This window comes from Klebsiella aerogenes, from assembly GCA_029027985.1.
Classification (GTDB): Bacteria; Pseudomonadota; Gammaproteobacteria; order Enterobacterales; family Enterobacteriaceae; genus Klebsiella; species Klebsiella aerogenes_A.
This window is the reverse complement of the sequence record CP119076.1, coordinates 1,786,715-1,844,236: the sequence shown is the minus strand read 5'-3', so window position 1 is coordinate 1,844,236 and position 57,522 is coordinate 1,786,715. Positions and strand designations below refer to the sequence as shown.

Annotated in this window: 53 protein-coding genes, 6 tRNA genes and 1 pseudogene (2 of these 60 only partly in view); 25 read left to right on the top strand and 35 right to left on the bottom strand. The window is 51.1% G+C overall.

The window, feature by feature from the left end:
• On the bottom strand, window positions 1–521 hold the 5' portion of the coding sequence (gene uvrY, locus PYR66_08725) for a UvrY/SirA/GacA family response regulator transcription factor (protein WEF29770.1). 136 nt of this gene lie to the left of the window's left edge; only the first 521 of its 657 coding nucleotides appear in the window; the start codon lies at window positions 519–521; its stop codon lies off the left edge, out of view.
• A 465-nt stretch (window positions 522–986) separates the two neighbouring features.
• On the opposite strand from uvrY, the gene PYR66_08720 reads away from it, so the two are divergent.
• Window positions 987–1,211, top strand: a complete 225-nt coding sequence (locus PYR66_08720) for a DUF2594 family protein (GenBank protein WEF29769.1) — start codon at window positions 987–989, stop codon at window positions 1,209–1,211.
• A gap of 68 nt (window positions 1,212–1,279) precedes the next feature.
• Here PYR66_08720 and sdiA read toward each other — a convergent pair whose 3' ends face one another.
• Complete coding sequence (sdiA, locus tag PYR66_08715; protein WEF29768.1) at window positions 1,280–2,002, bottom strand: transcriptional regulator SdiA; 723 nt, start codon at window positions 2,000–2,002, stop codon at window positions 1,280–1,282.
• Window positions 2,003–2,147: 145 nt separating this feature from the next.
• Between sdiA and PYR66_08710 the strand changes: the two genes are divergently transcribed.
• Window positions 2,148–3,509 carry a CoA transferase gene (locus PYR66_08710; protein WEF29767.1) on the top strand — a complete coding sequence of 454 codons (1,362 nt, stop codon included), beginning with the start codon at window positions 2,148–2,150 and terminating at the stop codon, window positions 3,507–3,509.
• Here the strand turns inward: PYR66_08710 and yecC are convergent, their stop codons facing one another.
• From yecC to tcyJ, 4 genes are all read right to left on the bottom strand, one after another.
• Entirely contained in the window at window positions 3,510–4,262 is a 753-nt protein-coding gene (yecC, locus tag PYR66_08705) for an L-cystine ABC transporter ATP-binding protein YecC (protein ID WEF29766.1), read from the bottom strand.
• On the bottom strand, window positions 4,259–4,927 hold the full coding sequence (tcyL, locus tag PYR66_08700) for a cystine ABC transporter permease (protein WEF29765.1): 669 nt from the start codon (window positions 4,925–4,927) through the stop codon (window positions 4,259–4,261). The genes yecC and tcyL overlap by 4 nt, the downstream gene beginning before the upstream one ends.
• Window positions 4,928–4,942: 15 nt before the next feature.
• Window positions 4,943–5,929 carry a D-cysteine desulfhydrase gene (dcyD, locus tag PYR66_08695; GenBank protein WEF29764.1) on the bottom strand — a complete coding sequence of 329 codons (987 nt, stop codon included), beginning with the start codon at window positions 5,927–5,929 and terminating at the stop codon, window positions 4,943–4,945.
• A gap of 94 nt (window positions 5,930–6,023) precedes the next feature.
• Window positions 6,024–6,824 carry a cystine ABC transporter substrate-binding protein gene (gene tcyJ / locus PYR66_08690; protein ID WEF29763.1) on the bottom strand — a complete coding sequence of 267 codons (801 nt, stop codon included), beginning with the start codon at window positions 6,822–6,824 and terminating at the stop codon, window positions 6,024–6,026.
• A 201-nt stretch (window positions 6,825–7,025) separates the two neighbouring features.
• Between tcyJ and amyA the strand changes: the two genes are divergently transcribed.
• Window positions 7,026–8,513, top strand: coding sequence for an alpha-amylase (gene amyA / locus PYR66_08685; protein ID WEF29762.1), 1,488 nt, complete (start codon window positions 7,026–7,028; stop codon window positions 8,511–8,513).
• 38 nt (window positions 8,514–8,551) lie between these two features.
• Here the strand turns inward: amyA and yedD are convergent, their stop codons facing one another.
• Window positions 8,552–8,971: a lipoprotein YedD gene (yedD, locus tag PYR66_08680; protein WEF29761.1), complete on the bottom strand. Its 420-nt coding sequence runs from the start codon at window positions 8,969–8,971 to the stop codon at window positions 8,552–8,554.
• 460 nt (window positions 8,972–9,431) lie between these two features.
• Between yedD and rcsA the strand changes: the two genes are divergently transcribed.
• The gene (rcsA, locus tag PYR66_08675) at window positions 9,432–10,064 is read left to right on the top strand and encodes a transcriptional regulator RcsA (GenBank protein WEF29760.1); all 633 of its coding nucleotides are present in this window, start codon (window positions 9,432–9,434) and stop codon (window positions 10,062–10,064) included.
• A 44-nt stretch (window positions 10,065–10,108) separates the two neighbouring features.
• Here the strand turns inward: rcsA and dsrB are convergent, their stop codons facing one another.
• Window positions 10,109–10,297 (bottom strand): protein DsrB, encoded by a 189-nt coding sequence (gene dsrB / locus PYR66_08670; protein ID WEF29759.1) that lies wholly within the window; start codon window positions 10,295–10,297, stop codon window positions 10,109–10,111.
• Between the two features lie 134 nt (window positions 10,298–10,431).
• On the opposite strand from dsrB, the gene yodD reads away from it, so the two are divergent.
• On the top strand, window positions 10,432–10,659 hold the full coding sequence (yodD, locus tag PYR66_08665) for a YodD family peroxide/acid resistance protein (protein ID WEF30389.1): 228 nt from the start codon (window positions 10,432–10,434) through the stop codon (window positions 10,657–10,659).
• A gap of 326 nt (window positions 10,660–10,985) precedes the next feature.
• Here the strand turns inward: yodD and dgcQ are convergent, their stop codons facing one another.
• From dgcQ to PYR66_08650, 3 genes are all read right to left on the bottom strand, one after another.
• Window positions 10,986–12,653 (bottom strand): cellulose biosynthesis regulator diguanylate cyclase DgcQ, encoded by a 1,668-nt coding sequence (dgcQ, locus tag PYR66_08660; GenBank protein WEF29758.1) that lies wholly within the window; start codon window positions 12,651–12,653, stop codon window positions 10,986–10,988.
• Between the two features lie 98 nt (window positions 12,654–12,751).
• A complete protein-coding gene (locus PYR66_08655; GenBank protein ID WEF29757.1) occupies window positions 12,752–12,931 on the bottom strand; it encodes a DUF2158 domain-containing protein in 180 nt (59 codons plus the stop codon).
• Window positions 12,932–13,007: 76 nt separating this feature from the next.
• A complete protein-coding gene (locus PYR66_08650) occupies window positions 13,008–13,919 on the bottom strand; it encodes a DUF808 family protein (GenBank protein ID WEF29756.1) in 912 nt (303 codons plus the stop codon).
• 184 nt (window positions 13,920–14,103) lie between these two features.
• On the opposite strand from PYR66_08650, the gene yedA reads away from it, so the two are divergent.
• On the top strand, window positions 14,104–15,015 hold the full coding sequence (gene yedA, locus PYR66_08645; protein ID WEF29755.1) for a drug/metabolite exporter YedA: 912 nt from the start codon (window positions 14,104–14,106) through the stop codon (window positions 15,013–15,015).
• On the opposite strand, the gene PYR66_08640 is transcribed toward yedA, so the two are convergent.
• From PYR66_08640 to drpB, 4 genes are read right to left on the bottom strand one after another with little or no spacing between them, the layout of a single operon-like run.
• Window positions 14,984–15,475, bottom strand: coding sequence for a very short patch repair endonuclease (locus tag PYR66_08640; GenBank protein ID WEF29754.1), 492 nt, complete (start codon window positions 15,473–15,475; stop codon window positions 14,984–14,986). The genes yedA and PYR66_08640 overlap by 32 nt on opposite strands.
• The gene (locus PYR66_08635; GenBank protein WEF29753.1) at window positions 15,456–16,880 is read right to left on the bottom strand and encodes a DNA cytosine methyltransferase; all 1,425 of its coding nucleotides are present in this window, start codon (window positions 16,878–16,880) and stop codon (window positions 15,456–15,458) included. Before PYR66_08635 ends, PYR66_08640 begins: the two co-directional genes overlap by 20 nt.
• 57 nt (window positions 16,881–16,937) lie before the next feature.
• Window positions 16,938–17,633: a phosphohydrolase gene (locus PYR66_08630; protein WEF29752.1), complete on the bottom strand. Its 696-nt coding sequence runs from the start codon at window positions 17,631–17,633 to the stop codon at window positions 16,938–16,940.
• A gap of 42 nt (window positions 17,634–17,675) precedes the next feature.
• Window positions 17,676–17,957: a cell division protein DrpB gene (gene drpB, locus PYR66_08625; GenBank protein WEF29751.1), complete on the bottom strand. Its 282-nt coding sequence runs from the start codon at window positions 17,955–17,957 to the stop codon at window positions 17,676–17,678.
• A 590-nt stretch (window positions 17,958–18,547) separates the two neighbouring features.
• Here drpB and ompC point away from each other — a divergent pair.
• Both ompC and PYR66_08615 read left to right on the top strand, forming a co-directional pair.
• A complete protein-coding gene (gene ompC / locus PYR66_08620) occupies window positions 18,548–19,690 on the top strand; it encodes a porin OmpC (protein WEF29750.1) in 1,143 nt (380 codons plus the stop codon).
• Between the two features lie 562 nt (window positions 19,691–20,252).
• Window positions 20,253–20,606 carry a YebF family protein gene (locus PYR66_08615; GenBank protein WEF29749.1) on the top strand — a complete coding sequence of 118 codons (354 nt, stop codon included), beginning with the start codon at window positions 20,253–20,255 and terminating at the stop codon, window positions 20,604–20,606.
• 424 nt (window positions 20,607–21,030) lie between these two features.
• Here the strand turns inward: PYR66_08615 and PYR66_08610 are convergent, their stop codons facing one another.
• Window positions 21,031–22,944 (bottom strand): alkyl sulfatase dimerization domain-containing protein, encoded by a 1,914-nt coding sequence (locus PYR66_08610; protein WEF29748.1) that lies wholly within the window; start codon window positions 22,942–22,944, stop codon window positions 21,031–21,033.
• Window positions 22,945–24,121: 1,177 nt separating this feature from the next.
• A tRNA-Ser gene (locus PYR66_08605) sits at window positions 24,122–24,211 on the bottom strand.
• Between the two features lie 90 nt (window positions 24,212–24,301).
• Here PYR66_08605 and mtfA point away from each other — a divergent pair.
• Window positions 24,302–25,102, top strand: coding sequence for a DgsA anti-repressor MtfA (gene mtfA / locus PYR66_08600; protein WEF29747.1), 801 nt, complete (start codon window positions 24,302–24,304; stop codon window positions 25,100–25,102).
• A gap of 100 nt (window positions 25,103–25,202) precedes the next feature.
• Window positions 25,203–25,278, top strand: a tRNA-Asn gene (locus tag PYR66_08595).
• A 702-nt stretch (window positions 25,279–25,980) separates the two neighbouring features.
• Here the strand turns inward: PYR66_08595 and PYR66_08590 are convergent.
• Window positions 25,981–27,114 (bottom strand): cytoplasmic protein, encoded by a 1,134-nt coding sequence (locus PYR66_08590; protein WEF30388.1) that lies wholly within the window; start codon window positions 27,112–27,114, stop codon window positions 25,981–25,983.
• Between the two features lie 153 nt (window positions 27,115–27,267).
• On the opposite strand from PYR66_08590, the gene PYR66_08585 reads away from it, so the two are divergent.
• The 5 genes from PYR66_08585 (at window position 27,268) to PYR66_08565 (ending at window position 34,390) form a co-directional block, all read left to right on the top strand.
• On the top strand, window positions 27,268–28,824 hold the full coding sequence (locus PYR66_08585) for a bifunctional UDP-sugar hydrolase/5'-nucleotidase (GenBank protein WEF29746.1): 1,557 nt from the start codon (window positions 27,268–27,270) through the stop codon (window positions 28,822–28,824).
• Window positions 28,825–28,925: 101 nt separating this feature from the next.
• Complete coding sequence (locus tag PYR66_08580) at window positions 28,926–30,488, top strand: bifunctional UDP-sugar hydrolase/5'-nucleotidase (protein WEF29745.1); 1,563 nt, start codon at window positions 28,926–28,928, stop codon at window positions 30,486–30,488.
• Window positions 30,489–30,706: 218 nt separating this feature from the next.
• The gene (locus tag PYR66_08575; protein ID WEF30387.1) at window positions 30,707–31,540 is read left to right on the top strand and encodes a nucleoside-specific channel-forming protein Tsx; all 834 of its coding nucleotides are present in this window, start codon (window positions 30,707–30,709) and stop codon (window positions 31,538–31,540) included.
• 22 nt (window positions 31,541–31,562) lie between these two features.
• Window positions 31,563–33,173 (top strand): bifunctional UDP-sugar hydrolase/5'-nucleotidase, encoded by a 1,611-nt coding sequence (locus PYR66_08570; GenBank protein WEF29744.1) that lies wholly within the window; start codon window positions 31,563–31,565, stop codon window positions 33,171–33,173.
• A 68-nt stretch (window positions 33,174–33,241) separates the two neighbouring features.
• Window positions 33,242–34,390 (top strand): SPASM domain-containing protein, encoded by a 1,149-nt coding sequence (locus PYR66_08565; protein WEF29743.1) that lies wholly within the window; start codon window positions 33,242–33,244, stop codon window positions 34,388–34,390.
• Between the two features lie 39 nt (window positions 34,391–34,429).
• Here PYR66_08565 and PYR66_08560 read toward each other — a convergent pair.
• The 4 genes and pseudogenes from PYR66_08560 to nac form a co-directional block, all read right to left on the bottom strand.
• A pseudogene (locus tag PYR66_08560) lies at window positions 34,430–34,565 on the bottom strand (IS5/IS1182 family transposase).
• A gap of 167 nt (window positions 34,566–34,732) precedes the next feature.
• Window positions 34,733–35,674, bottom strand: a complete 942-nt coding sequence (ldtA, locus tag PYR66_08555; GenBank protein ID WEF29742.1) for a L,D-transpeptidase — start codon at window positions 35,672–35,674, stop codon at window positions 34,733–34,735.
• Window positions 35,675–35,750: 76 nt separating this feature from the next.
• Window positions 35,751–36,701 (bottom strand): HTH-type transcriptional regulator Cbl, encoded by a 951-nt coding sequence (cbl, locus tag PYR66_08550; protein WEF29741.1) that lies wholly within the window; start codon window positions 36,699–36,701, stop codon window positions 35,751–35,753.
• A 106-nt stretch (window positions 36,702–36,807) separates the two neighbouring features.
• Window positions 36,808–37,725 carry a nitrogen assimilation transcriptional regulator NAC gene (gene nac / locus PYR66_08545; GenBank protein ID WEF29740.1) on the bottom strand — a complete coding sequence of 306 codons (918 nt, stop codon included), beginning with the start codon at window positions 37,723–37,725 and terminating at the stop codon, window positions 36,808–36,810.
• Window positions 37,726–38,039: 314 nt separating this feature from the next.
• Between nac and PYR66_08540 the strand changes: the two genes are divergently transcribed.
• The 3 genes from PYR66_08540 to PYR66_08530 all read left to right on the top strand — a co-directional run bounded on the left by PYR66_08540 (window position 38,040) and on the right by PYR66_08530 (window position 40,026).
• Window positions 38,040–38,115 (top strand) — tRNA-Asn (locus PYR66_08540).
• 153 nt (window positions 38,116–38,268) lie between these two features.
• Window positions 38,269–38,982, top strand: coding sequence for a 4'-phosphopantetheinyl transferase superfamily protein (locus tag PYR66_08535; GenBank protein WEF29739.1), 714 nt, complete (start codon window positions 38,269–38,271; stop codon window positions 38,980–38,982).
• A gap of 111 nt (window positions 38,983–39,093) precedes the next feature.
• The gene (locus PYR66_08530; GenBank protein WEF29738.1) at window positions 39,094–40,026 is read left to right on the top strand and encodes a nucleoside recognition domain-containing protein; all 933 of its coding nucleotides are present in this window, start codon (window positions 39,094–39,096) and stop codon (window positions 40,024–40,026) included.
• On the opposite strand, the gene PYR66_08525 is transcribed toward PYR66_08530, so the two are convergent.
• On the bottom strand, window positions 39,937–41,514 hold the full coding sequence (locus PYR66_08525) for an alpha/beta hydrolase (GenBank protein ID WEF29737.1): 1,578 nt from the start codon (window positions 41,512–41,514) through the stop codon (window positions 39,937–39,939). The genes PYR66_08530 and PYR66_08525 overlap by 90 nt on opposite strands.
• A 148-nt stretch (window positions 41,515–41,662) precedes the next feature.
• Between PYR66_08525 and PYR66_08520 the strand changes: the two genes are divergently transcribed.
• Window positions 41,663–41,902 carry a histidine kinase gene (locus PYR66_08520; protein WEF29736.1) on the top strand — a complete coding sequence of 80 codons (240 nt, stop codon included), beginning with the start codon at window positions 41,663–41,665 and terminating at the stop codon, window positions 41,900–41,902.
• Between the two features lie 123 nt (window positions 41,903–42,025).
• Window positions 42,026–43,480 (top strand): AMP nucleosidase, encoded by a 1,455-nt coding sequence (locus PYR66_08515; GenBank protein ID WEF30386.1) that lies wholly within the window; start codon window positions 42,026–42,028, stop codon window positions 43,478–43,480.
• 93 nt (window positions 43,481–43,573) lie between these two features.
• On the opposite strand, the gene PYR66_08510 is transcribed toward PYR66_08515, so the two are convergent.
• Both PYR66_08510 and PYR66_08505 read right to left on the bottom strand, forming a co-directional pair.
• Window positions 43,574–43,649: transfer RNA gene (locus tag PYR66_08510), tRNA-Asn, on the bottom strand.
• A gap of 123 nt (window positions 43,650–43,772) precedes the next feature.
• Window positions 43,773–45,212, bottom strand: coding sequence for an EmmdR/YeeO family multidrug/toxin efflux MATE transporter (locus PYR66_08505; protein WEF29735.1), 1,440 nt, complete (start codon window positions 45,210–45,212; stop codon window positions 43,773–43,775).
• 193 nt (window positions 45,213–45,405) lie between these two features.
• On the opposite strand from PYR66_08505, the gene PYR66_08500 reads away from it, so the two are divergent.
• Together PYR66_08500 and PYR66_08495 are read left to right on the top strand one after the other, a co-directional pair.
• Window positions 45,406–45,481: transfer RNA gene (locus PYR66_08500), tRNA-Asn, on the top strand.
• Window positions 45,482–45,658: 177 nt separating this feature from the next.
• Window positions 45,659–45,734, top strand: a tRNA-Asn gene (locus PYR66_08495).
• Window positions 45,735–45,831: 97 nt separating this feature from the next.
• Here PYR66_08495 and PYR66_08490 read toward each other — a convergent pair.
• Window positions 45,832–46,389 (bottom strand): hypothetical protein, encoded by a 558-nt coding sequence (locus tag PYR66_08490; protein ID WEF29734.1) that lies wholly within the window; start codon window positions 46,387–46,389, stop codon window positions 45,832–45,834.
• 132 nt (window positions 46,390–46,521) lie between these two features.
• Here PYR66_08490 and PYR66_08485 point away from each other — a divergent pair, with 132 nt between their 5' ends.
• Window positions 46,522–47,412 carry a LysR substrate-binding domain-containing protein gene (locus PYR66_08485; GenBank protein WEF29733.1) on the top strand — a complete coding sequence of 297 codons (891 nt, stop codon included), beginning with the start codon at window positions 46,522–46,524 and terminating at the stop codon, window positions 47,410–47,412.
• Window positions 47,413–47,471: 59 nt separating this feature from the next.
• Here the strand turns inward: PYR66_08485 and PYR66_08480 are convergent, their stop codons facing one another.
• From PYR66_08480 to PYR66_08465, 4 genes are all read right to left on the bottom strand, one after another.
• Window positions 47,472–47,810, bottom strand: a complete 339-nt coding sequence (locus tag PYR66_08480; protein WEF29732.1) for a DUF1869 domain-containing protein — start codon at window positions 47,808–47,810, stop codon at window positions 47,472–47,474.
• 9 nt (window positions 47,811–47,819) lie between these two features.
• Window positions 47,820–48,152 carry a DUF1971 domain-containing protein gene (locus PYR66_08475; protein ID WEF29731.1) on the bottom strand — a complete coding sequence of 111 codons (333 nt, stop codon included), beginning with the start codon at window positions 48,150–48,152 and terminating at the stop codon, window positions 47,820–47,822.
• A 214-nt stretch (window positions 48,153–48,366) separates the two neighbouring features.
• Entirely contained in the window at window positions 48,367–50,283 is a 1,917-nt protein-coding gene (locus tag PYR66_08470) for an EAL domain-containing protein (protein WEF29730.1), read from the bottom strand.
• 10 nt (window positions 50,284–50,293) lie between these two features.
• Window positions 50,294–50,791, bottom strand: a complete 498-nt coding sequence (locus PYR66_08465) for a molybdopterin-dependent oxidoreductase (protein ID WEF29729.1) — start codon at window positions 50,789–50,791, stop codon at window positions 50,294–50,296.
• 286 nt (window positions 50,792–51,077) lie between these two features.
• Between PYR66_08465 and shiA the strand changes: the two genes are divergently transcribed.
• Window positions 51,078–52,400: a shikimate transporter gene (gene shiA, locus PYR66_08460; protein ID WEF29728.1), complete on the top strand. Its 1,323-nt coding sequence runs from the start codon at window positions 51,078–51,080 to the stop codon at window positions 52,398–52,400.
• 23 nt (window positions 52,401–52,423) lie between these two features.
• The gene (locus PYR66_08455) at window positions 52,424–53,164 is read left to right on the top strand and encodes a lipoate--protein ligase family protein (GenBank protein ID WEF29727.1); all 741 of its coding nucleotides are present in this window, start codon (window positions 52,424–52,426) and stop codon (window positions 53,162–53,164) included.
• Between the two features lie 3 nt (window positions 53,165–53,167).
• On the opposite strand, the gene PYR66_08450 is transcribed toward PYR66_08455, so the two are convergent.
• The 5 genes from PYR66_08450 to PYR66_08430 form a co-directional block, all read right to left on the bottom strand.
• Window positions 53,168–54,169: a LacI family DNA-binding transcriptional regulator gene (locus PYR66_08450; protein WEF29726.1), complete on the bottom strand. Its 1,002-nt coding sequence runs from the start codon at window positions 54,167–54,169 to the stop codon at window positions 53,168–53,170.
• 115 nt (window positions 54,170–54,284) lie between these two features.
• Window positions 54,285–55,226, bottom strand: coding sequence for a sugar phosphate isomerase/epimerase (locus PYR66_08445; GenBank protein WEF29725.1), 942 nt, complete (start codon window positions 55,224–55,226; stop codon window positions 54,285–54,287).
• A 13-nt stretch (window positions 55,227–55,239) separates the two neighbouring features.
• The gene (locus PYR66_08440; GenBank protein WEF29724.1) at window positions 55,240–55,671 is read right to left on the bottom strand and encodes a PTS sugar transporter subunit IIA; all 432 of its coding nucleotides are present in this window, start codon (window positions 55,669–55,671) and stop codon (window positions 55,240–55,242) included.
• A 24-nt stretch (window positions 55,672–55,695) separates the two neighbouring features.
• Window positions 55,696–56,706, bottom strand: coding sequence for a Gfo/Idh/MocA family oxidoreductase (locus tag PYR66_08435; GenBank protein WEF29723.1), 1,011 nt, complete (start codon window positions 56,704–56,706; stop codon window positions 55,696–55,698).
• 21 nt (window positions 56,707–56,727) lie between these two features.
• On the bottom strand, window positions 56,728–57,522 hold the 3' portion of the coding sequence (locus PYR66_08430; GenBank protein ID WEF29722.1) for a sugar porter family MFS transporter. The gene runs 630 nt beyond the window's last position; only the last 795 of its 1,425 coding nucleotides appear in the window; the start codon falls outside the window, past its right edge; the stop codon is at window positions 56,728–56,730.

Here is a 57,522-nt window from a genome sequence, read left to right as displayed (position 1 = left end):
AACTGCTCTGAGATCTCGTTGACCTTTTGGCCCTTGGTGATCATCAGCATAATCTGCAACTCGCGTTCAGACAAACTGGCAAACGGCGATTCCGTTTTTTCCGGTTCAATCTGACTGAGCGCCATCTGTTGGGCGATATCGGAAGCAATATAACGTTGACCCGACGCTACACAGCGGATCGCATTCACCACTTCCTGCGGGGCGGCACCTTTACTTAAATAACCGGCAGCACCAGCCTGCATGACCTTAGCAGGCAGCGGATTTTCAGTATGCACGGTTAGCATGATCACTTTGGTATCGACAATAGAGCGCGCAATTTTACGCGTCGCTTCAAGCCCCCCGATACCCGGCATGTTCATATCCATCAGGACGACGTCCACTGGATTCGCACGGCACCACTTCACGGCATCCTCGCCACAGCAGGCCTCACCGGCAACTTTAATCCCTTTTATATCTTCCAGAATGCGTCGTATCCCTGCGCGCACTAGTTCGTGGTCATCAACAAGAAGTACGTTGATCAAAGGAATAATCTCCAGAATTAGGGATAACGCTACTGATAGTTTATCGCCTATATATTACCGGGTTTTATCGTAACTTTAAAAGCCCAAAAACCATCCTCAAGAAGATTTCCCTCCCATTTATGGCAATTTGTCGCCACAGCAAGTGGAAACCTATACAGAACATATAGTTGGATTATGTTTCTTTTTTAACATTCGCCCTACAGAAGGCGTAAAAAAAGCAACAGAATACGTAGCTGATAAATACGTTTTTTAAGATGTAACAATAATTAACTTCACCATAAAACCAGCGCAAAAATTAACGACACCCGTTTAGATGAACAGATATTATTCAGTCAATTAAACCATTCACAGCTCAGAGCAGAGAACACAAATCAAGCACTCCTTTTTTTTCCGCCGCTTGTGGTATACTGCGCCGCCTTAACATTCAGTATTGCGCAAAAGCGCCGATAGCAAACGAGGATATCGATGAGCACACCAGATTTTTCCACTGCAGAAAATAATCAACAGCTGGCGCAGGAAGTTTCCTGCCTGAAAGCAATGCTGACCCTGATGCTTCAGGCTATGGGCCAGGCAGATGCGGGTCGTGTGATTATTAAAATGGAAAAGCAAATCACGCAGATGGAAGATGAGGCTCAGGCTGCCGTATTCTCCAGCACCGTTAAGCAAATTAAACAAGCTTACCGTCAGTAAAAAAGGACCGGCTGAAAGTTATCACTGACAGCCGGTTTCACGTCTGACACGCAGAACGAGCGATTCGCTCAAATTAATCCTGTCGCGACGGCATAACAGGCTATTTGCGTTTTGTTCGGTGCGTTAAATTTCCGCTGCATATTCTTCTGATGGAAATTGACCGTATTTTCCGAAATAGACAAAATCATCGCCACCTCAGCTGAGGTTTTGCCTTCCGCCGTCCATTTCAAAATCTCCAGCTCCCGTCGACTAAACTTCATCTCCGGCGGCATCACCATCCCATCTTCCAGACGCAGTAGCGCCAGCAGGCTCAGTTCGGTCAGCGTACGCAGGCGTAATTCTAACTCATCCTCCTGATACGGCCCCGGTTGCGCGCTTTTAGCAGAGACCGATAAGAAACCCTGCGCATGATTCGGTAAGGTCAGACACTGCGTCACACCTTTATTTAAACCATGATCGCGTGCGCCGTTCCACAATTCCGGTGTATCGCAAAATAGCTGGTCATTCCACGGTAAATGTCCCCGGAGGAAATTCTCGCTACGTAATACTGGATCAATAGCAAAATAATTCTCAGACTGATAATGCGCCATCCAGGCCTGCGGATAAGTTGATTGCAGCGTGAGTTTCGGACGCGTAAAAGGCACCGGGTGGCGCACGCAGAGCGCGTAGTAGTCATATTCCAGTTCTTCCGTTTGTTGCTGGAGCAGATTATAAACCGTATCTCCATCCTGAGTTGACTGGAATTGTTGCAGCATTTCCCGCCGCCAGCTGAAAAAATCAATGTCCCTCATAACCTACCAAATAACTCCTGAGTGATAATCATTATTATAAATACATAAAACTAACACATAAATCTTATTTATATGTATAAAATATCGTAGCCATCGCATTATTCGATTTCCGTTGATGATTATTTGTCAGGCTCAGGAGAAAAATATGCTCTCGCCATCGCCTTCAATGACCCTCTATTCCCGGCTGTGGCAGGCCTTTGACTCAACGCCCGCCCCGGTAATCGATTTCCATCAACAGGGAGCATTACCTTCCTGTTTTGCCGTCAGCGATTTTGCCGCCGCCTCGATGGGGGTTGCCGCCGCTTATCTGGCTCGCTTGTGTCACACATCCTCTGCGCCGCGGGTCGATCGTCGGCTGGCGTCCTACTGGTTTTCCAGTAGCGTCAGGCCGCTCAATCGCCCTTTGCAGCAACTGTGGGATCCGCTGGCGGGCGATTACCAAACGCTGGATGGTTGGATCCGTCTGCACACCAATGCAGCCCACCACAGGCAAGCCGTGGCGCGGGTTCTGGGCGTTCATGCCACGCGAGAGGCGCTGGCGCAGCAAGTCAGTCAGTGGCGCGCGCAGGCGCTGGAACAGGTGGTTGTCGATCACGGCGGCTGCGCCGCAGCGATGCGCAGCGCCAGGCAGTGGCAAACCCATCCGCAGGGTATCGCCGTTAGCCGGCAGCCGCTGCTCATTGAAGAATATTTGCCGCCAGGATCGCCGGCGAGCTGGCCGCTGTCCCCTTCCCGTCCTTTATGCGGGATCCGGGTACTGGATTTAACCCGAATTATCGCCGGGCCGGTCGCGACACGCTTTCTTGCAGGGCTCGGCGCTGACGTATTACGCATCGACCCTCTCGACTGGCAGGAACCGACGCTCGAAGAAGAAATTACCCTCGGTAAGCGTTGCGCCCGTTTGAATATAAAAACGCAAATCGATAAGCAACGTTTAATCGTTTTGCTCTCTCAAGCCGATGTCATTGTCCACGGCTACCGCGCCGATGCGCTGGATGTTTTAGGCCTGGATAGCCAGACCAGAGCAACGCTGTCGCCGGGGATAATTGATGTTTCGCTGAATGCCTGGGGATGGGATGGCCCATGGCGCAACCGCCGCGGCTTTGACAGCCTGGTACAGATGGCCTGCGGCATCGCGGAGGCCGGACAGCGCTGGCGCAAAGCGGATAAACCCGTACCACTACCGGTACAGGCATTAGATCACGCTACCGGCTATTTGATGGCGGCAGCGGTATTGAAAGGTCTTCTCCAACGCATTGAAAACGGCGCGGGCTATCGCGCCCGGTTATCTCTGGCGCGCGTCGCCGCCAGCCTGATGCCATGGCCAGGCGCGCAGGATGAAGCTCCGTTCGCTCCCTTGCAACGGGCCGATTTCAAGCCTGCATTAGAGTACTCGGCGTTTGGCCTGGCGGAACGGCTGAATTTCCCAATTCGTCTGGCGGGCACGCCGATGGTCTGGTCACGGCCGCCCAGCCGATTGGGGACGGCCGCACCAGAGTGGTGGTGATTACTGCATCAAGAACTTCTCGAGGAACTGCCGGGTACGTGGTTGTTGCGGATTAGCAAACAGCTCCCTGGCATTACCCTGTTCAACAATGCGTCCCTGATCCATAAAGATCGCACGGTCGGCGACATCGCGGGCAAAGCTCATCTCATGAGTGACGATGACCATGGTCCGTTTTTCCTGCGCCAACTGGCGGATGGTATTTAATACCTCACCCACCAGTTCAGGATCCAACGCCGAGGTCGGCTCATCAAAAAGGATCACATCCGGGCGCATCGCTAGCGCACGGGCAATCGCCACACGCTGCTGTTGACCACCGGATAAACGGCGTGGATAGCTATTCTCTTTGCCAGACAGCCCCACTTTCGCCAACAGTTCACGCGCCAACGACACCGCTTCGTTCTTATCTTCGCCTTTTACAATAACCGGCCCTTCAATAATGTTCTCCAGTACCGTACGGTGCGGGAACAGATTGAAGTTCTGGAATACGAAGCCAACGTGCTGACGCAGACGACGAATTAGCCCTTTCTGCTGACCTATGCTGCGCGAGGTATCGATAGTGACATCGCCCACCCGGATGGTGCCGGCTTCAGGTTGTTCAAGGAGATTAATACTACGTAGCAGCGTCGTTTTACCGGAGCCGCTGGGACCGATAATTGCCACTACCTCCCCTTGCTGAACCTCAAGATCGATGCCGTGCAGCACGGTCTGACCGTGGAATTTCTTCACCAGGTTTTTGACTTCAATCGCACTCATTTTGGATCACGCTCCTGGCGGTTCAGCTGGTTTTCAAAATAGTTCTGCAGCGTCGACAGCACCGTCGCCATCACCCAATAGATCAGCGAGGCGGCCAGATACATCGTGAACACTTCCAGCGTACGTGACGTAATCAACTGCGCCTGACGGAACAGTTCCGGTACCTGAATCGTTGCCGCCAGCGAGGTATCTTTTACCAAGCTGATAAAGCTATTAGATAACGGCGGTAGCGCCACGCGAGCGGCCTGCGGCAAAATCGCCCGCCGCAGAGTCTGCCACGGCGTCATGCCGATACTTGCCGCCGCTTCCCACTGCCCTTTATCGATTGAGGCAATCGCCGCACGCAGCGTTTCCGCCGCATAGGCCGCGGTGTTCAGCGACAGGCCAATCATCGCCGCCGGGATTGGATCCAGCTCGATACCAAACTGCGGCAGACCGTAGTAGATCATAAACAGCTGGGCGATCAGCGGCGTACCGCGGAAAATAGAGATATACATCCGCGCCAGCCATCTGACCGGCCAGATTGACGACATGCGCATCAGCGCAAGGATAAAGCCCAGCAGCAGGCCGAAGAACATGCCGCCGATACTCAGCTGTAGCGTAAAAACCGCACCTTTTAACAGGTATGGCGCGGAATCAATAACCAGTTGGATACTTTCTTGCATTCGATTAGTTCTGTATTAGACGTGCGGATGATAAGCAAACAGCGCCGGTGCGCCGCCCGTATGGATAAATAGAATCGGCCCCTCATCCTTAAAGCGATTCTGATTGATGCCGTCAATCAAACCGGCCATTGCTTTGCCGGTATAGACCGGATCCAGCAGGATACCTTCCAGCTGCGCCAGTAATTTCACGGCTTCCATCCCTTCCTCATTCGACGTGCCGTAACCCGGCGCGAAGTAATCATCCCACAGGGTAATCTCCGCTTTCGCCTGCAGCTCAAGGCTATTGGCAACAGCCTGCTGAAGCGCCACCACCTTCGGCAACTGGTCAGCCACGCTGCGTGACACGGTCACACCGATTAATTCCGCGTCTGGCATCAGCTGTTCCAGGCCAACCGCCAGACCGGCATGCGTGCCTGCGCTACCGGAGGCGACCACTACCGAGGAGATCTCTACCGCCCCTTCGCACTGCTGGGCGATTTCCAGCGCGCTTTCGACATAACCCAGCGCACCAAGGGCGTTAGAGCCGCCAACCGGAATGACATACGGGCGATAACCCTGCGCTTCAATGCGGGTTGCCAGTTCTTCCAACTGCGCATTGGGGTCGGTCAGGGCGTCGCACATCTCGACCTGGGTATTAAACAGGTCCAACAGCAGACGGTTACCGTTGCTCAGATAGTTTTCCGCGCGGGTGCCAATCGGATTTTCCAGCAACGCCACGCAGTGCAAGCCAAGCTTAGCGGCCACGGCCGCGGTCTGGCGTACATGGTTCGATTGGATCGCGCCGGCGGTAATCAGTGTATCTGCCCCTTCACGCAGCGCATCGGCGGCGAGGAATTCCAGCTTACGCAGTTTATTTCCTCCCATCGCCATCGGAGTAACATCGTCGCGTTTAATAAAAATATCCCGACCGAGGTGATCGGACAGGCGTGGCAGATATTCCAGCGGCGTCGGTGCGCCAATAAATTCCAGACGCGGAAAACGCGTTAAATTTTGCAGTGACATGACACCTCCTGACTCAGTTATCCTTATTATGCACGCAGTTGCGCGCGAAATAAAAAAAGGCGCCGTTATCAGCGCCTTTTTTCATCTTCAGACGTTACTTAGTGACGTCGGCACCAAACCATTTTTCTGAAAGCGCCTTCAGGCTGCCATCTTTCTGCATATCGGCAATAGCATCGTCCACTGCTTTCAGCAGATCCTCATTACCTTTACGCAGCGCCACGCCGGATTCCTGGCGTGAGAATGCTTCGCCGGTTACAGCCAACGTGTTGTTGGTTTTCTTCACCAGATCCAACGCCGCCAGACGGTCTACCAAAATGGCGTCAATACGGCCAACGCGCAGATCCTGGTATTTTGTCGGGTCATCATCGTAGGTGCGAATATCTACGCCCTGGACGTTCTGGCGTAGCCACTCTTCATAGTTGGTGCCCAGACCTACGCCGACCTTTTTCCCTTTCAGATCCGCTGCGGTTTTGATAATGCCTTCGTTACCCTTTTTCACCAATGCCTGAACACCGGAAATAGTATAGGGGGTTGAGAAGTCATATTTTTTCTTACGCTGATCGGAAATCGTGACCTGGTTAATCACCACATCAATGCGTTTGGAATCAAGAGAAGCCAGCATACCGTCCCATTTGGTCGGTTTGAGATCCGCTTTCACCCCGATGTGCTTCGCCAGTTCATTGGCAAAATCGACTTCAAAACCGGTCAGTTTGCCATCATCGCCCTGATAGCTGAACGGAGGGTATGTCCCTTCCAGGCCGACGCGCAATGTACCGCGCTCTTTGACCTGATTCAGCAAATTTTCTGCGGCGAAAGTTTTCACGCTCACACCCGCCATCAATGCCACGGCCATTGCGCCCATCAGCGCCTGGCGACCCAGAAGTGCTAATTTCATAGATACCCCGAATATGATGATATTTTCCAGTAGTGTAAGGCGTTTAGCAGCAGCCTACCAACATCTATCCGCTACATCTTATGCCAATTTATTATATATGCAGGCGTTTAGGATATAGCGAAAACCCAACGAAATTGTTCAGATTTGACGGATATCTCCCATACTGCAAAGGTCAGCCTGATGACGTCTGGAGCATGGAAGATGAAAAACCCCACGTTGTTACAGTGTTTTCACTGGTATTACCCGGAAGGCGGCGAGCTATGGCGGGAAGTAGAAGCCCTTGCGCCGAATCTCAATGAAATAGGCATTAATATGATTTGGCTGCCGCCCGCCTATAAAGGCGCCTCCGGCGGTTATTCGGTTGGCTATGACAGTTACGATCTGTTCGATCTCGGTGAATTCGATCAGAAGGGGTCGGTTGCCACGAAATATGGCGATAAAGCCCAGTTGCTGGCGGCGATTCACGCGCTGAAAGAACACCAAATCGCCGTACTACTCGATGTCGTCGTCAACCATAAAATGGGTGCCGATGAGAAAGAACGCATTCGCGTACAGCGCGTTGATGAACAAGACCGCACGCAGATTGCAGAGGAAATCATCGAATGTGAAGCCTGGACCCGTTATACCTTCCCGGCGCGCGGCGGGCAGTATTCACAATTCATCTGGGACTATAAATGTTTTAGCGGCGTCGATCATATCGAAAACCCCAACGAAGACGGCGTGTTTAAAATCGTCAATGACTATACCGGCGAGGGCTGGAACGACCAGGTTGACGATGAGATGGGGAATTTCGATTATCTGATGGGCGAAAATATCGATTTCCGCAATCACGCCGTCACTGAAGAGCTTAAATATTGGGCGCGCTGGGTGATTGAGCAGACCGGGTGCGACGGCTTCCGTCTTGATGCAGTCAAACATATTCCGGCATGGTTCTATAAAGAATGGATTGACCATGTGCAGACATCCACCGACAAACCGCTGTTTATCGTCGCCGAATACTGGTCGCATGAAGTGGAAAAACTGCAACAATATATCGACCTCGTTGACGGTAATACCATGCTGTTTGACGCCCCGCTGCAGATGAAATTTCACGAAGCCTCACGCCAGGGACGCGACTACGACATGAGCCAGATTTTTGCCGGCACGCTGGTCGAAGCCGACCCTTTCCACGCCGTGACGCTGGTGACGAATCATGATACCCAGCCGCTGCAAGCGCTGGAAGCACCCGTTGAGCCGTGGTTTAAACCATTGGCCTATGCGTTAATTCTGCTGCGCGAAAATGGTGTTCCCTCGGTATTTTACGCCGATCTGTTCGGCGCCAGCTACGAAGACGCCGGGGATGATGGCCAGGATTATGCCATCGAGATGCCGGTAATTGAGCAGCTTCACGAACTGATTGATGCTCGCCAACGCTTCGCCCATGGGGTGCAAACGTTGTGGTTCGATCATCCTAACTGTATTGCTTTTAGCCGCAGCGGCACAGACGAACATCCGGGGTGCGTGGTGGTGTTATCCAACGGCGATGATGGCGAAAAAACACTGCCGCTTGGCGAGAACTATGCCAATAAGCGCTGGAAAGATTTTCTTAACAATCGGCAAGAGGTCATTGAGACTGATAGCGAAGGTAACGCCGTGTTCACCTGTAACGGCGGCAGCGTCAGCATCTGGGTGATCGCGGAAACGCTTTAACAATAGCGGGCAGGCTTAAGCCAGCCCGCAAATATCGATTACTGCGCGGTTTTGCTCGCTAATTGGTTCTTTTTCCACGCCTGTTCGCACTCCGGCGTTAGACGATCAACGCGGGTTAAGGTCATACGATCGTACTCCAGCGTGTTCCCATTGCGTTCAATAGGATAAATATCGAGGCTGTTGGTCACGTTGTAGACCTGATCGCCGCGGTTCATTAATTTGCCAGGTTCAGCAATCACCCGCTGCCACTGGCGACAATCGAGAGTATCGCCGTCTTTGGTGACGATAAACGTTGCAATCGCCTCCGGGCTGACCATCGCGCTCTGCGGACCTTTCGATTGCCAGAACCCCTCCAACCCCGCTGGCGCCGGAGCTTTGACCACATCCTGGTAATTATCAACCTGTACGCATCCGGCCAGGGCCAGCAGCGCGCCGGCCATCACAATCTTTTTCATCATCCATCCCACAAACCGATAAAAAAGTATTGTGGCATTAAAGCGTTAAGGCCGCCACCCCTGCGGCCCCCCCATTCGTTTATGCCACGAACCGGTGAATCCACCAGAGAGCGCCTGTTATTTCAGATTCAATAAAACATGAATTAAAAATACATTTTTCTGCGCGAATGAAAGATAGGCAACCCAGAATTATTGTCACCTCTTGCGTAAGGATAATCCTAAAATAAATTGAAATAATTGCGACAACATCCCCCAACACCGGGCATGATTACTACTGGCATTTGTATATTGCTTTTCAATATCTTTACTTTGAGAATAATCCTGGCAAATTATGAGTATTATTACGGAATAGTTTAGTCTGGCTAATGATTTCCGCATCACGTCAGATGTTATAAAAAAATGGACTTCATCACGTGGCTTCGTGCCGGATGAATTATCGTTACGTGTTGATTGAGGATGGGTCATGTCAACGATTATCATGGATTTGTGCAGTTATACCCGGTTAGGTTTAACCGGATATCTGGCAAGCCGGGGACTGAAAAAGCGCGATATCATTGAAGTGCGCACCGCACAAAGTCTGAAAGAGCGCTGTGAAGCATCACGCCCGACGGTGGTGTTTCTCAACGAAGACTGCTTCATCCATGATGAAGAGAGTAACCAACTTATCCGCGATATTATTACTCGTTATCCTGATACGTTATTTGTCATTTTTATGTCACTGGCCAACATTCATTTTGACCATTATTTGTTGGTGCGCAAAAATCTGCTGATCAGCTCTAAATCGCTGACACCGAAAGACCTTGATAACATCCTGGGTAATTATCTGCAATCCGATAACCCGAGTCATTTAAACCAGTTACGGAGCCGTATTCCTACATTATCGCTCAGCCAGGCCGAGTCGAATATGCTGCAAATGTGGATGGCCGGGCACGCAACGGCACACATTTCGACCCAAATGAACATCAAGGCCAAAACCGTCTCATCGCATAAGGGTAATATTAAGAAAAAGATCCAGACGCATAATAAGCAGGTGATTTATCACATCGTTCGTCTGGCGGAAAACATTACTTCCGGTATTTACGTCAACATGCGCTGACGGCAAACTGGCGGCGATGTCCGCCAGTTTCAGGATCGCGGGAATTACTCAGCTTTCTCGACAAAAATGCCGTCCGGGTGCCCGACTTCATTGAAAAACCAGATCCCTAGCGGGTAATCTTCCAGCGCGACCAGATACATGGTTCCTTCACTAAACGACTCAATTGCCAGTACAACCCCCGATCGACGTGGACCACCGTCGGTCTTCACTGTGACATGATCGTTCACCTGCATAACTTGTCTCCTCTCGTTTTGAGCCAGTGTAGAACAAAACCTGACTGCACGCAGCGTCCTGCTGCCGCAACTGGTCTTTTTATAGACCGTCTATACTTAAAGAGGCTCTATCAGAGCCGAGCGAGGTAGTTATGATGAAATCCGCCAAAGACAACGGTTTGACGAGTACAGGCGGGGTTGGCGTTAATGTCGACGCCCTGCTGGCGGCTATCAATGAGATCAGCGAAAGCGAAGTGCATCGTACCGAAGACGACCCCCACCATGTCAGTATTAATGGCCGCGATTACCACACCTGGCGCGAGCTGGCGGAAGCCTTTGAGCTTGATATTCATGACTTTAGCGTCACCGAAGCCAACCGCTAACCCCTGGTGAAAAAAATCCCGACTCGCAGGAGTCGGGATGAAACTTGCTAATGCAAGAAGCACTTGAAAATTCGTTACACCGGGAAATCCGATGCACGGAAGACATTATCCTCAATTATTTTGCATGACAAGAAGTATTAATGATGAGAATTATTGAGAAATGTAGCTAATACGCGCAACGGATTAGCCAACCCTGACACGGCAAGGGCTTGCCCTCATCGTTCTTTCACGAACGTTATATAAATCGACTCTATTTTTTAAGAAATTTCTCATATCGAGGCGTCTTTATTGCCTGACAAAGTAGCTCGTCATCACATTAAAGCCCTTCATCCTTCGGAATAAACCCGGTTACGCCCATTCTGTTTCGCCAGATACAAACGGTGATCGGCGATCAATTGTAGGTTCTCAAAATTAATTTCATCTGATGTATCGCTACTGCTGACGCCTAGCGAGGCGCTGATTCGTAGGCTAACGCTGTTATAGAGCAATATCTCACGGCTATTAATACGCAGACGGATACGTTCGGCAACCGTCCTCGCCTGCGAGAGCGAGGTGTTCGGCAACACAATACAGAACTCTTCGCCACCGACGCGCCCGGCAATATCACTTTCACGGACCAGACTCATGATGGTGCTCCCCACCAGCATAAGCACCCGATCGCCTGCCTGGTGACCATATTTATCATTAATCCCTTTAAAGTAGTCCAGATCCATCTGGATTACCGCAATAGGCTGCTTCTGTCGTTCACAGATTCGGGCCGCTTCAATCGCCCGTTCAAACAGAGCGCCGCGATTGAGCAGCCGCGTCAATGCATCATGCCAGGCCTGCCACTCTAACGAGGTCTGAAGCACGCTCATGTTGCTGACCATACGACGAATAACCAGCCACGAGATCATCAACATCAGGGTAAACATCAGCCACATCAGGGTCAGAGCAATAGAAATCGTGCCGAAATCGCCGCGAACGCCTTCCTGTAGGGTATGAATGCGCAGCAATACGCCATCAAAATTGCGCATCTTCTCCCAGCTGATATAGCGGGTGAGCTGACGGATACCGCCATGGTTATCATGCGCCAACGCATAGCGCAGATTTTCCTGTTCCCGCGGCGAAAGCAGGGTTAGCACATCATCCGGCGCCGAGGAGGCCAGCAGGTTAAGCTGCTTGTCATACAGCTGATACTCACCCGACTGCCCCTCTTTCACCGCGCTGGCCAGAAATGCCTGCAGGTCGCGTACTGAGAAATCCATCGCCAGCACGCCCAACCAGTAGCGTTCGTAATCAAGAGGAATCGAAGCGGTCACCACCTGCGGTTGCGTATGTCCGTCATCGTGTTGAAACGTTTGCCAGATAATGCCCCGCCCTGGATTATTACGTTGAGTTTGCTGAGTAAACCACGGCGCGCTGGTATCCCGAGAAAATTGCTCCAACACCTGGCTGGGACTCCGTGGCGAATCGGTGGAGGTATAAAAACCGCTGCGTGAAACGTACATCATACGTTCACTGAAAACCCTGCTATTGTTGGTTAGACGTAACAAATAACCCACCTCAAGCGTTGCCATCAGCTCATTGCTGGTCTGCGGATTATCACGTGACAGCAGTGCGTCGCTATCGACAAAAGCGTCAGATACGCCATAAACCGTCAGGGTACGCCGGTTATTCAGTTCAACTGACCAAATAGGATCGTGGCGTTTACTGAGATACTCCTGCTCAGCTCGACGCAGAATGGCGAAATCCAGCGGCATTGCCAGCGCCGACTGCATGCTATTGCGGAAAAAAAGCAGCCGGTTGAGATTGAATTGCAGTAGCCCGTCCATTTCATGGGCCACATTCTCAAGGTTATTGCGTTGGTTGGCGACGTAGGCCTCTTCCAGTACCCGGATTTCTCGCCAGATGAGCAGCGTTGAAAAGAACAACACCACGATAAAACAGACATTGACCACCCACCCCGGAGTGGAGAAGCGGCGGAATTTTTTTAGCCACAGCGGCTTATCCATTGTTCACTCGCAGTACGGTCAAAGAAACCCACAACATCAACACTCCTTGTCCGCACGTAACCCGTATAAAAAAGCCTGCGCCTGCGGGCGCGATATGCCTAAGTATGCTCCAGACGTTGTCCTTCGCCGCGCACCAGTTCGTCTTCACGGAACGCTTCACGCTGCACAACGCGACCGTCGTACCAACGGCATTCAACCATACCGCCGGCAATACCGGTAACCACCATTTGCGGCCCGCCGCTTTTCCTTCTGACTTCATCGCTGACCAACAAGACCATTTTTGCCTCCGGTATCAGGGAGAAACTGTTTCACCTTAGACGACGCCGGTACATCTTGCGTAACCGGCGTGGAGATTTATTTCGCCTTGTCGCGTATCGCGGTGACGGCTTTGACACCGCCAAAAACGAGGGCGCCAATGATAAAGCCTAGCACCAGATTGGCGACCAGCGGCAACATAGATGCCAGCATCCCACTGAGTTCGTGGCCGAGGTTTTCGATAAAATGATGCAACGGCGCTACGCCGTGAACCACGATACCGCCCCCTACCAGAAACATCGCCAGGGTACCAACGAACGTCAGCACTTTCATCAATCGCGGCGCAATAGCCAGCAATCCTTTCCCCAGCCACTGCGCCAGCGCGCTTTTTTTCTCCGCTAACCAGTAGCCCATATCATCAAGCTTAACGATGACGCCCACCAGGCCATAAACCCCAACGGTCACGAGGATGGCAATACCGGATAAAATCAGGATCTGATTGAGCAGAGGCGCCTCAGCCACAATGCCCAGCGTAATCGCGACGATTTCGGCAGATAAGATAAAGTCGGTACGAATCGCCCCTTTCACTTTATCGCGCTCGAAGGCCATGGGATCCTGCGCCGCCAGCGCCTCCAGCCGTTGCTGGCGCAACTGCGGATCTTCTTTATTTTTACGCGCATGCAGGTTATGCAGCACTTTTTCAAAACCTTCGAAGCAGAGAAACGCCCCACCCAACATCAACAATGGCGTAATAGCCCAGGGAATAAATGCGCTGATTAATAATGCCAGCGGCACCAGGATCACTTTATTCAGAAACGAGCCTTTTGCCACGCCCCATACCACCGGGAGTTCGCGGTTGGCGCGCACGCCGCTGACCTGCTGCGCATTAAGAGAAAGGTCGTCGCCCAACACGCCTGCCGTTTTCTTGGCCGCCAGTTTTCCCATGACAGAGATATCGTCCAACAGGGTGGCAATATCGTCCAATAAGGTTAAAAGACTACTTCCCGCCAAAATGTACTTCCTTTAATTTCTGATTATAAAACATAGAGTATGAGGCAAAAGCGCTGTCACGCCCAGAGATGTCATTAGTCAACAAAAATTTAACAATAAAACCACAATGAAAGCGCTCGCCAGGCCGTTCGTTTTCACGTTTACTGTATGCCTCCTTTCTATCTCTTTTTTGTCGTGAGGAAGTATGTCCACCCGTCAGCTTTTACCGCTTATCGGGGCGCTTTTCGCGCTATATATCATCTGGGGTTCGACCTATTTTGCCATCGCTATTGGCGTCGCCAGTTGGCCGCCGCTCATGATGGCCGGGATCCGCTTCCTCTCCGCTGGCGGCGTATTGCTCCTGTATCTTTTGGCCACTGGCCATAAACTGCCCGCCCGGCGGCCTCTGCTGAATGCGGCGCTGATTGGCATCCTCCTGCTTGCCGTCGGTAATGGTTTCGTTACTCTTGCCGAGCATCAGCATGTGCCATCGGGCATCGCTGCGGTGATGGTCGCCACCGTGCCGCTATTTACGCTTTGCTTTAGCCGCTTTTTTGGCATCGCCACGCGTAAGCTGGAGTGGTTAGGTATCGCTATCGGTCTGGCCGGAATTGTGATGCTCAATAGCGGCGGCAACCTCAGCGGCAACCCATGGGGAGCAGTACTGATCCTGATAGGATCGCTGAGCTGGGCATTCGGTTCCGTGTACGGTTCACGTATTGAATTGCCGACCGGAATGATGGCCGGGGCGATTGAAATGCTGGCGGCGGGGATCGTGCTTTCCGTAGCGTCATGGCTCTCGGGTGAAAAACTCACGCAAATGCCGTCCTGGTCCGGAATTTTTGCGGTTGCCTATCTGGCCGTCTTTGGTTCACTTATCGCCATTAACGCCTATATGTATTTGATTCGCAACGTGACGCCTGCCGTGGCCACCAGCTATGCCTACGTGAACCCGGTCGTCGCCGTGTTGCTGGGTACTGGATTCGGCGGCGAAAGCTTATCGCTGATCGAATGGCTGGCGCTGGCGGTGATTATTTTTGCGGTGGTATTAGTGACGCTGGGGAAATATCTCTTCCCTGCCCGCCCTACCGTGACGAGTTGTCAGCCGGATCAATAAAACCAATACCCTGAGTGTCGATCTGCGCGCAAGCTCCCCCACCGCAGATCCACTCTTCCAGCCGTTCGTTAAGCGCCTCATCGCTGAGCTTCTGTCGCCCACGCAGCGCGCACTCCCACACCACCAACACCCGCCACCCCTGCTCCAACAGCAGAGCGAGATCGCGGCGGTCTCGCTGAACGTTAGCGCCGATTTTTTGCAGCCAGAAATCCGTACGTGTCGCCGGCATTTTAAACAAATAGCAGCGGTGGTGATGCCAGAAGCAGCCGTGAGTAAAGATAACGCAGCGGTAGTCACGCAGCAGAAAATCGGGTCTTCCGGGCAACGAAGCTTCCTGGACGGTAAAGGTAAAACCGGCCTGTGTCAGCAGTGCCGCCAGCCGTTTCTCGATTGCCGTATCGCGGGTGGCAATCGCGCGCATGTTTTTACTGCGCGTGGCCTTATCGTGAACGTCTGCCATCGCTATCCCCGACATCACGTCGCGCCACCGCCTCGGCAATCCGCGGCGCCAGCAGCTTCGCCACCGCGGCGAACACCGGTACCACCACCGAATTACCAAACTGACGATAGGCCTGAGTATCGGACACCGGGATACGGAAACGATGTTCACCCGGTGCTTCAAAGCCCATCAAGCGCGCGCATTCGCGCGGTGTCAAGCGCCGCGGGCGGCGTAGCTGATTTTGCGGATCGTCAAAATGCTTTTCGCCAAGCGGTTTATTCCACCCGCGATCGATGAGGATCTCAGCGCCGTCTTTGTAGTAGCGCGCCGACAATGTCCGCGCAACGCTGTGCGGATTAGTCGGGTCAACTAAACCATAACCAAAACCGTTACCGCGCTCCTGATGTTTACGCGCATAGCGATACAGGTATTTCCACAGCACCGGCGTCAGGATGAATTTAGCGTCAACGGTAGGATCCAGCAGTTCGCCAAAAGTCGGTCGCTGCGGCGGATAAAACCGGGCAATGTCGCGCAGCGTGAAGCCATCGTGTAGCTGCAAATCGCGACGGAACCCCACCAGCACGATACGCTCACGGTGCTGTGGCAGAAAATGGCGTCCGTCGATAACCTTAGGATCGTCCGCACCAACATGATCGGCATCGGCCACTTCATAACCCAACTCGTCCAACGTCTGCATGATAATGCGGAAAGTTCTTCCTTTATCATGGCTTTTCAGGTTCTTGACGTTTTCCAGCACGAAGATCGGCGGGCGACGAGCCGCAATAATTCTGACGACATCAAAGAACAGCGTCCCCTGAGTCTCACAGGCAAAACCATGGGCGCGGCCCATCGCATTTTTCTTTGACACGCCCGCAAGGGAAAAAGGCTGGCAGGGGAAGCCCGCCAGCAGCACATCATGCTGCGGGATCGCCTCGCGGATATGCTGTGCCGCCTCTTCCTCGCTGACATCGGCGCGATGGCTAAGGGTGACATCACGGATATCGGCGTTAAAACGATGCTGCTGCGGGTCGCAATACCAGTTGGCCTTGTAGGTCCGTACGGCGTGTTTATTCCACTCGCTGGTGAAAACACACTGCCCGCCAATGGCTTCGAAACCGTTACGAATACCGCCGATCCCGGCAAAGAGATCGATAAAGCGAAACGCCTCGTTCGGATGATAAGTCGGCGGTGTCGGCAACAGACTTGCCAGATGCGTGCACTCGGCTGTGGTCAGGCGGCTCGCCGCACGATCAACCGTCGCCACACGTTTGAGTATCGCCGGGCTCCAGTGCTGATCGCCCACGGTCACCAGCTGCGCCACCAGCGTTTTGACATCATAAATCGTCATCAGCTGACGCAGTAACGCCTGCGCGTGTTCCCCTGACGGCTCAGCCAGGGAACTTTCCTTTGATAAATTTTGCGGCATAACCTCAACCAGCCCGGACAATTTTTGCAGAGAGTACCACAAATAGCCTCAACGAATTTAAACCTCGGGATCAAAGCGACGTAAAACGGCTTCATCCAGCGATATCGGGTCGCCGCGCAGTTCAGCGCTCAACTTAGCCATAAATTGCACCAGGAAGCGGGCATTATGCACCGCCATCGCTCTCCCCCGCACTGTTTGCATGGTTTCAGGCAGACGCAGCAATTTGCACTGGAAATGGTCAAGAGCATATTTCTTGTCATTAAGCTCACGCTGGTCAGCAAAGGGATCTTCGGCATCAAAGAGGATGTTGTTTAGCGCGCCGGAAACGGCAAAGACGCGCGCCAGGCCAATAGCACCCAACGCTTCCAGGCGATCGGCGTCCTGTACAATTTTCGCCTCCTCGCTTTCAGGTACGATGGCTGCGCTGAAGCTATGTGCTTCAATGGCATGCCTGACGGCAGGATAACGATCGGCAGGAAAATCAGGGAAAGAAGCGTGCAGGATAGCCTGTGTTTTAACCGCCGCCATCCGTGAGGAGTGACTGCGTTCAGGATGATTTTTCGGCAGACTGACAATATCGTGAAAATAGCAGGCCGTCAGGATGACCAACTGGTCAGCGCCGCTATCGCCGACCAGTTGCTGCGCGGTGCCCCAGACGCGGCGGAAGTGCGAAATATCATGAGCGGCATCTTCCTGTGCGTGATGTGTATTTAACCAGTTTTCAAATCGTTGCTGCCATTCAACCAGTAACATGAGCTTTCCTTAAAGCTAAGGTAAGCCACGAGCATAGCAACTTTAATCGCGCTGTTCATACACTTGGGTTTGGGGACGAGTGTACCAGGCTATCGCACCAAGGACTAAACCAACTATCCCCAGTACCAGGAACCCCAGTAGCGCGCCGATCCACTTACCCGCCGTTGAACCCAGTTCTCCATCAATGCCCGCGCCGGGAACGCTCTGAATGCGTCCCACTATCCACCAGTACCGCGCCATCGCCCATAAAAAATAACCGCAAAAAGCGTAAAAAGCCCACAGCGCCAGCTTTCCGCCGGGGCCTCGTTTCGTTCGAGTGTCCATGACATCCTTCTCCATACTTCAACCACAGCACATCGCATCCAGACAACAAAAGTGATGCACATCACATTATACAACTCTCGTGCCGATCAGAAAGCATGAGTGTGGCGTAAAACGCGCCTTCATCATCTTCAATCGCAGAATGGCAAATACACCCGATATATATACTACGGATGTATTTATATTTTTGAATAAGAAGAATTGATGAAATGTCGCGGTATTTATTATCATTTTACGATACGTGGGTAACATAAAACAGAATTATTACGTCAAAAACGATAACACCGTCATTTTATCCTTGTGAAACATCCTGTTCAAAATGGCATCACCTGCCTGCATTACATCACCAAAGAAAATGAAACGAAGATTTATATAGCTCAATGATATCAAACAAGAATAGACCATGAGAATATTCATCACCCAACAAATACAAAATACATATATTGAATACATAAGAAATAATTTGAAATATTTTAATATACTTTTATTACATTTTTTATTTAATTAAAAATGAACTTAAACGGCTAGTATCAATTCGTCATTCCATAGGGAATTAGACAATTCATATTAATTATGATTAAAGGGAATATATAATGAAAAGAAAAGTATTGGCTATTATGCTGCCAGCTTTATTAGCAGCAGGCGCGGCGCACTCTGCAGAAATTTATAATAAAAACGGCAACAAACTGGACATCTACGGTAAAGTCGACGGCTTACGTTATTTTTCTGACGACGCTAACGCCGACGGCGATCAAACCTACGTACGTTTCGGCCTGAAAGGCGAAACGCAGATTACCGATCAACTGACCGGCTACGGTCAGTGGGAATACAACATTCAGGCTAACACTACCGAAGGCGAAGGTTCCAACTCCTGGACTCGTCTGGGCTTCGCTGGTCTGAAATTTGCTGACTACGGTTCACTGGATTATGGTCGCAACTATGGCGTTATCTACGACGTGGAAGCCTGGACCGACGTGCTGCCGGAATTCGGCGGCGACACCTACACCCAGACTGACGTCTTTATGCTCGGCCGTACCAACGGCGTGGCGACCTATCGCAACAGCGATTTCTTCGGCCTGGTGGATGGTCTGAACATTGCTCTGCAATATCAGGGCAATAACGAAAACGCGGGCGCTGGCGAAGGCACCAACAACGGCGGCGGTCGTAAACTGGCGAATGAAAACGGCGACGGCTTCGGTATCTCCTCCTCTTACGATCTCGGCATGGGTGTCAGCTTCGGCGCGGCATATGCTTCTTCTGACCGTACCGACAATCAGGTTGCCGCATCCGCAAGCCGTGCTTACGCTGACGGCGATAAAGCCGATGCCTGGACCGTTGGTGCGAAATACGATGCTAACAACATTTACCTGGCGACAATGTATGCGGAAACCCGCAACATGACCTCCTTCGGTAAAGGTGACAGCGCCCTGGGCGGCGGTATCGCCAATAAGACGCAGAACTTCGAAGCCGTTGCACAGTACCAGTTCGATAATGTCGGTTTACCGCTGCGTCCGTCCGTGGCTTACCTGCAGTCTAAAGGCAAAGACTTGTACAACCACGCCGACAAGGACCTGGTTAAATATGTTGAACTAGGCGCGACCTATTACTTCAACAAAAATATGTCCACCTACGTTGATTACAAAATCAACCTGCTGGATGAAGACGACAGCTTCTACCGCGCTAATGGCATCGCCACTGATGATATTGTCGCGCTGGGTCTGGTCTACCAATTCTAAGACTCTCTTGTTGCCAAAGCCCGTCTCGCACGGGCTTTTTTACGCCCTGCGGCCATGAGAAATCGTTGAAGACATCGCATACTGCTCGCAAACACAGCAGACTCATAGCAATCAGCTATTTTTTGAGCAAATTTTAGGCAATAACATAAACCAGGATGATGATGATTGAGATTCGCCTGACGAAAGGCTATACCAAGTGTGACGGGGGTCGTTGAAAGGAATTGACGTAAGTGATTGAATAGTGGCGGAGAGAGAGGGATTTGAACCCCCGGTAGAGTTGCCCCTATTCTGGTTTTCGGGACCGGAATGATATCCTTTAAAATCAATCAAATGACGCAATCTACTGGTATATTCGATTATTATGCAGGTTATATTTTTCAGTAAGTTAGCCACTTTTCTACAGATAGTATACCAACACTTTTAATCACTCATCACTTCTTAGGCTTCTTGTAAGTCGGGATAGCACCTCTGACTTACCCTTAAAATTATCGAGTACTCGGATACACTTTTTTTCCTGTGTTACCATTTAGATAATCAGCATGTTATATCAAAAGGAAGTGTCATGAAAAAACTCACAATTGCCATGGTCATCATTGCCGTTATTATTGTCCTCGTTACATATCTTTTATTTAATCCTGCATTGAATGAAGGTACCCAAGACAACTGCCAAACAGAATATGATAAACAGGCAATTGATATCGTTAAGCAAGATTATCTTGAAAACAGGTTGCCGAGGTGGAGCGAAGAGGTTTCTAAATTAGGCACACCGACACCAACCTTAAGCTTTGGAAATGTGAGAATCGATGCTGGCGCCTATTCTGTCGATTTTAAGATAACTGGACCAAAATCAACAATTGATAGAATTGGCATCGTTGATTGCAAAAATCACTCCGTCGAATACTCCATAATTAATTAACGATATTCACTTAGTTGTGAAGAGATTCCGTCTGGCGGCTCAATTGGATACGGCTCATCGTTAAACAAACTTAAAATTGATGTTATTTCAAGAAGTTGTGTATGATATTTTGGAGGAATTTAGTTAACTAGCTATATATTTTATTCATAACTAATGCTTACCCACACGGTAACTCTTGCATACAGACATCGGGCGAGTTCATGGCATTATTTGTTGTACCTTTGACCTGACCTGGCACTCTTAAGGCACAATCTGAAAGCCCGCTTTGTGCTATGAGTTCAATCGATGGACGCACAGCCAATAGCAGACGAGGTACACATCCCTTCGAATGACTCGATTAATGAGCCATGACAAAATAACCCCCAACATAGTTGGAGGTTAATTATTATGATGACTTATCACTCACGTAACCCAGATTGCATGGTTAACCCTGAGGATTTAATTTTGCATCAGGCGGCAGCACGAGGTTAACATTGTTTGGAGTGATCACATCAAACAAGCCCAGGAACGTATCTGCTTTAGCTTTATCGCCGTCCACTGTTACGCCCTCAGCCAGTTTGCCGGTGGCCACCGTTTTCAGAATCTGCTCCTTGGTTCCTTTAATAGTTGCGTCTGCTGAAGGCAGCTTGCCATCAACGAAAGCGGCAATTTCATTACGGACCTGATACCCGGAATTTTCATTTGTATCGCTTGTACTGAACTGAATATTCAGGGTCTGGCCTTTTGCTCGTTCCGCATTCAGGCGCACACGCATTGTTTTCAGAATCGCGTTGGTCGGTAGCACTTTTACGATTGCAGGGTCAGCAAAGTTCCATGGATGAGAACGGTCAAGTGTACCATCCAGTTCTTTAGCATCAGAAATAGCGAATGCACGCCAGTAGATATTGGTCTGCGCATAGGCCCACTGACGTAACGCCTCCGCTTTCAGTTTACGCGGCTCCATATCATTAGGATCAACACGAGTTAAGTGAGTTAGTACTTCTGCAGCCCAGCCATAATTTTTGTCCGCGATTGCCTTCTTACCAATCTCAATTACTTTGTCGCGTCCTCCCATAGCCGCAACATACTGTCTGGATAGTTCCACTACGCCAGGACGGGCTAACTGGGTAGCATCCCCTTCCCACCACCCCAGATATCCGTCATAAATGTTGCGCACGGAGTGGGCAACAGTGCCATAGTATTCTTGTAACCATGGGTCGCTAGCATAAGGTTCAGGAAGAATAACCTTCTCGGCCAGGTCATCACGTTTATAGCCCAGATTAATCCAGTAAATCGCCTGGTCATGGACGTACTGAATGGCATCACGATAGTTCTGAATACGTTGTACAATAAAGTCTTTTCCTTCCCAGGCGCGCATGTGAGAGCCTGAATAGGAGTTGGCTTCATGAGCATACTGGAGCAAGTGGTTTACCCCTTCCATCCACTTATCCACATCACGATAGGACGTTCCACGGAGTGTGTAGAGGTTCGGGAAGGTTTCCCCCTGAACCGTTTCGGAACCGTGCAGGTGGTGATACTGCGGTAGATAAATCGCGATTTCATCTTCGCCGGCATCCCCGTAGGCATGGAAGATTTCCAGCTGAACGCCATCAATGGTAGTTTTTAGCGGTTCCCCGGTTTTGACCAGCTCATTAGGCATAACAAAGGAAATCGGTCCTGCACCAAATGCTGGCCCAATGCCAAAATGCACCGGACCTTCTGGCCCCGGCGCCACATAACCTGCCGCGTAGGCTGTACGCTGAGTCAGAATATTACCCACCACGCCAACGTCATTCACCAGGTCAGGTACAAAGTTCTCAGACGCGATGACTTTCACTTTACCGGAATCAGCATCGGCCTGAGTCACGCCCCAGCCGGTAGAGCCAAAAGCATGGTCAGGATGGCGGTGGGTATAAATAATTGCATCTATCGGCATGTTGGCGGCATCTGGCACCGCCTTAATGAATGCATCTCTCGTGGCTTTAGCACTATCATCATCGGAACCCGGATCGATAATTATCAGCCCTTTGTCACCTTTAATAATGAGCGTAGAGGCCAACTGGAATCCATAGGCATGGTAAATATGCCCCTTGACCACTTCCTGAATAGTCTGCTGCATCATCTTGGCGTATTCAGTCTGCGCTACCGCAATCGTCGGGGCTGGTTGGGTGTAAGCCAGATTTTTACCTGTCCAGATAGCCGGGGCGAGGTGGGATAGTACTTCCTTGCTGTTGAAATTAGCCGGATCCTGACTCCGAACCGGGCTGTTCAATGGACCCAGTTCCTGGGAGCCTGCCCATGAAGGTAAGAGCAGTGCAGCAATAATTGCTGCCAGAGGGATAATCTTGACATTTTTCATAATTCACGCTCTCTGATTTTATTTTACATTAACTAACAAATGTTAATTAAAAACATAGTTCAACAACTTCAGAAGGCAAGAGTGACAAAGACAACAGACATGGACTGGCTTTCTCATGACACGCATTTGAGTGAACAAGTCACGAAGTTCCACTTGATTAAGGATAGCGTTGCATCTACCCGGTGAAATCACATCTCTTAGCGGACAGTTAGATTTGATTGCGTTCTCGCTACGCAAATTGTCAGTTGGAATCTGAACAAGTACACATTATTGCCCAGCTGTAGAACGTCACCAGGTCAAACGCCCGAATACGGTCGACAGATAGCTGTCCGTCGGTCGGTTCAATGCCATGCTTAAGGCGAGTGTCAGACGTCCCCTGGAATTGCACGAACCCGTTCTGACTGCTTTGGATGCGGCCACCAACGAGGAAAGACCAATACTGTGTAGCGGTGCCGAAGCCACGAACGGAAAGGATCAGCTTGTGCTCTGTTCCTACCAGCTCTTCAAACCAAATCGCGCCGCCTCCGTAGGTGTTGTTTGCGTGAATGCCGCGCGCATCGAATCGCCACACTGATGCGGGGGATGCAATTATATTCCCCGTGCCGCTGAGCTTCGCAACATATGCCTGTGCATAGCCAGAGTTATAGTTCGTTACCCGCCTTGACGATATTTTGTCATTGACATGGGATCAGGCGAGAAAGGATGGCTTATTCATCCAACAGGGAAAAACGGGGAAGAAGCAGTTGAGCGCGTGGGCTGACCGCCTTCTGCATGCACGGAATTTGGCTGCAACTCTTGGAGGTACCGAGTATGTGGTATGCAGTAACAAGGGGAGAAATACTCAATACGTGGATTTAGTGATTTGTGGGAAAAGGCGCGCGCAGCTGCTTCAGAAAAGTTAGGGCGTAAACTCAAAGTAACCTTTCACGATCTGAAAGCAAAAGGCATTTCAGATTACGAAGGTTCGAGCAGAGATAAGCAACTTTTCTCCTGGCATAAGACAGAGGGTCAGGTACTGGTTTACGACCGAAAATTGACCGTTTCACCAACATTAGATCTACCGATTATCGAGGATTAAGAAGATGATGATTGATAAAAATATACCAACGGAATATACCAACACTATACCAAGTGTGACGGGGGTCGTTGAAAGGATTTGGCGTAAGTGATTGAATAGTGGCGGAGAGAGGGGGATTTGAACCCCCGGTAGAGTTGCCCCTACTCCGGTTTTCGAGACCGGTCCATTCAGCCGCTCTGGCATCTCTCCGCTGTTGAGGTTGCTATAATGCCAGGTTCTTTGGCATTTTAATAGCTCCAGTCCCTTAAATTGAGTTCAAGTGACGACTTTGCGAGCGATATGATGTTTAAATGGCCGTGGAAAGCAGAAGAAGAGACAGGCAATGGTGAAATCCCGTGGGAACAAGCGGTTGCCATTCCCGTTTTAGCGAATCTTACTCAACAGGAACAGCAGCAGTTGTGCCAGATGGCTGCGCGTTTTTTACAGCAAAAGCGTCTGGTGCCGCTTCAGGGGTTTGAGCTAACGCCGCTACATAACGCACGCATCGCACTACTGTTTTGCCTACCGGTGCTTGAGCTCGGCCTGGAGTGGTTAGATGGCTTCCATGAAGTCCTGATCTATCCTGCCCCTTTCGTTGTCGATGACGAATGGGAAGATGATATCGGTCTGGTACATAACCAGCGGGTCGTGCAATCCGGTCAAAGTTGGCAGCAGGGCCCCATTATCCTCAACTGGTTGGATATTCAGGATTCCTTTGATGCCTCTGGTTTCAATCTGATCGTGCACGAGGTCGCGCACAAGCTGGATTCACGCAACGGCGATCGCGCCAGCGGCGTTCCTTTCATCCCCTTGCGAGAAGTGGCCGGTTGGGAGCATGACCTCCATGCGGCGATGAATAACATTCAGGATGAGATCGATTTAGTCGGCGAAAGCGCCGCCAGCATCGATGCCTACGCGGCGACCGATCCGGCAGAGTGCTTTGCCGTGCTATCAGAATATTTCTTTAGCGCACCAGAGCTCTTCGCCCCTCGATTCCCGGCGCTCTGGCAGCGTTTCTGCCAGTTCTATCGTCAGGATCCGCTACAGCGTTTACGGGAAAACGATCGGCTGGATGAGGATGATGCGCGCGTTGTTCATTAAAAGCACGCTTTGAGCTAAACTTAGCCAATTGAATCAGCGATTTAAATTTAATGTTGACACAAAAATGCGAGGCCAGTAGTATGCGCCTCGTTCACACGATTCCTCTGTAGTTCAGTCGGTAGAACGGCGGACTGTTAATCCGTATGTCACTGGTTCGAGTCCAGTCAGAGGAGCCAAATTTAGAAAAGCCTGCTTTCGAGCAGGCTTTTTGCTTTTCCGGGAAAATTAGTGGTCTGATTTGGGGCCGTTTCCGTTCAATAATAGAGTGGCCACTCTATGTCCCTTGCTGACAGCAAAACCTGTACTAGCAGGTTCGGAGTGATTCCCTTTTAAACTTACCGATTCCCATGGTCTGTATCCGTTTATCCACCCGCGTTACGGTTCCCTTCCTGAACCCGTTAGTCGTCGCGCTATCGGGTTATGCTCTCCCCCACTTGTCCCTCTTATACATTCTATTTACTAAATATAATCACCATATCAATAACAGATAACTATCATGCAATAAATCGATCTATAAAAACTATTAACTGTATTCCATGTGATATTAATCACAAAACAGAGAGGCTCAACGTTTATTCTTTACGATATAGAAAAAGTATATAGCTCTGCTATGGAAAAATAACCTCATCATGCGGCAAAGTTTTTTACTCATACAACTTTTGAAAGTCATTATTTTGCCATGAAAAGATCCATCATCAAATGCATTTTCTAGCTGGATTTATATAATATTATTTGGCGCGTGGGGAGGCCCTATTAGATACCTCCTTGACATTAAGTCTGGACAGTCCGGAAGAAATTTATTTTCGCTATATTGTATCAGAATTTACCGGCGTGCTTTCTGGATTAATATCACAAAGCGTTGGGACAGTACTACATATTTAATATCGGCATGATAGTTCAGCGTTATAGTCATTCGCCAGGGAAAGTAGAATTTGCGTTACGCGCCCTGCAGATAATTGAGCACTGTGGGTAAAATTCGCTTGTTGGTATAGCCAGTGGATAAAGCACCTGCTGGCCGTTAAAGAGAGCGTTTTAGCGTTACGGCTATCACCACCGGTTAATGGGCAAACCATCTTACGGTTATTTCCCTGCACCCAAAGCTGCCACTGACTTTGCCACCAGCCATGCTGCGTGGTTCTCTGAAAACACCAGGGAATAGAAATACCGTCGTCATTTATCTCCTCCTCTATAAACCAAATCTCCCCCTGCCGTTGGCGAAACAGTTCAGCCCAAACGGTAATGACGGCTCCCCGAAGAAAACATTCGTGTGAAATAACGTGCATCTTTACCTTAGGGAAAAGGAGGTTCAGTACGCGAAAATGCCCGTGAGCCGCAATAACTGGACGCAGAATCGCACCTCTGGCATTACGTTTGAGAATCGCGCTTCCATACTGAATTTCATCAAACTGGCTCCGATGTAGAAATTGCATCTCGCGCATATCAACGCGATTTACGATATCACTATGATGCAAATCAGGCTCAATAATCCCGCGCCAGCGATACCGTAGAGTTTCACCAATATAATGCTGAGTAAAATTTGTGGAGATATGCAGAACATTACCGCAGACGGCATCGAAACTGAGTAAAACATACAGTTTCTGTGCTGCACTACTCCCCTGGAACGGCACAATGAGTGGAACAGTTTCAATCCGTTCTGGGGGGACTATTTTTCTTTGTTCTTGCTGTTTGGGCGTCCAGACTTTTCTGCAGACTCGGCATTGAACGCGCTGTGTTCCCTGTGGGTTATGACCATAACAAATAATTTCTTTGCGATAACATTCAGGACAAAAATAACCGTTTTCTGAAGCATAGGCACTTAAGTGAACAGACAGCCATTCATTAAATTGTTGTTCATCAAACAGCGGAGGATAACTCCCACATGCTCGACAGTGTAATGCAGGAAATCCCAGTCTGTAGTCTGGCCAAGTGTAATCTGCGGATGCTGATACTGGTAGCCCTAAATTGCGGCAACCAAACGATTTGCAGGTATTAATCGTAAATAGAGTCAATATGAGTCACCAACGATTTCAATAGGTCGTTGATTTTAGCGAGCAACTTCAGACCAATTTTGTGAAAAAAATCACATATTATGTAAATATTCTCACATATAAAAACAATCCTAAACGTAATTTGATAATTTTTTAACTAACTAAAGGTGACTGACTGTGAAGGTGAAAGTAATTGCAGCAAGTATTCTGTTGACGCTACCGCTTTGGGCTTGCGCTAAAGATCTTACTATCATTTATACCAATGATCTCCATGCTCATGTGGAACCTTATAAAGTACCCTATATTGCAGACGGTAAACGAGATGTCGGTGGTTGGGCGAATATCACCACCCTGGTAAAAGAGGAGAAAGGGAAAAACAAAGCAACATGGTTTTTTGATGCCGGTGATTATTTTACCGGCCCATATATCAGTAGCCTGACAAAAGGCAAAGCAATAATTGATATCATGAATACCATGCAATTTGATGCTGTCACAATGGGAAATCACGAGTTCGATCATGGTTGGGACAATACGTTATTGCAACTTAGTCAGGCGAAATTCCCTATTGTGCAAGGTAATATATTCTATCAAAACAGCGACAAGGCATTCTGGGACAAGCCTTACACCATCATTGAAAAAGATGGTGTGAAAATCGGCGTTATAGGTTTACACGGCAAGTTTGCATTTAATGATACGGTTTCCGCAGCGATGCGCGTAGGTATTGAAGCGCGAGACGAAATTAAATGGTTGCAGCACTATATTGATGAACTGAAGGGCAAAGTCGATTTGACCGTGCTGCTGGTCCATGAGGGAACACCTGCCCGTCAATCCAGCATAGGGGGCACCGATGTACGTCGTGCGCTGGATAAAGATATCAAGACCGCAAGCCAGGTGAAAGGACTGGATATTCTGATTACCGGACATGCCCATGTTGGCACGCCGGAGCCGATTAAAGTAGGTAATACGCTAATTCTCTCCACCGACAGCGGCGGTATTGATGTGGGGAAATTGGTACTGGACTATAAAGAAAAACCACATCACTTCACTGTGAAAAACTTCGAGCTTAAAACCATTTATGCAGACGAGTGGAAACCCGATCCAAAAACGAAGTCGGTGATCGACAACTGGAATAAGAAGCTTGATGAAGTGGTGCTACAAACTGTAGGACAGTCGCCAGTTGAATTGACACGCGCATATGGAGAATCGGCCCCACTGGGGAATCTGGCTGCGGATGCTTTGCTGGCGGCGGCAGGCAAAAATACACAACTGGCTTTAACTAATTCAGGTGGTATCCGCACTGAATTACCAGCAGGCGCGATTACTATGGGTGGAGTCATCAGTGTGTACCCGTTCCCCAACGAGCTGGCAACGATGGATCTCACCGGTAAACAATTGCGTAGTTTGATGGAACACGGCGCAAGTTTAACTAATGGCGTTTTGCAGGTATCTAAAGGCCTGGAAATGAAGTACGACAGTAGTAAACCAATCGGCCAGCGGGTCGCCGAACTGACTCTTAATGGCAAACCAATTGAGGATGCGACGGTTTACCATATTGCCACCCAGAGCTTCCTTGCTGATGGCGGCGATGGTTTTACCACATTTACTGAGGGTAAATCGCGAAATACAACAGGCGGTTACTACGTTTCTAACGCTGTAATTGATTACTTCAAAGCAGGTAATACCATCACGGATGAACAGCTCAAAGGTATGCGCGTTGTTGATGTGAAAAAATAAATATTCAGATAGCAATTGACTCTGACTGCCAATATCACAAGGGTTCTTGCAGCTGCATGAACCCTTGAAAGAAATAAAATATTTCTTCGAAGGAACTGATTATGAATATAAAAATAAAGCTTAGTCTGATCACGTTGTGCCTGTCAGCAACGCTCGCCACATCCGTTAATGCGAAGGATGTGACTATTTATTATACCAATGATTTACATGCTCATGTTTCCCCGGGGAAAATCCCCGCCGTTGATAAAAACCGAGCCGTAGGTGGTTTTGCTAACATTGCAACCATCGTTAATGATGCAAAGAAAAAAAACAAAGATGTCTTTTTCTTTGATGCAGGTGATTACTTTACCGGGCCATACATCAGCACTCTAACCAAAGGGGAAGCAATTATTGATATAATGAATTCCATGCCTTTTGATGCGGTATCGGTGGGGAATCATGAGTTTGACCATGGCGTTGACAATATGGTTAAGCAGTTATCAAAAGCGAATTTTCCTATTTTATTGGGAAATGTGTTTTATACCAACAGTGATAAACCCGTCTGGAATAAACCCTGGACGATTGTCGAAAAAGATGGAATAAAAATTGGTGTAATTGGAATACATCAAAAATTTGCATTTTACGACACTATTGCGGCTAAGGCTTACGCAGGCTCAGAGGCTCGAGATGAAGTGCCTTATATTCAAAAAGGACTTGATGCGTTAAAAGGCAAAGTTGATATCATCGTGTTGCTTATCCACGAAGGTACGCCAGCACGGCAATCAAGCTACGGAAATAAAGATGTAGCCCGAATGCTGCAAGCTGATATCGATACCGCAAAGAAATTTAAAGGCATTGATGTGTTAATCACAGGGCATGCTCATGTGGGTACGCCAGAGCCAATTAAAGTCAATAACACACTCGTTGTTTCAACAGATGCGTATGGGACTGATATTGGTAAATTAGTATTGGATTTTAATCCTAAGACTAAAAAAATTGATGGCTATAACGGTAAACTAATCACGGTATTTGCTGACGAATATAAACCCGATCCGAAAGTTCAGGCTAAGATTGATGAGTGGAATGCCAAACTGAAAAGTATTACTGACCAGGTTATTGGGTCGACAACGGCATCATTCACTCGTTCCTATGGTGAATCGTCACCTGTTGGTAATTTAGTGATCGACGCCATGATGGATAAAGCGCCAGACGCAGTCGTGGGATTACAAAACAGCGGTGGATTGCGTGCTGATTTCCCGCAGGGAAATTTAAGATATGGTGATGTCATTACTACCTTCCCATTTAATAACGAACTTGTCGAAATGGATCTTACCGGAAAGGAACTTACCGATTTAATGATCCACGCAACTAATCTCACCAACGGAGTTTTACAAGTATCAAAAAGTGTCCATGTTGAATATGACAGTAAAAAACCGTTGGATGAACGAATTATTAAATTCACTATTAATAACCAACCTGTAGATCCAACCAAAACATATCGGGTTGCGACACACTCATTTTGTGCAACGGGTGGTGATGGATTTGAAGCATTCTTGAAAGGAACGAATATCAAAACTATCAACAGTACCAGTTCTGCTGAATCAATCATTGATTATGTCAAGGCTCATAGTCCATTAAAACCTGATCTCGAAATGAGAGTGGTCGATATAAATTCGGCTAAATAAACTCAATAACTTATTGAATACTTTCAGATATGATTGAGCGATTGATATTTACCTCAATCATATCGTAATAGTATATTGAAAATACAATAATCATTTCATATCTTCTAAATATATAATTTTTAGTACAGGAATAGTATTTTTTTACAAACCTCAGTGAAAGGAATTACTTTATGCAAAAACAAAAATATTTTTTATCAGGCGCGCTTATATTGTTACCGATGGTAACATTTGCAGACTCTGGAAATGATGAATATTTGTCAGACTGGTGGCATCAAAGTATTAATATAGTAGGCAGCAACGCCACCCGCTTTGGGCCACTAAAAAGAGCAGATTTATATCCAGAGTATCGTGCATGGGCGCATGTGGATTGGTTTGATTTTTATGGCTATGCGGATTTACCTAAATTTTTCGGTGTAGGAAATAAAAACGATATCGGCATTTGGGATAATGGCTCGCCATTTTTTATGGAAATAGAACCACGTTTTAGTATCGACAAATTAACGGGACTCGATCTAAGCTTTGGTCCATTTAAAGAATGGTATTTTGCCCACAACTATATCTATGATGCAGGAACTAATTCAGGGCAGCGTCAGAGTACCTGGTATATGGGATTAGGGACGGATATTGATACCGGGCTACCGATGACTTTATCTGCTAACATCTATGCTAAATACCAGGGGAATAATTATAATGCTGCCAACGAAAACGAGTGGGATGGATATCGTTTTAAAGTAAAATACTTTGTCCCTATTACAACACTATTTGGTGGAAAGTTAAATTATGTTGGTTTTACCAATTTTGATTTTGGTTCGGATCTAAAAGATGAGTCAGGCGGGGAGCAACCATTTTACTCTCGCACAAACAACTCGATAGTTTCCACCCATATACTCAGCTTAGTTTACCCTCACTGGAGCTATGGCGCGACCCTTCGCTATTTCTATCATGGTGGACAATTTGAGGAAGGCAGTAAAGCATTTAGCAGTGACGGGGACCTCGTCCCTATAGACTCAACAGGGTGGGCCTATTATTTAACCGTCGGTTACACTTTCTAAATATAAATAAAAGGAATTTATTATGAAGATAAAAACAATTACTGCGAGTATTCTGTTGACATTACCATTTTGGGCCTGCGCCAAAGATGTCACCATTATTTATACTAATGATCTTCATGCTCATGTTGATAGTTACAAACTCCCGTATGTTGCAGAGGACAAAAGAGATATCGGCGGCTGGGCAAATATCACTACCATGGTTAAACAAGAAAAAGCAAAAAACAAATCCACTTTTTATTTTGATGCTGGAGACTACTTTACCGGGCCGTATATCAGCAGCCTAACCAAAGGGGAGGCAATAATTGATATTATGAGGACGATGCCCTTTGATGCGGTATCCATCGGCAATCATGAGTTCGACCATGGCTGGGATAACCTCTTGCGCCAGTTAAGTAAGGCGAACTTCCCTGTTCTGTTAGGAAATGTATTCCATACAGATAGCGAGATACCTTTCTGGAACAAACCCTATATTATTCTGGAAAAAGATGGTGTCAAAATTGGTGTTATTGGGCTGCACGGTGTGTATGCATTTAATGACACAATTTCAGAACTCTCAATACAGGGCCTTGATAACGATAATAGCAATCGTTTTGATAAATCAGCCGCAGCTCTTAAAAACCAGGGAATTGAGGCACGCGATGAGGTGAAATATCTGCAACATTATCTCGATGAGTTACGTGATAAAGTTGACATCACCGTCGCTCTTGTTCACGAAGGCGTTCCGGCACGCCAATCCAGTATTGGTAATACAGATGTCAGACGCGCGCTGGATAAAGATGTTCAAACGGCAAGTCAGGTCAAAGGGCTTGATATTCTCATTACCGGACACGCTCACGTAGGAACACCAGAACCTATCAAAGTAGGTAATACGTTAATCCTTTCTACTGACAGCGGAGGGATTGATGTAGGTAAATTGGTACTTGATGTTGACCCTGTATCCCATACCCATAAAATGAAAAACTTCGAGCTGAAAACGATCTATGCGGATGAGTGGAAACCTGATCCAACAACACAGAAAGTTATTGATGGATGGAATAAAAAACTCGCAGATATCGTGCGTCAACCAGTAGGTGAATCACCTCTCACATTAACCCGTGCCTATGGTGAATCATCGCAACTTGGTAACCTGTTTACGGATGCAATGCTTATTGCTGCACCGAAAGCCCAAATCGCGCTGATTAATTCTGGAAGTTTACGTGCGGATTTAAATGCTGGTTCAATTACCTTTGGCGATATTACCAGCACATTCCCTTTCAAGAATGAACTTACGGAAATGGATCTCAGCGGCAAAGAACTACGTAATCTAATGGAGCATGGCGCGTCACTCACTAATGGAATATTGCAAATGTCGAGGGGGGCTGAAATGCATTATATGCCACAGAAACCAGTCGGACAACGCGTAGTGTCTCTCACCATCAATGGTAAAGCGGTTGAGGATACAGAGAGTTATCATGTTGCAACAACGACATTTCTTGCTTTAGGAGGGGATGGTTTCCTGGCATTTAAAGAAGGGAAAAATGTACAAATTCGTGCCGGACATAATATGTCTGATGTCGTGATGGACTATCTGAGAACAGGACATAAAATAGTACCTGCACAGGTTAATGAAATGCGAGTCGAAGTTAGTAAATAATAAAAAATTATAGTGTAATCCATTATCTGGATTACACTATTTCCTTACATTTAAAAATAGATAACACTATGAACGCAACAATTAAACGCTGCCAGCCAATAGAGTATTTCACCAGCGAATGCAGTAAATTATGTCGTTCACACTGCTTCTATCTTGATAGAGTTCATACCTATCTTGAATATAAAACATGCGATATGGATACTGCAACACTTCAGCTATATATTCGTCAGCAAATTAATACTAAGGAAACCGATAGTGTGTTGTTTTCCTGGCAGGATAGTGAACTAACATCTGACAGTTTTGATTTCTTTAACCAAGTTATTGAACTACAAAAACAATTTGCACAAGATAAAAGCATTATCAATACAGTGTTAACAAACAGTGCTCTGTTAGATAATAGCTGGTGCGAGTTCTTCAAGAAAAATAACTTTATTATTAGCATTCCAGTGAATGTTGATGTCTCAACGCACAACAATTTCTGCAAAACGGTCTCTGGCAAACCGACGGTTCATCAGATTGAGGAATCTGTAAGCTTGTTACAAAAACATGGTGTTGATTTTAGCACCCTGACGAGCATTGACGCTATTAACAGCCAGCAACCGCTGCGAGTCTATCACTATCTTAAAAATCTTGGCAGTCAGCATATGCAATTTATCCCATTGCTTGAACCAATTGAGCAAGGTGGTGTATCTGCGCGAAGCCTTGCGCCTGCCGCATTTGGAACCTTTTTGAAGACGATTTTTTATACATGGGTACGTCTGGATATTGGGACGATTAAAATCCCCATTTTTGAACAGGCTTTCGCTGCGTGGTGTGAGTTACCTACGGCGAACCGTATTTTTTCGCCATCTGAGAATGATACCTCAGCACTAAAAACAAACGATGATTTATACCAGCACAATCATTTTGCTCATTCAAAAACATTACGCAGTAATAGCCGTCAATCTGTCATAACCAGGATACAAAAAAACAAAACCGTTGGGCAACACAAACCATTACTGGCCGCAGAGTGTGTCAGTTGCAAAATGGAATTTGCCTGTCGCGGTGGTTGCCCAAAAGATCGCATAGTATTTTCCCAACGGGGTGCCCCAGAGCTTAATTATTTTTGTGAAAGCTATCTGGCCTTTTTCACTTATGTTGAGCCCTATATGTTGATGATGAGGGCTTTGTGGGAACAAAACTATGCCCCTTCCGATATTCGTCAGTATTTAGCCTGACATAGTTTTCAGTGCGGGCATGGTGGGTGAATTAATCTGTTGTTTAACTCTGTACATCGTTATTTCGGTGATTGAACGACGGTTATAACCTACTGTCCTTTTCCACCGGGTCGTACTTCCGCTCAGACGTTGATTAGCGACCGCACGGTTGCGAGTTGCATACTCCTCCAACGTAGTTCATTGCGGCATCGCCAGGTGTCATTTTGGTGGTTCTGACAAGACTCGGTTTCTGATTTAGCTTAATCTTCAGCAGTTAATCACAAAGGCGATCCCAGTCAGAGGAGCCAAATTTAGAAAAGCCTGCTTTCGAGCAGGCTTTTTGCTTTTCAACGTTTCACACCGTCAAAGAGAACTCTCCACAGCTGAACTGCTGATATTCACCGGCATTCCAGAACGCCGCTGCAGCGCTGAATCCGCTCGCCCGACGTTCACCCCCACCCCCTGAACAAATTCGCGCATTGCCGGCGTAGACGGCAGCGGTACTTTGCGATCAGACTCAAACTCAGAACGGTTACGCGACAACGGTTCATGAACCTCCAGCCAATGGCTGCCGTCCGGCTCGGTGGTATATTTGACCGGCTGATCGATAATCTGCACCCGCGTGCCGACCGGCACGTTATCGAACAGATATTTAATGTCATCGTTGCGCAGGCGAATACAGCCCTGGCTCACCCGTAGGCCAATACCAAAATTGGCATTGGTGCCGTGAATGGCATATAGCCTGCCGATATAGATAGCATACAAGCCCATCGGATTATCCGGCCCGGCAGGTACCATCGCCGGCAAGGTTTTGCCTTCTTTGGCATACTCGCGGCGGGTATTCGCCGTCGGAACCCAGGTTGGCCCTTCTTGCTTGCGCTCCACCGCCGTCACCCAGTTACGCGGCGTCTCACGTCCCGCCTGGCCGATACCAATCGGCAGAACCTCAACGGTAGTCCCCTCCGGCGGATAGTAATAAAGGCGCATTTCGGCAACGTTAATCACAATACCGTTGCGCACGGTGGCAGGCAGAATCAACTGTTGCGGGATAGTCAATGAGGTTCCCGATTTTGGCAGATACACATCCACGCCAGGGTTAGCCTCCAGCATATTACTCAACCCCTGCCCATATTGGGCAGCAAAGGTCTCCAGGGGCTGAGTATTACGGTCGGGCACGGTAATGTTGATGGGACTGCCAACCAAACGACTCCCTTCCGGCGGCAACGGATAACTCACTGCCAGCGCACTGTGGCTGGCCAACATCATCACCAGGGAGCAAAGCAATTTCATACGCCGCACCATCATTTTCCCTTCCTCAGTCGCGACTCACGTGAATGAATTATAGCTGCTTTGACGCCTCCCGCTTGCCGGCTGCCCGCGCTTAGATTTGATAGTCGATGGCCACCTCTTCCGGCTCCATCGCCTGACGTTTAATTTCATCCAGCGACAGCCCCGCATTACACAATTCGATGAATCGCCAGACATAGTTACGTTGTAACTGACCGCGTTTCAGCCCCAGCCAAACGGTATTCGCATCAAAGAGATGGCGTGTTTCCAGGCGGGTAAACGTATCCGCCTCGCGGACGTCGCCGGATTGCTCCGCTACCAGGCCCACACCCAGACCAAGCTCAACGTAAGTCTTAATCACATCGGAATCCTGGGCGCTGAGGACAATGTCCGGCATCAACCCTTTGCGACTGAACGCTTCATCAATACGCGAACGCCCGGTGATCCCCTGACGGTATGTGATGAGTGGCCAGTGTACGATGGCCTCCAGCGTTAGTGGCGTAACCTGCGTCAGCGGGTGATCTTTTGGCACTAATAAGCTGTGATGCCAACGAAACCATGGGAAGGCCACCAACGTAGGATCGTTACTTAAACGTTCGCTGGCAATACCAATATCCGCCCCGCCGTTATGTAGCAACGTTTCAATTTCCTGCGGCGTCCCTTGCACCAGTTCCAGGCGCACATCGGGAAAAAGTTCACGAAACGCTTTAATCACTGGCGGCAGGCTATAGCGCGCCTGAGTATGTGTCGTCGCGATAGTTAATACGCCCGAAGCGTCGTTGGTAAACAGATCGGCCAGACGGCGGACGTTGCTGGCCTCATTGAGGATCCTTTCAGCGATAGAGAGCAGCGCTTTGCCAGGTTCGGTCATCCCCAGCAGACGCTTGCCACGGCGGATAAAGATCTCTATCCCCAGTTCTTCTTCCAGTTCGCGAATATGGCGGCTGACGCCAGATTGCGAGGTGTACAGCATATTAGCCACTTCCGTCAGGTTGTAATCCCGACGGGCCGCCTCGCGAATAATTTTCAGTTGCTGGAAATTCACCCTTTCCTCCGGGTCTGCAGACATAACGTGATGACTATTGTTAAAGTCTGTTTACCCGGCAAACAAATAATAAAAACCAGCAACTTATTCCTTAAAAGAATATATGTTAACTGACCAGTTGGAGTTCGCGATTCTCCAACGACGGGCGGCTGACCAGCGACAACAGGATATCTTTGACCGCCTGCGCCTGCGGCGACAGACTGCCGCGCGCCGAGGTATTCAGCGACAGCGACAGACTCATCGACGGCGTGCTGATACGTGCCATCCAGCCATTAGCCGCCGAACAGAGTGCACGCGCTGCAGATTCGGGCAATACCGTCACCCCCATCCCGCTGGCGATAGCAGCCGTTAAGGTCGTAATGGATTCAATCTCGCCAATTACTTTTGCTGACAGACGGCGTAAGGTGAAGGCTTCCGTTACGCGGGCGCAAACGGCGCTGTAGTCTCGTGGCAGAAACAGGCTCATTTCGGCCACCGCCGAGAGATCGACGCTTTGCCCCGGGCAGTGCTGCGTCCCAACCAGATACAAATCTTCTTTCAGCAGCGGCTGGCTGACCACTCCCGCCACCGGCGAACGTTCGTACAGTACCGCCATATCCAACTGGCCGCCGAGCAGCTTGTCGTTTAGCACGCTACCGCTGCATTCCTGCAAATACACGCTCACTTCGGGGAGTTCATTACGCACAGTCTGCAGCAGCGGCATGGTGATCGCCGAGGCCGCCGTTCCCGGCGCAAGGCCGATAGCCACCTGCCCGCTCAGCGTCTGCCCAACGTTATGTACCGCCAGATGCGCCTGTTCGCACTGGCGCAGAATGGTCCGTGCGTGGGTGTAGAGAATTTTCCCCGCTTCGGTTGGCGTTACGCCTCGTTTAGTGCGGATCAGCAGTTTCTGCTCCAGCTCACCTTCCAGGGTCGCTACCTGCTGGCTCAACGCCGGTTGTGCGATGTGCAAGACTTCAGCGGCCTGGGTCAGACTGCCGATATCGACGATTTTCACAAAATACTTCAGTCGTCTTAAGTTCATTTTGCCTCCTGTAAGGGAATGCCACTACTGGCCATTAAGTGACAGGAGTTTTGCAAGATGCTTGCCAGTTTTTCCCCTCCACGCGATAGCCCTGTCGGCGCGGTACGATAAGGGTTACTGATGATGCCAGCGGCTTTCATGAGCGCATGATATGCCCCATAAGGGGTAGAAACGCACTATCGCGGTGCAGCGTACACGCGAATCGCAATAAAAAGCACCTGATTGCTGAAATTGTCAGCAATCAAACGCGTTATGGTGATTCAGCCTTTGACAAGCCCCGAGGTCATCGATAATATGCGCCCCGTTCACACGATTCCTCTGTAGTTCAGTCGGTAGAACGGCGGACTGTTAATCCGTATGTCACTGGTTCGAGTCCAGTCAGAGGAGCCAAATTTAGAAAAGCCTGCTTTCGAGCAGGCTTTTTGCTTTTCTGCGTTTGCCCTCCTATTCGACCTGGTTGCTACCCACCGCCAGGTGGGTAGCTTTCTGGCAGTCACCTGCGCTAAGGTAGCGCCACGCTTCGTTTTTGCCTGATGGACCTGAATGTTTATCGTCACCGACACCTTCCAGCATTTGCCATTTATCCAGCATGCCGAGTGCGGCTACCTTTGCGCGGCCCCGGCGCTGAAATTCTGTCGGGTGCGCTTCTCCAGGCAACCGATGCCGGACGCGCTGTTCAGCCGGTACGCCGTTTCCCTGCCGCCTTCCCTCTCTGGAGCCGTCGCCAAACGTAAAGCCGAATATCTGGCCGGGCGCTACTGCGCGCACTATTTACTGCGTCAGTCTGGCTGCCACGAGGCGGTGTTAACTGCCGCCGACCGCGCGCCAGTGTGGCCGATGGGCTGGCGCGGCAGCCTGTCGCACAGTGAAGACATCGCTATTGCGGTCGTGACCGCGCAGTCCGACGGCCTGCATCCGGGGATTGACATTGAACACCTGCAACCGGGGATCATGCTGGAAAGCGCCGATATGTTTGTTGCGCAGGCGGAGCAGGCGCTGCTCGCCCGCTGTGGGTTGGATAAGGAGTGGGCGCTGCTGGCGGCTTTCTCCGCCAAAGAGAGTCTGTTCAAAGCGTTGTATCCGTGCGTGCAGCGGATGTTTGATTTCAATGCTGCCGCCATCGTCGCACTCGCCCCGGCAAACCACCGTTTCACGCTCCGCCTTAATGAAACACTCAGCGATGAATTCCCTGCGGGCCGCCAGTTCAGCGGCGAATATCATATTAGCGAAGGTCGCGTACTGACCTGCCTCTGGTAGCCCGGACAAAAAACCACCGTGCGGGTCATGCGGCGCATGAAAGCATGTTCATTCCGCCTCGTCGGGATTATGATGACGCTAACTATTTGACCTACATACAGTGATAGATAAATGGATGTCATCGGCATCATCATGTCGGCGGGAAAGTCCTCCGTCGACGTGGCGCTTTATACCTTGTTACCGATTATGGTCGTCATGCTAATCATCATGAAATATCTCGAAGTCCGGGGCATTCTTGATGTTATCGTACGCTGGCTGGCGCCGCTGCTGAAGCCCTTCGGCCTGACCGGCATGAGCGCCTTCGCGCTAATTCAAATCAACTTCGTCAGCTTCGCCGCCCCGCTCGCCACTCTCGCGATCATGGATAAGCGCGGCGTCTCCGACCGACAAATGGCCGCCACTCTGGCAATGGTCTTCGCCATGGGTCAGGGCAACGTCTTTTATCCCTTAACGCCGTTCGGCCTGCACTGGCTGGCCGCGATCGGCATTTCAATCATCGGCGGACTGTGCGCCGCGGCGGTCTGCTGGTACGCCACCGGGCGTAAGCTATCGATTGTCGAAAACGCCCGCGCCGAAGTGCTTCCGGATAGCGAACAAAACAACCAGGGGCTGATTACAGTGATCAACAGCGCCGGTTCCGACGCTATTCGTCTGGCGCTCGGCGCCGTGCCGATGCTGATTTTATCTTTAACGATCGTCGGCCTGATGCAGGCAGCGGGGGTCATTGAAATGCTGCAGCGAGTGCTGATGCCGCTGCTGCTGTGGCTACATATTCCCGAGAACTTCGTCCTGCCCGCGCTGGTGAAATGCGTGGCGGGCGGGACCGCCTACTTCGGGGTGATCTCCGAACTGGCCCAACAGGGGAAAGTGACGCTCAGCCAGATAAACGCCTCAGCGGGACTACTGATCCAGACCTTCGACCTGCCCGGCATCGGTATTTTCCTCGGCATCAGCTCACGGTTTGTGCGCCTGTTCCGCTTCGTCGCCCCCGCCGCGCTCATCGGCATTGCGCTGCGGGCGATCCTGCACATCCTGTTGTTCTGAGAGCGGCGGCAAATGCTGATTAATCCGCTGCTGCAGATAGGGGAAAAACGGGTTAGAGGTAACGCGCATCAGGGTATCGAGGCCAACACTCAGTGTGGCAGTCTCGCCGCGCAGTGAGATTGTACCAATACTAATGCCGCTGAGGTTTTTCTCTGTCGGCTCGCGACCATACAGTGAGTCGGTGATGGGGAATGGCACGGCGATATGCGAAAGCGAATACATATCCTGTGGCCAGGCCAGATGCAGCGGCTGCGTGTTCTCAGTGGTTTGCCCCGCCAGCGTCAGCCGCGCGACGGTATCACGGGTGTGTGGAGTCTCGTTGGTCACAATCGTTGTCGAGTACTGGCGCGGCGCGGGTGGTAATAAGGTATTCACCGCCGAGTAGACCTCCGGGCGGAACAGCGCCCGTAGATCCGCCGACTGATTAATATCGAAAATGACCAGTTCGCTGCCGTTGTCCGGCAAATAATGGTATAGCGAATCGACGACCGCCCGGGTACTGACCGTCGAGTCGATCACCGACTGGAAGGTCAGCACCGGCGCAAGAGAAGCCAACTGCTGGCTCTGCGCCGCCTGGATAATCTGCTTTTGCAAGGCCTGAGTGAGCAACCACGACTGACGCGCCGCCTTCACCGGAAACGAGTTGTACTTGTAGGGGTTAAATTCGGGCACAACGTTTAGCCACGCCGAGCGCGCAAAGGCAGGAAACACCGAAGGCAAACCAGCAAGCCCGGCAAAACGGGCAAAGGCAGTCACGCCAATCATCGGCGACAGCAGAACGATCTGCTGCGGCCTGACCAGCGACTTATCATTCAGACCATCGAGCGCATACTTCAGCGCCAGCGCACCGCCGTTAGAATACCCCACCAGATGCAGCGGTACGTCAGTACCGGCAAGGCGCGTCGCCTCTCGCACCGCCAGGCGGGTCGCCGCCAGCCACTGTTCCCAATCAACATGGGTCAACGCCCCTGGCGCGGTACCGTGGCCGGGCAAACGCGGCGCCACCGCGACGAAGCCATGTCGCTGATAATCCTCCGCCAGATAGCGCACGCTGTAGGGCGAGTCGGTCAAGCCATGCAGCAGTACCACTGCGCCGCGCGGCTTTCCGCCTGGCAGCAAAATAAAGGAGTGGTTCCAGTTGGGAGTAAAGCGCTGCGGATAGACCAGGCTGCCGCTGTAAAAGCGATTAATTGGCGTTTTATCGGCAGCAGGGAGCCGGTCGCTGACCTCTCGCTGCATATCAGCAAATATTTTGTCTTCACGCTTAAGATAGCTGGCGAAGCTGGCGCGATCGATTTCACTGGCCGTCATTTCATCGGCAGACCAGGTGTGCCAGAGCTGCAGCGCCGGACCGCGTTCCGATTCATATATCCGACCGATGAAAAACACCACCACCACGATGGCTGCCGCCGCCAGCGCTTTTTTCGCCAGTGAGACTATCCTTAAACCAGATTGATTCAGAAACTTGTTAAACCGCGTCATTGCCATATGTGTTGTGTGCCTGTCTCGCTACCTTGCGGCGTTAAGATTTAGCTCCTGCAACTAAACGTATATTAAACCAATGGGTCGTTTCAGTTGTCTTTAAACCGGTAACGCGTCAATTATCATTCAAAGTGTAACAAGCCAGGGTGAAAACATGGAATGGTGGGTCAAGAAAGTACGGAAAAGAACATCCGCAGCACCAGGTTGCGTGGTCTTGCAAAGCGGCCAGATTGTGGTGATTGCCGAAATAGAAACCCTCTGTCGGTTGCAGGAGGGGGATAAACTCACCCCAATCCCCAACGCCCTGTACTGCATCAATGATAATAGCGCGGCAACGCTGAAAGTCGTTACCGCCAGCCACTTTAGCGCCGAGCGCTGGGCGCAGACCGCCTGAAGTCCTGTTCTAAGCTTTTATTATCAACGAGTTTATCGCTTCGGGGCCGCGATTTTCCTTCGCCATCTTCACGCTGTAACATACTATCGAGAGTATCAGCAGACCTGAAACAAGGAGCGAATGATGAACCAGAAGGCCGTCAGTCTGACCCCGGAGCAAGCGCTTTCCCAGTTGGAAGCGCAGTATGAAAAAGCGGTTAACGCGTTGCGTAAGGCCATTGGCGAATACATTCACCACCATACCCTTCCTGATGATAAGGCCCGCGCTGAAGGCTTATTTGTCTATCCTCAGCTGTCGGTCTCGTGGGATGGCGCCGATCACAAAGCCTTAAAAACCCGCGCCTGGGGGCGATTCACCCATGCCGGTTGCTACACCACGACCATCACTAATCCGAAGCTGTTTCGCGCTTATCTGCTGGAACAACTGACCCTGCTGTATCAGGATTACGGCGCACATATCAGCGTCGGCTGCTCGCAGCATGAAATCCCCTACCCGTATGTGATTGATGGTTCTGCGCTGACGCTCGATCGCTCAATGAGCGCGGGATTGACTCGTTATTTCCCGACGACCGAGCTGTCGCAGATTGGCGATGAGACCGCCGACGGACTGTTCCACGCCACCGAGTATTATCCGCTATCGCATTTTGACGCCCGCCGCGTCGATTTCTCGCTGGCCCGCCTGAAACACTACACCGGTACGCCGGTTGAACACTTCCAGCCGTATGTGCTGTTTACCAACTACACCCGCTACGTTGATGAGTTCGTCAGTTGGGGTTGTAGCCAGATCCTCGATCCCGATAGCCCGTACATTGCGCTTTCCTGCGCAGGAGGTATCTGGATCACCGCTGACACCGAAGCCCCGGAACAGGCGATTTCCGATCTGGCATGGAAAAAACACCAGATGCCGGCCTGGCACCTAATCACCAAAGACGGCCAGGGGATAACCTTAATTAACATTGGCGTCGGCCCGGCAAACGCCAAAAATATCTGCGATCACCTGGCGGTATTACGCCCGGATGTCTGGCTGATGATTGGCCACTGCGGCGGCCTGCGTGAGAGTCAGTCGATCGGCGATTATGTGCTGGCGCATGCGTACTTGCGTGACGACCACGTGCTGGATGCGGTGCTGCCGCCGGATATTCCCATCCCGAGTATCGCTGAAGTGCAGCGCGCGCTGTACGACGCCACCAAACAGGTCAGCGGCATGCCCGGCGAAGAGGTCAAACAACGCCTGCGCACTGGCACGGTAGTCACCACCGACGACCGCAACTGGGAGCTGCGTTATTCCGCCTCGGCGCTGCGTTTTAACCTTAGCCGCGCGGTCGCTATTGATATGGAGAGCGCAACGATTGCCGCGCAGGGCTACCGCTTCCGCGTACCTTACGGCACGCTGCTGTGTGTTTCGGATAAACCACTGCACGGTGAAATCAAACTGCCGGGACAAGCGAACCGCTTCTACGAGGGGGCGATTTCCGAACATCTGCAGATAGGGATCCGCGCCATCGACTTGCTGCGCGCCGAGGGCGACCATATGCACTCCCGCAAACTGCGTACTTTCAACGAACCACCATTCCGTTAATGGTCGGCCCCCCTGCGCGCGCGGTCTGCGCAGGGGGCGCTATGCGGATGCAGAAAAACAAAAAGCCTGCTCGAAAGCAGGCTTTTCTAAATTTGGCTCCTCTGACTGGACTCGAACCAGTGACATACGGATTAACAGTCCGCCGTTCTACCGACTGAACTACAGAGGAATCGTGTGAACGGGGCGCATATTAACGACCGCGCCCGGCTATGTCAAAGGTGTTTTTCACAATGAAGATTGTTTGCCGATTTATTCTTCACTTCGCCTAAAAAGTAACGCTTTTTCAGCGTATTCATGACTTTTCTTCCGTCCAGGACTTCAGCCGCGGGTACTTCCACAGCCAGCGTCCGGTGATCATCCGGCGATAGAACAACAAACCGCGTACCGCCCAGTCGAGCACCATTCCCAGCCAGACGCCGATGACGCCCATCCCAAGCATGATCCCCAACGTATAACCTGCCACCACCCTGCAACCCCACATGCCCAGCATTGATACCCACATGGTGTAACGCACGTCACGCGCCCCTTTAAAAGCGCAAGGCAAGGTCCAGGAGAGCGACCAAATCGGCATAAACAGGGCATTGAGCCACAATAGCTCTTTAACCACCACTTTTACGTCTTCTTCACTGGTGTAAAACGAGGCAATCAGGCCGGCGAATGGCGCGGTGCCCCAAGCAATCAGCGTCAGAATAATAGTCGACAGCCAGAAAACGAACCAGGCCTGACGCTCCGCCTGGCCAATCTGCCCTTTACCCAGTCGTTTGCCGGTAATAATGGTGGAAGCCGAGCCCAACGCGTTACCCGGCAGGTTAATCAACGAGGCGACCGAGAAGGCAATAAAGTTACCCGCGATAACATTGGTACCCATACCGGCAACAAACATCTGGGTCAACAGCTTACCGCCGTTAAACAGCACCGATTCGATACTCGCCGGAATACCAATCCCCATGACTTCCCAGATAATGGCAAAGTTAAATGGCTTAAAATAGCTTTTCAGCGAGATGCGCAGCGCCGGGTTAAAACCAATCATCAGCACCCAGATAGTTGCCAGCGCGCCGATATAACGGGCGATGGTCAGCCCCAAACCGGCACCGACAAAACCGAGTCCCGGCCAGGAGAAGACGCCGTAAATCAGGATGCTGCTGATAATAATATTCAGGATATTCATACCGCCGTTAATTAACAGCGGTATTTTGGTGGTCCCCGCGCCGCGAAGCGCCCCGCTACCGATTAAGGCAATAGCCGCCGCCGGGTAACTCAGCACGGTCAGTTCGAGATAGGTTAAGGCCAGCGCTTTAACCTGCGAGGTGGCGTCACCGGCGACGATATCGATAATCTGTTGACCAAAGGCATGAATAATCACTGCCAGCACGATCGAAAACAGGGTCATGATTGCCAGCGACTGCCGCGCGGCCGCCCTCGCCCGCCGCCTGTCACGTTTGCCGAGACTGAAGGCCACCACCACGGTGGTGCCAAGGTCGATCGCGGCGAAGAACGACATAATCACCATGTTAAAGCTGTCGGCCAGGCCCACTCCGGCCATTGCCTCTTTGCCAAGCCAGCTCACAAGAAAAGTACTCAATACGCCCATTAATAATACACAGGCGTTTTCCAGCAGAATGGGGATGGCAAGAGGGCTGATTTCACGCCAGTAGAGCACACGATAGCTCTTCCGCTTTTTGAACCAGGACGTGCGCGCGACGGCCTGGCGTACTGCTGAAGTGACGTTCAAGGGAGACCTTAGTGAGAAGAGTTGAAACAACATTTCAAATGATGATTGAGAAATGCTAAACCTGCAAAGTATTTTTCCTGATAAATAGCCGGTAATTACGACAAATTGTTGATAGATGCGGCGAGCGTTCTATCGCCGGTGAATTGATGTTTGACAAAAGTTTTTTCGCCGCTAAGATACCACTCCACACGATTCCTCTGTAGTTCAGTCGGTAGAACGGCGGACTGTTAATCCGTATGTCACTGGTTCGAGTCCAGTCAGAGGAGCCATATTCAGAAAAGCCTGCTTTCGAGCAGGTTTTTTCGTTTCTGTGTTATCCCCTTTTCTCGCTTAAATGTCGCAAAAAACGGTGGCGTTGCTGGTTTTACCAGCGAACGGTCGAAAATGACGTAATCTCCTTTGACTTCCAGCAATCCCCTCGTTACCATGCGCCCCGTTCACACGATTCCTCTGTAGTTCAGTCGGTAGAACGGCGGACTGTTAATCCGTATGTCACTGGTTCGAGTCCAGTCAGAGGAGCCAAATTTAGAAAAGCCTGCTTTCGAGCAGGCTTTTTGCTTTGCGGCCTCAATGAATCTGCACGGTTTGCCAACCAGGCAGAAACCGTGGTCGCCTTTTATCACTCGCGCTTCTCGTCCTGCTCCCTGATTCTCACCACTAACGCCCCCAGCAGCGCCAGATCCACCAGCACCGTCAGCGCATAGCCAAAGCCAGTTCTTCCCGAGTCGGCATAATGATTTGTTAACAGGGTCGCCGTAACAGCAACAACAATGCTTATCGCCATTACGCTTTTCTCCATCATGCTCAGCACCCTTTGCTTCACGCCGTTGTCTTGCCAGGCGCTGCCAAGGCCCAATGCGCCAGCCATGATCCCCGGCAGCAACGCTTGCCAACCATAAGGGCCATGCCAGGCCACCAGCGTCAACAGCCAGCCAACCGCTGATAGCAAAAAAGCGTAGCGCGCTGGCCACGGTTGCCAGCGCGTCATGGCATGACCAGCAGCAAAAACGCCAATCAGCGCCAGCAACAACGCCAGACAACCGGCAACGCCCAACAGGGTAGAGACATTCAATAACAGCGCCCCCATCGCAAATACGCTGCTCAGCGCGATGGTTTGCGTGCGTGGTTCAGCACTGGTTTTCGCCCTGGCGACACGTGGGTTCAGACACACACTCATTTTTCCACTCCTGACATTCTCAAATGCTGATGAATTAAATTCAGCGGTCACTTCACATGTCAGCAGCCTACCTCCTGTATAATTGGTCAGACAAACGCATAGTTTTCAGCCATAGATGAGAAAAACTCAGCCATGAGAAAAAACCGTCTGCCACCGCTGGGTGCGCTACGCGCCTTTCACGCCGTCGCCCACTGCCGCAGTTTCAAACGCGCTGCCGACATGTTGGACGTTAGCGCCACGGCTGTGAGCCATCAGATCAAGCTGCTGGAATCGGTGCTGGAGTGCCGGGTTTGCGAACGCAGCGCCCAGGGCGTGACCCTCACCGCCAGCGGCGAGATCCTCTATGCCGGAACCCAACGCGCCTTTAGCGCGCTGGAAGAAGCCACCGCGCAGATTGCCCGCTCCCACCTGCCGCCGTCGCTGACCGTCACCACCACCTCCAACTTCTTAACCCATTGGCTGGTGCCGCGGTTAGCGGAATTCAAAGCGGAATTTCCCGCCATTGACCTGCGGTTGCACACCAGCGTCGAGCGGGTGGACCTCAACCAGCGCAGCGTGGATGTCGCCATTCGTTACCGCGAAACGCCAGAGCGCGATTTGCACTGCACCCTGCTGCATGAAGACCGCTTTATCGTCGTTGCCAGCCCATCGCTTGCCATCACGCGACTGGAAGATTTACGTAACGCGACGCTGTTTCACGTTGAGCACCGTCACGTCCCAGCAGATTCGCCAAACTGGAAAAACTGGCAGCGCCGCTACGGGCCCCCGCAGTTAGGTATCGATACTGGATTAACCTTCAGTGATGAAACGCACGCGCTACAGGCGGCGGTGGCGGGACAAGGCGTGGTGATCGCCAGCGAACTGCTGGCGCGCGATCTCTTGCAGCGTGGGGTATTGTCGGCGCCATTCGGGATGTCGTTACCCGGCGCAAACTATTATCTGGCGGCAACACAGGAGATGGCGCAGCGTGCCGACATCAGCGCATTACGTGACTGGCTGTTGCGGCAAATGACGCTTCGCTAAGGCTATGCGTTGGGTAAGGGCAGATACCGGGCGGTACCTGCCTGGAGAGCAGCGTGATATTACCAACCGCAGACGTTAGTCTCTTCGTCGGACTCGTAGCCGCGCACGATATTAATCAGTTCTTTCACGGCATCAGCGGCATTCAGCGGATCCTGCAGCGCGTCGATCGAATCAAAGTCTTTGTCTACCGATACGCCGTTATTGTTGTTGGTCACCGTCAGGCTAAAGCCTTTGCCCTGCGCGTTATCGGCAGAGAGGCCGTGGAGCAGTTCCGCTATCGCCTGGACTGCCATATCAGGAACATATAGCGCCATTGGTTTCAGATAAACCTTCTCTTGTTTTTCATTATTGTTGCTATTAATGATCGCTAATGAATAACCTTTATTTTCACTGTTCATAGGCTCAGTTTATCCCTCTATCAGAATTTTAGGATCGACATAAAAATCCACATTGAATACGGTATCTGCTGTTAACGCCTCAATGCAGTGCCATTTTTCCGGAGGGAAGACGCCAAATTGCCCTGCTTCAATAGTCATGGTTTCAACAGGGTTGGGGCTCGTCTCATCCGCATAACCATAATAGCGTATTGCGCCCTGCATCACCGACAACCGCGGGTACACGCCCTGGCGCGTTCCGGCATCGAGATGGCGTTTCCAGATGGATGCGGGCGCGGTCTCTTTGGTCCACATCGGGGTGGAACGCGTTTGTACGTAATGAGTTGGTATAATGATTCGCTGCATGATTTGGCCTCTCTTCCGCACCACTGAACGCGGCCGGGAACGGGTAAATATGTTGCATATGGTATACCCCTTTCAATCACTACGGGTATTATTTTTTAAATCTATTTTTAAATACCTCTATTTATACCCACTACGGGTTAACCGCATTTAAATATAAAAAAGGCACTTTTGAATATCCAAAAGTGCCTGATGGAAGGAGAGCCACAATAATATTTTATACGGTATTCAGTGGTCCAGGTTTACCGATTAAATAGCCCTGAACGAGGTCGCAACCTAGTTGTTGCAGCGAGGTTAACTGCTCCTCATTTTCAACACCTTCAGCGACAATACGCATATGTAAACTTTTCCCCATGCTGATGATCAGGCGCACAATATCGAGGTCGTCTTTCTGCATGGGAATATTCACCACAAACGAGCGATCGATTTTGATCTTGTCGAACGGAAAATAGCTCAGTCGCGACAGCGATGAATAGCCCGTACCAAAGTCGTCAATCGAGATCTGGATCCCCTGCTCGCGCAGCTGACTGAGGATCTCCAGCGAGCGCGTGTTCTCGTTAAAAACATCGGACTCGGTTATTTCAAGATCAAGCCGGCGTGGATCAAGGCCGGTTCTCTTTAGCACCGCGGCGACGGTCTCCGTCAGCGAGGTGTTAATCAGTTGGATCGGCGAAACGTTGACCGAGACCTTCAGCGGCCGCGCCCAACGGCCTGCCTCTTCACAAGCGGTTTTCAGCACCCACTCACCAAGCTGGTTAATCAAGCCGGTTTTTTCCGCCACCGGAATAAACTCGGTAGGCGGCACCATGCCGCGCACCGGGTGGAACCAGCGCACCAGCGCCTCATAACCGTAGATTTCACGCGTCACCGTATCGGCAATCGGCTGGTAGTAGACCTTGAACTGGTCGTTCTCCAGCGCATGCAGCAGATCGTCCTCAAAGGATTTGTTCTCCTGCAGACGCTGCAGCATACCCGGGCGGAAAATTTGCACATTACCCGCGCCGGATTTTTTCGCTTCGTATAGCGCCAGATCGGCGCATTTATACAAAAAGTCGGTACGGCTTTCGCCATCAGAGATCACGATGCCGATACTGGCACCAATGTTAATCAACGAATCATAGAGATGATATGGCTGGCTAATTTTCTCACGGATCACGTTGGCCCGCTCCAGCGCCATCTCTTCGCTCAAGTCTTGCGACACCAGCGCGAACTCATCGCCGCCAAGGCGATACAGCGTCTCCGAGGTTTTACGGAAGAACGACAGTCGGCTGGCAAGATCCTGCAACAGCTTATCGCCGGCATCATGACCCAGTGTATCGTTAACGTCCTTGAAGTCATCGAGATCGAACAGCATCACCACCGCAGATCCGTTATAGGATTTCACATGATTAACCACTTCCTGCAGCCGCTGCCAGAAAGAGAGGCGGTTCGGCATTCCGGTCAGCGAATCGTGGTAAGCATCATATTGCAGGCGGCGGTTCTGTACCTGTAGCTTCTCTTTTGAGAGCTGTAGGTCATTGGCTAACAACTTCATCCGCACGTGCGCGCGGCGTAGATTGTTGTTCTGCCGCAACATCAACAGGCCGAGGCTGATACACATCGTAATCAGCAGGATCGAGATGACTGAATAGATGTAGTAAAGGCTCTGGATCTTATCATGAGTCAGATTAACGACATCAATGTCTTGCGCCAGCGTGGTCGATGCCATGGAGGTCATCGGCCCGTCCAGCTTACTCATGGTGTGCAGCATGGTCGCCATCTGCGCAGGAGTCATGGTATCCAGTTGCTGGTCAAGCTGATTAAGGATCTGAATCAGGGTGTTGACCGTCACCTGCCGCCGGGCATCTTTTTTGATGAACTTACCGAGATCGCCCTGCTGTAACAGTTCAATCTGGCTCATCATAATTTCCAGACGCAGACGCACCTCATCGCGATCGGTCCCTTTCACGTCCAGTGCCAGGGCACTTAAACGAGCCTCCAGACGCATATATTCAGACACCATCTGGGAAACGGACCACGAGTCAGTATAACGGGTTAATTTTTGCAGCTCAGTCTGCCGCTCATGCACCAGATAGGTTATGTACCCAGTGACGATAAAAAGCGACAAAATAATGGCAGTGAGTATTCGATTCAAGATCAAAGCCTTACTCAATTATAATCTTTGAAACCTGCCATGCCGAGCGGGAATAATAGATCTGGTTCTGTAACTCCTCACTGCTATCGTAGGGATAAACAATAAAAAGCGGCCCCTTGTCGCGAATGCGCATATACTCGCCATTCATTTTTAACGCCAGAATCACCGGGAATTTATGGAAGTCCTCCACCGGTACCTCAGTGGTGTAATCGTTAAGCGCGATGACCTTCGCCGTCTTACCCTGCGCACCGACTAAGCCCATGAGTTTACTAAGGGAAATACCGTCAAAACGCACCTTCCCCGAATACCATGGCGTCGTCGTGATCACCGTCTCATTACCCAACTTTTCTAACGCGGCAACATCGAATACGGCGGTATTGCCTTCATTTGTATTGGTAATCTTTCCAGAAATAGTTAAAACGGGTTTGCCCGTTGGCGCAGGCAGTTTTTCTGCGAAAGCATTCGGCAAAACTAAGACACAAAATAAAACTGCAAAAATTAGACGCATATTACCTACCATATCCCGCATTGGAGATCGTAATTGTAAACCATTTGCGTGAATTCTTAAAAGATGTCCCTGAGGGACAACCAGGATAAATAGCCGCAATTACCAGCAGTTAACCTGTGCCAATGTGGGTATTTAAATGTTCGTATTCGACATTTTTTGCCTTATTGTCTTTCCGGCGGGTAAAAAACGTTTCACTTGCCCCCTCTGCGCGGTAATCTCAGTACCGTCGCCAGATAGTAAAGCGTCTCATTCAAATAATTACAAATTAGCAACAGACAGGACAGGTATGGACTCAACGCTTATTTCTCCCGGTTCCGGCAAGGAAGCGGGTTCACTGAATCGCGCCCGTCGGGCGGCATGGGGTAGTTTTGCTGGCGCCGTCGTCGACTGGTACGATTTTCTGCTGTACGGCATCACCGCCGCGCTGGTATTCAATCGCGAATTTTTCCCGCAGATTGGTCCGGCAATGGGTACGCTAGCCGCCTTCGCCACTTTTGGCGTCGGTTTTCTCTTCCGCCCGCTCGGCGGCATTATCTTCGGCCATTTCGGCGACCGTTTAGGCCGTAAACGCATGCTGATGATGACCGTGTGGATGATGGGCATCGCCACCGCCTGTATCGGCCTGCTGCCCTCCTTCAACCAGATTGGCTGGTGGGCGCCGGTATTGCTGGTTATCCTGCGTGCTATCCAGGGTTTCGCCGTCGGCGGCGAATGGGGCGGCGCGGCGCTGCTGTCGGTTGAAAGCGCGCCGAAAAACAAAAAGGCTTTCTACAGCAGCGGCGTCCAGGTGGGTTACGGCGTCGGCCTGCTGCTCTCCACCGGTCTGGTGTCGCTTATCAGCAGTACCACCACCGATGAACAGTTCCTGAGCTGGGGCTGGCGTCTACCGTTCCTGTTCAGCGTGGTACTGGTATTGGCGGCATTGTGGATCCGCAACGGGATGGCCGAATCAGCCGAGTTTGAACAGCAGCAGCGCCAGCAACCGCCAGCAGCGGAGAAAAAACGCCTGCCGGTGCTGGAAGCATTGATACGCCATCCGGGCGCCTTCTTATTAATTATCGCTCTGCGCCTGTGTGAACTACTCACGATGTACATCGTTACCGCCTTCGCCCTTAACTACTCAACGCAAAACCTCGGTCTACCGCGCGAGCTGTTCCTCAACATCGGCCTGCTGGTGGGCGGCATCAGCTGCATAACCATCCCCTGCTTCGCGTGGCTGGCGGATAAGTTTGGCCGCCGCCGCATCTATATTACCGGTGCGCTGATCGGCACGCTCAGCGGTTTTCCGTTCTTTATGGCGCTGGAGCAGCATTCACTGTTCTGGATCCTGTTCTTTGCCCTGATGCTGGCCAACATCGCCCATGATATGGTGGTTTGTGTACAGCAGCCGATGTTTACCGAAATGTTTGGCGCCCGCTATCGCTACAGCGGCGCAGGGGTCGGATATCAGGTTGCCAGCGTGGTCGGCGGCGGCTTTACGCCATTTATCGCCGCCGCGCTGGTCACCTTTTCCGGCGGCTCGTGGCACAGTGTGGCGATTTATCTGACCGTCGGCTGCCTGATCTCTGCCGTCACGGCGATGCTGATGAAACATCGCCATCCGGCATAAAGAACGGGCTTTAGGGAGGTTTCATGATTGCACAACAGAACGCGGGCTGCTGGCCCGTCGGATTTAGCGCCGGGGAATTACCGATAGTGTGGTGCGAAGACCCGACGCTTGCCGAGCAGCCGCTCTTTGAGCGTGCCCACCGCGGTGAAGCCGTCGCCCAGCTATGGCAGGCACCGCAAGGATTTGTGGTGCCGGGCAGTTACCGCAAATTCGCCAATCTGACCACCGTCAGTGAAGTCTTCGCCACCCGCGGCTGGCCGGTATGGATCCGCCGCTCCGGCGGCGGACTGGTTCCGCAGGGGCCGGGGATCCTCAACCTGAGTCTCGCCTGGCCGGTCACCCAGCCGCTGGGCGAGGCCGCCGAGCCTATCTACTTGTTGCTGTGTGGGATATTACAGCGCACGCTGGCTACTTTTGGCATCGAAAGCCATTTTCAGGCCGTCAGCGGTTCCTTCTGCGACGGGCGCTATAACCTGGCCTGCGGCGAGGGAGAGAACGCGCGCAAGATTGCCGGTACCGCCCAGTACTGGCGGCCCGTGGCCGACGGTCAGGGGCATATCGTGCTGGCCCACGCGGTAATACTACTGGATGCTGACCTGCAGGCCGCGCATCAGGCAGCCAACGCCGCCGAAGCACTACTGGCCAGCGGCAAGGTCTACCGCGCGGATAAAACCATTACGCTCGCGGAACTGCTGCCAGGTGAAACAGATCTCGCCTCACGATTTCGTCTTGCGCTCGCCGAACAGCTACGGCAGTTGCCCTAAGCGTTACTCGCGGCGATGTGACTGCCGTACGATCAGTTCACCGCGACGCCAGCGTTCCGGATCGCCGTTGACGGCATCAATCAGGCGATTCAGCCCCTCTTCCACCAGCCTTTCGCGACGTTGATCGTAGGTCGTGAGCTGCCATTCCGGCGCTGACGCCTCTTCGATGTTGTCAAATCCCACCACGCTCATAATCGCTTCACGCTCGCGCAATGCCTGCAGCGCGCCGATCGCCAGAATGTCATTTTCGCAAAACAACGCCGTCACGCGCTGCGCGACAGGGGTTGCATCAAGATAGGCACGCAATGTCTCGTAGCCCCGGCGACGTAAATATTCCCCGGCAATCAATTCGCAGTTCAGCGTGCAGCCAGCCTGCGCCAGCGCCGCCTCGTAACCCTCTTTTCGCATCAGGTGGCGGGATGCGGTATCCGGCCCCTTCATATAGCCGAAGGTACGGTGCCCTTGCGCCAGCAGTAATTCACCGATCGTCTTCCCGGCCTCCGCGCCATCAATGTTCACCACCTGAATATCCGGGTGGTCGGTATTGCGGCCAATCTGCACCAGCGGTACGCGATGGATTTCGGTGGCAATAGCAATAAGCTCCGGCGTCAGCACCGTCGCCATAAACAGAATGCCATCGACCTGTAACTGGTAGGCCAGCGACATTGCCGTGCGGTTGTTTTGTTGTTCGGAGACGTTAATGACCAGCGCCATATAGCCGCGGTTTTGCAGCTGACGGGTGACTTCATTGAGCAGCAGCACCATATTGGGATTGCGTAATTCATCGACCGCAACGCCGATAATATGAGTGCGCTTTTGCGTCAGGCTACGAGCCAGCAGGTTCGGCCGATAGCCAAGCGTCCTGGCGGCTTTCATCACCTCTTCCCGGGTATTGGGCTGAATGGAAGCTCCGGGGGTAAACGCACGGGATACCGTCCATTTTGAAACACCTGCCAACAAGGCAACATCGCTGGCGGTCGCTTTCTGTCGTTTAGTGGCGCACATACTCGATTCAACGGTCCTGATGAATGACATCCATAGACCGTAAAATACAGCAAGTTAGAATCCACTCAACTAAAAACGCGCCGCGCCCTCCCCCTACAGAGGGCGCGACCCGTGCTTACTGACTCAGCGTGGCGTTGAGCGCATCAATCGAGGTACGCAAGCCCGCCTCGACGCTCATCGTCAAATCTTCCATTTCCAGCGACACATCGCCGTTGTAACCGGTCATACGCAGTACCGAGAAAAAGGTCTTCCACCATTGCAAATCCTGGCCACAGCCGACGGCGACATAATTCCAGGCGCGGTTTTTGGTATCGGTCACCGGTTTGTACTCCAGCAGGCCGTCGATGTCCGCCAGCCCGCGTTCAATCCGCGCATCCTTACCATGAACGTGATAAATCGCTCCTTCCAGCTTACGCGCCGCGGCGATCGGATCGGCACCCATGGCAATCAGGTGCGATGGATCAAGATTCATGCCGATGATATCACCCACCGCCCCCCGCAGGCGCAGCAGCGTGGAAGCGTTGTAGACCAGCTGGCTCGGGAAGGCTTCTAGCGCGATTTGCTCAACGCCGTGTTCGGCGGCATGGCGAGCGAAATCCTGCCACCACGGGATCGCCACCTGATTCCACTGGTAGTCGATAACCCCCGGCATGTAGTCCGGCCAGGAAACCGTCGAGGTGATCCAGTTGGGCGTTTTATCCTCCGCACAGCCGCCCGGCAGACCGCTCATCATGACGATTTTCTTTACCCCCAGCTTGCCCGCCAGCTCCAGCGTTTTATAGCTGCTGGCGGTATGTTTCTCGCCTAATGCTCCCGGCGCCAGCGGGTTGCCCGAGCAATTCAGCGCCACAATACGCATCTCGCGCTTTTCCAGTTCGCCGCGAAACGCCGCCAGCTTCGCCGGAGAGGCCAGCAGTTCATCGGTGGCGACATGCGGACAAGGCGACCAGCCGCCGGCGGTCATTTCAACGCCGCTGATGCCATACTGCTTCACGCGATCGAGCATTTGCACAACATTCAGCTCGGCAAGAACATCGGTACAGAGTGCCAGTTTCATTTTCTCTCCTTTTTTATTGTTGATCGTCGAGGATGCGCATAAACGCGTCTTTGGTGTCGGCCGCAGCCAGCAGCGTCGTTTTGACTTCATCGTCCAGCAGGTCCGCCAGATCCGCGATAACGTCGATGTGTTGGTTATTTTTCGCCGCCACGGCGACGACCAGGAAAGCCACCTTCCCTTCACCCCAACTAACGCCGTCAGGGAACTGGAACAGCTGGAAGCCGGTTTGCAGCACCTGATCGATACCTTCTTTCGTACAGTGAGGCATGGCCACGCCGGCCCCGAGCCAGGTGGAGAGCATTTTTTCCCGCTCAACCATCGACGCGAAAAAACCGTCGCCAACGTAGCCGCTCGCCTGTAGCGCATCTGCGGCGATGCGCAGCGCCCTGCGTTTTGAATTCGCCCGGCAGCCAATAAAAATGTCATCTTGCTTCAGGGTTAGCATGGTTCTCTCCGTGCCGGTGGCAGGTTAGCGATACAACGCCGGGCATTCCGGCAGCGAAACGCGGTGAGTTTGACCATCGCGCAGCGACGCTAATCCCGCATCACAGACTTTCGCCACCACAAAACCGTCCCACGAGGAAGGCCCGCTCATTTCAGCCCCGGCGTTGACCCGGTCGACAAAATGCTGCACTTCCCGGTCATAAGCGGTCGCGAAACGTTCCATGCAGGTTTTCGCAATAGCGCGAGCGTAACCCTGCGCCGAACGTGTGGTGCACAGCGCCTGTTCGGTCAGCGCGCTAATCGCGTTCTCCCCCACCACTTCACAGCGGATGTCATAGCCGTAGTCGCAGTTGACAAACAATTCATCATCAATACGCACGCCGGACGCGGTTTCGAAAATCACAATCAGCGGATCTTGTAAATGGGCACAGGCGCGGCGAGTCTTTTTACGCGGCTTATCCACCCGCACTGAGACAATGTCTTCATTCAGCAGATAGCGAATGATGTCGATTTCATGAGTCGCCGAGTCGTTAATCGCCATCTCAAGGGTGTAGCTTTCCGGCACCGAGGCGTTACGGTGCGCGCAGTGCATCAGCAGAACCTCGCCCAATTCACCACTATCCAGCGTGGCTTTTAGTTGGTTATAACCAGGGTCAAAGCGGCGCATAAAACCGAGTTGCAGCAGGCGTTTGCCGTGGGCCACTTCGGCATCAATAATCGCCTGCGCTTCCTCAGCGGTTGGGGTTAACGGCTTTTCGCAAAACACCGGCTTGCCCAGCTTCATCGCCGCGAGGATCTGCTGTTGATGCGCCGGGCCGATCGAGCAGATAAAGACCGCGTCCACCTCATCGGCGTGGATCATCTCAACAGCGTCATACCAGGCCGTAGCGCCATACTCGCGAGCGATACTGTCGGCAGCCTCGCGGTTAATATCGCAAACGGCGCTGATACGGGCGTTTTTTATCACCGACTGGAAGCGCTGTAGATGGTCGCGACCAATCATTCCCAATCCAATTAAACCGATATTCACCGTCATATGTTCCTCCATGTCGCTCATTTAGAATCTGAATTTTTGCTCAATTTGCTCAAGGGTTAAGCCGCGGGTTTCCGGCAGATATTTCACCAACAGCACCAGCATCATCAGGTTGGTACAGGCGAAGACGCCGAAGGTCATGCCGCCGCCATAGTGATTAAGTAAAATCGGGAATAGCGACTGGATAATGAAGTCGAAAATCCACAGACCGAAAACCGCAAAACCCATTCCCAGGCCGCGCATCCGCAGCGGATAAATTTCGGCCAGCATCAGCCAAAAGACCGGCGCTATCCAGCCCTGCATAAAGATCAGGAATACCAGCATCAAGCCAAGGATGATGTAGCTGGCGCCGGCAAAGTTAGCGTGCAGGCTGCTAACGCCCTCAACCGTTTCCTGGTGAAAGAAGAATTTAAAAGAAAGGCCGATCAACACCAGACTCAGGGTGACGCCAACCTGCCCGGTGAAGAACATTTTTCGCCGTGAATGCTTGCCGATTAACAGCATGCCTAACAGGGTCGCCAGAATCGACACCACGCCATTGGCAACGGCGCCGGTTACCGCCGCGGCATCGCCAAGGCCGGTCGCCTTCAGCACCGTCGGCGCGTAGTACATGATGGTATTGACCCCAGTAACGCGGGTCGCGAGGACAATCATCAGGCCTATCAGGATCAGCTGCAGCACCCATTTCTTTTTGATCTCATCAATGAATCGGCCATGCACGGCGTCAGCCTGGTTCACCCGTTCAATATCGCGGATCTCGGGTTCCACCTCTTGCGGGAGACGCAGGGTTTTCAGTACCTCTCTCGCTTTATCGGTTTG

Excerpts from the sequence above, each read along its gene's own strand:
- PYR66_08720 (WEF29769.1), top strand. The coding sequence starts at position 987 with ATGAGCACACCAGATTTTTCCACTGCAGAAAATAATCAACAGCTGGCG.
- sdiA (WEF29768.1), bottom strand. The coding sequence starts at position 2,002 with ATGAGGGACATTGATTTTTTCAGCTGGCGGCGGGAAATGCTGCAACAA.
- PYR66_08710 (WEF29767.1), top strand. The coding sequence starts at position 2,148 with ATGCTCTCGCCATCGCCTTCAATGACCCTCTATTCCCGGCTGTGGCAG.
- yecC (WEF29766.1), bottom strand. The coding sequence starts at position 4,262 with ATGAGTGCGATTGAAGTCAAAAACCTGGTGAAGAAATTCCACGGTCAG.
- tcyL (WEF29765.1), bottom strand. The coding sequence starts at position 4,927 with ATGCAAGAAAGTATCCAACTGGTTATTGATTCCGCGCCATACCTGTTA.
- dcyD (WEF29764.1), bottom strand. The coding sequence starts at position 5,929 with ATGTCACTGCAAAATTTAACGCGTTTTCCGCGTCTGGAATTTATTGGC.
- tcyJ (WEF29763.1), bottom strand. The coding sequence starts at position 6,824 with ATGAAATTAGCACTTCTGGGTCGCCAGGCGCTGATGGGCGCAATGGCC.
- amyA (WEF29762.1), top strand. The coding sequence starts at position 7,026 with ATGAAAAACCCCACGTTGTTACAGTGTTTTCACTGGTATTACCCGGAA.
- yedD (WEF29761.1), bottom strand. The coding sequence starts at position 8,971 with ATGATGAAAAAGATTGTGATGGCCGGCGCGCTGCTGGCCCTGGCCGGA.
- rcsA (WEF29760.1), top strand. The coding sequence starts at position 9,432 with ATGTCAACGATTATCATGGATTTGTGCAGTTATACCCGGTTAGGTTTA.
- dsrB (WEF29759.1), bottom strand. The coding sequence starts at position 10,297 with ATGCAGGTGAACGATCATGTCACAGTGAAGACCGACGGTGGTCCACGT.
- yodD (WEF30389.1), top strand. The coding sequence starts at position 10,432 with ATGAAATCCGCCAAAGACAACGGTTTGACGAGTACAGGCGGGGTTGGC.
- dgcQ (WEF29758.1), bottom strand. The coding sequence starts at position 12,653 with ATGGATAAGCCGCTGTGGCTAAAAAAATTCCGCCGCTTCTCCACTCCG.
- PYR66_08655 (WEF29757.1), bottom strand. The coding sequence starts at position 12,931 with ATGGTCTTGTTGGTCAGCGATGAAGTCAGAAGGAAAAGCGGCGGGCCG.
- yedA (WEF29755.1), top strand. The coding sequence starts at position 14,104 with ATGTCCACCCGTCAGCTTTTACCGCTTATCGGGGCGCTTTTCGCGCTA.
- PYR66_08640 (WEF29754.1), bottom strand. The coding sequence starts at position 15,475 with ATGGCAGACGTTCACGATAAGGCCACGCGCAGTAAAAACATGCGCGCG.
- PYR66_08635 (WEF29753.1), bottom strand. The coding sequence starts at position 16,880 with ATGCCGCAAAATTTATCAAAGGAAAGTTCCCTGGCTGAGCCGTCAGGG.
- PYR66_08630 (WEF29752.1), bottom strand. The coding sequence starts at position 17,633 with ATGTTACTGGTTGAATGGCAGCAACGATTTGAAAACTGGTTAAATACA.
- drpB (WEF29751.1), bottom strand. The coding sequence starts at position 17,957 with ATGGACACTCGAACGAAACGAGGCCCCGGCGGAAAGCTGGCGCTGTGG.
- ompC (WEF29750.1), top strand. The coding sequence starts at position 18,548 with ATGAAAAGAAAAGTATTGGCTATTATGCTGCCAGCTTTATTAGCAGCA.
- PYR66_08615 (WEF29749.1), top strand. The coding sequence starts at position 20,253 with ATGAAAAAACTCACAATTGCCATGGTCATCATTGCCGTTATTATTGTC.
- PYR66_08610 (WEF29748.1), bottom strand. The coding sequence starts at position 22,944 with ATGAAAAATGTCAAGATTATCCCTCTGGCAGCAATTATTGCTGCACTG.
- mtfA (WEF29747.1), top strand. The coding sequence starts at position 24,302 with ATGATGTTTAAATGGCCGTGGAAAGCAGAAGAAGAGACAGGCAATGGT.
- PYR66_08580 (WEF29745.1), top strand. The coding sequence starts at position 28,926 with ATGAATATAAAAATAAAGCTTAGTCTGATCACGTTGTGCCTGTCAGCA.
- PYR66_08575 (WEF30387.1), top strand. The coding sequence starts at position 30,707 with ATGGTAACATTTGCAGACTCTGGAAATGATGAATATTTGTCAGACTGG.
- PYR66_08570 (WEF29744.1), top strand. The coding sequence starts at position 31,563 with ATGAAGATAAAAACAATTACTGCGAGTATTCTGTTGACATTACCATTT.
- PYR66_08565 (WEF29743.1), top strand. The coding sequence starts at position 33,242 with ATGAACGCAACAATTAAACGCTGCCAGCCAATAGAGTATTTCACCAGC.
- ldtA (WEF29742.1), bottom strand. The coding sequence starts at position 35,674 with ATGATGGTGCGGCGTATGAAATTGCTTTGCTCCCTGGTGATGATGTTG.
- nac (WEF29740.1), bottom strand. The coding sequence starts at position 37,725 with ATGAACTTAAGACGACTGAAGTATTTTGTGAAAATCGTCGATATCGGC.
- PYR66_08535 (WEF29739.1), top strand. The coding sequence starts at position 38,269 with ATGTTTATCGTCACCGACACCTTCCAGCATTTGCCATTTATCCAGCAT.
- PYR66_08530 (WEF29738.1), top strand. The coding sequence starts at position 39,094 with ATGGATGTCATCGGCATCATCATGTCGGCGGGAAAGTCCTCCGTCGAC.
- PYR66_08525 (WEF29737.1), bottom strand. The coding sequence starts at position 41,514 with ATGGCAATGACGCGGTTTAACAAGTTTCTGAATCAATCTGGTTTAAGG.
- PYR66_08520 (WEF29736.1), top strand. The coding sequence starts at position 41,663 with ATGGAATGGTGGGTCAAGAAAGTACGGAAAAGAACATCCGCAGCACCA.
- PYR66_08515 (WEF30386.1), top strand. The coding sequence starts at position 42,026 with ATGAACCAGAAGGCCGTCAGTCTGACCCCGGAGCAAGCGCTTTCCCAG.
- PYR66_08490 (WEF29734.1), bottom strand. The coding sequence starts at position 46,389 with ATGAGTGTGTGTCTGAACCCACGTGTCGCCAGGGCGAAAACCAGTGCT.
- PYR66_08485 (WEF29733.1), top strand. The coding sequence starts at position 46,522 with ATGAGAAAAAACCGTCTGCCACCGCTGGGTGCGCTACGCGCCTTTCAC.
- PYR66_08480 (WEF29732.1), bottom strand. The coding sequence starts at position 47,810 with ATGAACAGTGAAAATAAAGGTTATTCATTAGCGATCATTAATAGCAAC.
- PYR66_08475 (WEF29731.1), bottom strand. The coding sequence starts at position 48,152 with ATGCAGCGAATCATTATACCAACTCATTACGTACAAACGCGTTCCACC.
- PYR66_08465 (WEF29729.1), bottom strand. The coding sequence starts at position 50,791 with ATGCGTCTAATTTTTGCAGTTTTATTTTGTGTCTTAGTTTTGCCGAAT.
- shiA (WEF29728.1), top strand. The coding sequence starts at position 51,078 with ATGGACTCAACGCTTATTTCTCCCGGTTCCGGCAAGGAAGCGGGTTCA.
- PYR66_08455 (WEF29727.1), top strand. The coding sequence starts at position 52,424 with ATGATTGCACAACAGAACGCGGGCTGCTGGCCCGTCGGATTTAGCGCC.
- PYR66_08450 (WEF29726.1), bottom strand. The coding sequence starts at position 54,169 with ATGTGCGCCACTAAACGACAGAAAGCGACCGCCAGCGATGTTGCCTTG.
- PYR66_08445 (WEF29725.1), bottom strand. The coding sequence starts at position 55,226 with ATGAAACTGGCACTCTGTACCGATGTTCTTGCCGAGCTGAATGTTGTG.
- PYR66_08440 (WEF29724.1), bottom strand. The coding sequence starts at position 55,671 with ATGCTAACCCTGAAGCAAGATGACATTTTTATTGGCTGCCGGGCGAAT.
- PYR66_08435 (WEF29723.1), bottom strand. The coding sequence starts at position 56,706 with ATGACGGTGAATATCGGTTTAATTGGATTGGGAATGATTGGTCGCGAC.